General features: G+C 41.0%; 51 protein-coding genes and 1 tRNA gene (2 of these 52 only partly in view). 26 read left to right on the top strand and 26 right to left on the bottom strand.

Annotation, left to right across the window (positions count from 1 at the left end; all coding sequences use genetic code 11):
- From F8N35_RS14345 to F8N35_RS14305, 9 genes are all read right to left on the bottom strand, one after another.
- Positions 1-58: the start of a glycoside hydrolase family 16 protein gene (locus F8N35_RS14345; RefSeq protein WP_293054476.1), read on the bottom strand. The gene continues 722 nt to the left of window position 1, outside the view; 58 of the gene's 780 nt are visible here — the first part of the coding sequence; it begins with the start codon at positions 56-58; its stop codon lies beyond the left edge, outside the window.
- Between the two features lie 11 nt (positions 59-69).
- Entirely contained in the window at positions 70-2250 is a 2181-nt protein-coding gene (locus F8N35_RS14340; RefSeq protein WP_293054473.1) for an alpha-N-acetylglucosaminidase, read from the bottom strand.
- A 107-nt stretch (positions 2251-2357) separates the two neighbouring features.
- On the bottom strand, positions 2358-3725 hold the full coding sequence (locus F8N35_RS14335; RefSeq protein ID WP_293054470.1) for an alpha amylase family protein: 1368 nt from the start codon (positions 3723-3725) through the stop codon (positions 2358-2360).
- A gap of 82 nt (positions 3726-3807) precedes the next feature.
- Positions 3808-5487, bottom strand: a complete 1680-nt coding sequence (locus F8N35_RS14330; protein ID WP_293054468.1) for a DUF5018 domain-containing protein — start codon at positions 5485-5487, stop codon at positions 3808-3810.
- Between the two features lie 92 nt (positions 5488-5579).
- Positions 5580-7265 (bottom strand): RagB/SusD family nutrient uptake outer membrane protein, encoded by a 1686-nt coding sequence (locus F8N35_RS14325; RefSeq protein ID WP_293054465.1) that lies wholly within the window; start codon positions 7263-7265, stop codon positions 5580-5582.
- 18 nt (positions 7266-7283) lie between these two features.
- Positions 7284-10481, bottom strand: a complete 3198-nt coding sequence (locus tag F8N35_RS14320) for a TonB-dependent receptor (protein ID WP_293054463.1) — start codon at positions 10479-10481, stop codon at positions 7284-7286.
- A 161-nt stretch (positions 10482-10642) separates the two neighbouring features.
- On the bottom strand, positions 10643-12049 hold the full coding sequence (locus F8N35_RS14315; RefSeq protein ID WP_293054460.1) for a sugar porter family MFS transporter: 1407 nt from the start codon (positions 12047-12049) through the stop codon (positions 10643-10645).
- A 23-nt stretch (positions 12050-12072) separates the two neighbouring features.
- Positions 12073-13182: a DUF4434 domain-containing protein gene (locus F8N35_RS14310; RefSeq protein WP_293054457.1), complete on the bottom strand. Its 1110-nt coding sequence runs from the start codon at positions 13180-13182 to the stop codon at positions 12073-12075.
- A 63-nt stretch (positions 13183-13245) separates the two neighbouring features.
- Positions 13246-14448, bottom strand: a complete 1203-nt coding sequence (locus F8N35_RS14305; RefSeq protein ID WP_293054455.1) for an AGE family epimerase/isomerase — start codon at positions 14446-14448, stop codon at positions 13246-13248.
- A 563-nt stretch (positions 14449-15011) separates the two neighbouring features.
- On the opposite strand from F8N35_RS14305, the gene F8N35_RS14300 reads away from it, so the two are divergent.
- Complete coding sequence (locus F8N35_RS14300) at positions 15012-15761, top strand: YaaA family protein (RefSeq protein ID WP_293054452.1); 750 nt, start codon at positions 15012-15014, stop codon at positions 15759-15761.
- 28 nt (positions 15762-15789) lie between these two features.
- Complete coding sequence (locus F8N35_RS14295; protein WP_293054449.1) at positions 15790-16923, top strand: geranylgeranyl reductase family protein; 1134 nt, start codon at positions 15790-15792, stop codon at positions 16921-16923.
- 71 nt (positions 16924-16994) lie between these two features.
- Here the strand turns inward: F8N35_RS14295 and F8N35_RS14290 are convergent, their stop codons facing one another.
- The 6 genes from F8N35_RS14290 to F8N35_RS14265 form a co-directional block, all read right to left on the bottom strand.
- Complete coding sequence (locus F8N35_RS14290) at positions 16995-18314, bottom strand: TolC family protein (RefSeq protein WP_293054447.1); 1320 nt, start codon at positions 18312-18314, stop codon at positions 16995-16997.
- Between the two features lie 223 nt (positions 18315-18537).
- Positions 18538-20145 (bottom strand): DHA2 family efflux MFS transporter permease subunit, encoded by a 1608-nt coding sequence (locus F8N35_RS14285; protein ID WP_293054444.1) that lies wholly within the window; start codon positions 20143-20145, stop codon positions 18538-18540.
- A complete protein-coding gene (locus F8N35_RS14280; RefSeq protein ID WP_293054442.1) occupies positions 20145-21146 on the bottom strand; it encodes an HlyD family secretion protein in 1002 nt (333 codons plus the stop codon). The genes F8N35_RS14285 and F8N35_RS14280 overlap by 1 nt, the downstream gene beginning before the upstream one ends.
- A gap of 53 nt (positions 21147-21199) precedes the next feature.
- Entirely contained in the window at positions 21200-21676 is a 477-nt protein-coding gene (locus F8N35_RS14275) for a MarR family transcriptional regulator (protein WP_293054439.1), read from the bottom strand.
- 264 nt (positions 21677-21940) lie between these two features.
- A complete protein-coding gene (locus F8N35_RS14270; protein ID WP_293054436.1) occupies positions 21941-22414 on the bottom strand; it encodes a nucleoside deaminase in 474 nt (157 codons plus the stop codon).
- Between the two features lie 6 nt (positions 22415-22420).
- A complete protein-coding gene (locus F8N35_RS14265) occupies positions 22421-23185 on the bottom strand; it encodes an exodeoxyribonuclease III (protein WP_293054433.1) in 765 nt (254 codons plus the stop codon).
- 453 nt (positions 23186-23638) lie between these two features.
- On the opposite strand from F8N35_RS14265, the gene F8N35_RS14260 reads away from it, so the two are divergent.
- From F8N35_RS14260 to F8N35_RS14225, 8 genes are all read left to right on the top strand, one after another.
- Entirely contained in the window at positions 23639-25048 is a 1410-nt protein-coding gene (locus tag F8N35_RS14260; RefSeq protein ID WP_293054430.1) for a DUF5723 family protein, read from the top strand.
- 44 nt (positions 25049-25092) lie between these two features.
- Positions 25093-25590: a hypothetical protein gene (locus F8N35_RS14255; RefSeq protein WP_293054427.1), complete on the top strand. Its 498-nt coding sequence runs from the start codon at positions 25093-25095 to the stop codon at positions 25588-25590.
- 49 nt (positions 25591-25639) lie between these two features.
- Positions 25640-26038 (top strand): SHOCT domain-containing protein, encoded by a 399-nt coding sequence (locus tag F8N35_RS14250; protein WP_293054424.1) that lies wholly within the window; start codon positions 25640-25642, stop codon positions 26036-26038.
- Between the two features lie 46 nt (positions 26039-26084).
- Positions 26085-27155: a hypothetical protein gene (locus F8N35_RS14245; RefSeq protein WP_293054421.1), complete on the top strand. Its 1071-nt coding sequence runs from the start codon at positions 26085-26087 to the stop codon at positions 27153-27155.
- Positions 27156-27192: 37 nt separating this feature from the next.
- Complete coding sequence (locus tag F8N35_RS14240) at positions 27193-28017, top strand: hypothetical protein (protein WP_293054418.1); 825 nt, start codon at positions 27193-27195, stop codon at positions 28015-28017.
- A 38-nt stretch (positions 28018-28055) separates the two neighbouring features.
- Positions 28056-28631, top strand: a complete 576-nt coding sequence (locus F8N35_RS14235; protein ID WP_293054415.1) for a hypothetical protein — start codon at positions 28056-28058, stop codon at positions 28629-28631.
- A gap of 24 nt (positions 28632-28655) precedes the next feature.
- Entirely contained in the window at positions 28656-28829 is a 174-nt protein-coding gene (locus F8N35_RS14230) for a hypothetical protein (protein WP_293054413.1), read from the top strand.
- Between the two features lie 241 nt (positions 28830-29070).
- Positions 29071-31059, top strand: coding sequence for a hypothetical protein (locus tag F8N35_RS14225; protein ID WP_293054410.1), 1989 nt, complete (start codon positions 29071-29073; stop codon positions 31057-31059).
- A 2-nt stretch (positions 31060-31061) separates the two neighbouring features.
- Here the strand turns inward: F8N35_RS14225 and F8N35_RS14220 are convergent, their stop codons facing one another.
- Positions 31062-32993, bottom strand: a complete 1932-nt coding sequence (locus F8N35_RS14220) for an NAD(+) synthase (protein ID WP_293054407.1) — start codon at positions 32991-32993, stop codon at positions 31062-31064.
- A gap of 242 nt (positions 32994-33235) precedes the next feature.
- Between F8N35_RS14220 and F8N35_RS14215 the strand changes: the two genes are divergently transcribed.
- Complete coding sequence (locus F8N35_RS14215; protein WP_293054405.1) at positions 33236-33664, top strand: DoxX family protein; 429 nt, start codon at positions 33236-33238, stop codon at positions 33662-33664.
- Positions 33665-33722: 58 nt separating this feature from the next.
- On the opposite strand, the gene F8N35_RS14210 is transcribed toward F8N35_RS14215, so the two are convergent.
- From F8N35_RS14210 to F8N35_RS14165, 10 genes are all read right to left on the bottom strand, one after another.
- Positions 33723-34499, bottom strand: coding sequence for a tetratricopeptide repeat protein (locus F8N35_RS14210; protein ID WP_293054402.1), 777 nt, complete (start codon positions 34497-34499; stop codon positions 33723-33725).
- 5 nt (positions 34500-34504) lie between these two features.
- On the bottom strand, positions 34505-36331 hold the full coding sequence (locus F8N35_RS14205) for a BatD family protein (protein ID WP_293054399.1): 1827 nt from the start codon (positions 36329-36331) through the stop codon (positions 34505-34507).
- Positions 36332-36433: 102 nt separating this feature from the next.
- Positions 36434-37150 carry a tetratricopeptide repeat protein gene (locus F8N35_RS14200; RefSeq protein ID WP_293054396.1) on the bottom strand — a complete coding sequence of 239 codons (717 nt, stop codon included), beginning with the start codon at positions 37148-37150 and terminating at the stop codon, positions 36434-36436.
- Positions 37151-37205: 55 nt separating this feature from the next.
- Positions 37206-38222 (bottom strand): VWA domain-containing protein, encoded by a 1017-nt coding sequence (locus F8N35_RS14195; protein WP_293054393.1) that lies wholly within the window; start codon positions 38220-38222, stop codon positions 37206-37208.
- A gap of 41 nt (positions 38223-38263) precedes the next feature.
- Positions 38264-39247, bottom strand: a complete 984-nt coding sequence (locus tag F8N35_RS14190) for a VWA domain-containing protein (RefSeq protein ID WP_293054390.1) — start codon at positions 39245-39247, stop codon at positions 38264-38266.
- A 26-nt stretch (positions 39248-39273) separates the two neighbouring features.
- Entirely contained in the window at positions 39274-40272 is a 999-nt protein-coding gene (locus F8N35_RS14185; protein WP_293054387.1) for a hypothetical protein, read from the bottom strand.
- A gap of 35 nt (positions 40273-40307) precedes the next feature.
- Positions 40308-41174 (bottom strand): DUF58 domain-containing protein, encoded by an 867-nt coding sequence (locus tag F8N35_RS14180; protein WP_293054384.1) that lies wholly within the window; start codon positions 41172-41174, stop codon positions 40308-40310.
- A gap of 124 nt (positions 41175-41298) precedes the next feature.
- Entirely contained in the window at positions 41299-42294 is a 996-nt protein-coding gene (locus F8N35_RS14175; RefSeq protein ID WP_068704079.1) for a MoxR family ATPase, read from the bottom strand.
- 432 nt (positions 42295-42726) lie between these two features.
- Entirely contained in the window at positions 42727-42948 is a 222-nt protein-coding gene (gene yidD / locus F8N35_RS14170; RefSeq protein WP_293054381.1) for a membrane protein insertion efficiency factor YidD, read from the bottom strand.
- Positions 42945-43331, bottom strand: coding sequence for a ribonuclease P protein component (locus F8N35_RS14165; protein WP_293054378.1), 387 nt, complete (start codon positions 43329-43331; stop codon positions 42945-42947). Before F8N35_RS14165 ends, yidD begins: the two co-directional genes overlap by 4 nt.
- Before the next feature lie 261 nt (positions 43332-43592).
- Between F8N35_RS14165 and F8N35_RS14160 the strand changes: the two genes are divergently transcribed.
- The 15 genes from F8N35_RS14160 to ppdK form a co-directional block, all read left to right on the top strand.
- Positions 43593-43680: transfer RNA gene (locus F8N35_RS14160), tRNA-Ser, on the top strand.
- Positions 43681-44064: 384 nt separating this feature from the next.
- Complete coding sequence (locus tag F8N35_RS14155) at positions 44065-44289, top strand: 4Fe-4S binding protein (protein WP_293054375.1); 225 nt, start codon at positions 44065-44067, stop codon at positions 44287-44289.
- Between the two features lie 3 nt (positions 44290-44292).
- A complete protein-coding gene (locus tag F8N35_RS14150) occupies positions 44293-45375 on the top strand; it encodes a 3-methyl-2-oxobutanoate dehydrogenase subunit VorB (RefSeq protein WP_293054587.1) in 1083 nt (360 codons plus the stop codon).
- Positions 45376-45421: 46 nt separating this feature from the next.
- A complete protein-coding gene (locus tag F8N35_RS14145; RefSeq protein ID WP_293054372.1) occupies positions 45422-46183 on the top strand; it encodes a thiamine pyrophosphate-dependent enzyme in 762 nt (253 codons plus the stop codon).
- A gap of 65 nt (positions 46184-46248) precedes the next feature.
- The gene (locus F8N35_RS14140; RefSeq protein WP_293054370.1) at positions 46249-46803 is read left to right on the top strand and encodes a 2-oxoacid:acceptor oxidoreductase family protein; all 555 of its coding nucleotides are present in this window, start codon (positions 46249-46251) and stop codon (positions 46801-46803) included.
- Between the two features lie 182 nt (positions 46804-46985).
- Positions 46986-47225: a hypothetical protein gene (locus F8N35_RS14135; protein ID WP_293054367.1), complete on the top strand. Its 240-nt coding sequence runs from the start codon at positions 46986-46988 to the stop codon at positions 47223-47225.
- A 45-nt stretch (positions 47226-47270) separates the two neighbouring features.
- Positions 47271-48230, top strand: coding sequence for a substrate-binding domain-containing protein (locus F8N35_RS14130; protein ID WP_293054364.1), 960 nt, complete (start codon positions 47271-47273; stop codon positions 48228-48230).
- Positions 48231-48262: 32 nt separating this feature from the next.
- Positions 48263-49966, top strand: coding sequence for a tetratricopeptide repeat protein (locus F8N35_RS14125; protein WP_293054361.1), 1704 nt, complete (start codon positions 48263-48265; stop codon positions 49964-49966).
- 272 nt (positions 49967-50238) lie between these two features.
- Complete coding sequence (locus F8N35_RS14120) at positions 50239-51006, top strand: MotA/TolQ/ExbB proton channel family protein (RefSeq protein WP_363928394.1); 768 nt, start codon at positions 50239-50241, stop codon at positions 51004-51006.
- A 63-nt stretch (positions 51007-51069) separates the two neighbouring features.
- Positions 51070-51708, top strand: a complete 639-nt coding sequence (locus F8N35_RS14115) for a biopolymer transporter ExbD (protein ID WP_293054355.1) — start codon at positions 51070-51072, stop codon at positions 51706-51708.
- Between the two features lie 47 nt (positions 51709-51755).
- On the top strand, positions 51756-52382 hold the full coding sequence (locus F8N35_RS14110; protein WP_293054352.1) for a biopolymer transporter ExbD: 627 nt from the start codon (positions 51756-51758) through the stop codon (positions 52380-52382).
- A gap of 23 nt (positions 52383-52405) precedes the next feature.
- The gene (locus tag F8N35_RS14105; RefSeq protein ID WP_293054349.1) at positions 52406-53170 is read left to right on the top strand and encodes an energy transducer TonB; all 765 of its coding nucleotides are present in this window, start codon (positions 52406-52408) and stop codon (positions 53168-53170) included.
- A gap of 68 nt (positions 53171-53238) precedes the next feature.
- Positions 53239-54456 carry a GTPase HflX gene (gene hflX / locus F8N35_RS14100; protein WP_293054346.1) on the top strand — a complete coding sequence of 406 codons (1218 nt, stop codon included), beginning with the start codon at positions 53239-53241 and terminating at the stop codon, positions 54454-54456.
- Positions 54457-54495: 39 nt separating this feature from the next.
- On the top strand, positions 54496-55383 hold the full coding sequence (locus F8N35_RS14095; RefSeq protein WP_293054343.1) for an LD-carboxypeptidase: 888 nt from the start codon (positions 54496-54498) through the stop codon (positions 55381-55383).
- Between the two features lie 703 nt (positions 55384-56086).
- Positions 56087-57671, top strand: the 5' portion of a protein-coding gene (ppdK, locus tag F8N35_RS14090) for a pyruvate, phosphate dikinase (RefSeq protein WP_293054340.1). It continues 1136 nt past the right edge of the window; the window shows 1585 of its 2721 coding nt (coding positions 1-1585); the start codon lies at positions 56087-56089; its stop codon lies off the right edge, out of view.

Raw genomic sequence — 57671 nt, 5'->3', positions numbered from 1 at the left:
GCCCGAATACCATCACACACAATGACAAAGTCAGTAGTATAGTTTCAAATCGTTTCATTACATTCAGGTTTATTCTCTGGTTATTCCATAGGTTCGTTCAAGAACCGGTTGATACTTATGGAACAGCTTTTTCGCCATTTCCACAGAATTACCCAGCGGCACTTCCGGATAAACGGGAGTGGTTTGGTTTACCCATTTCCATTCAAAGCTTGCAATCTGTTGATTTATCTTGTCAAAAGAAGGCTTTTCATTGGTCAATGCTGATTGTTTCATTGCTGCGAAGAAAATCTGCCAGCGTTGTTTATAAAAGTCTTTCATAAGTCCGGCCCACTGTTTGCAGGCATAATCGTGCAATACACTTTTCTCTCCGCCCCACAACGTAATCTGGTCGCGTGCATTCTTCTCATAAAGCATTTTTTCATCTTTCGTATGTCCACATCGTTTCGCCGATTCTATCCACGGCCCCAGTAAAAAATCGTTGCGTGTTGCAAGCAAATCGTCAAGATCATCAAGTAAACTCAGAAAGTCTCCAGTCAGTTTTTCCAAGTTGCCCTTATCTCGTTTCGCATAAGCTGAAGCGATCGCCGAATGCAGCGTGTCAGCGTAATTCACCAACACCTGACGGGTCAAATCCACGAGATCATACCGGAATCCATCGCTCTGTTGTAAGTTCGACGATGCTTTAATCATCAATTTCCACGCAGGCAACAAGTCTTCTGATTTATACGTATGCTTTGGAGTTCCCCGTTGAAGTGTAGGCCGGGAGGTGATCACGTTTTGTGAGCCATCATTCTGATTATCGGAAGCATACACCGTATTAAGCAAAATCGTCCATGCTTTCTGTGCATCTTCATTCAACTTCCCATATCTTCGGATTACATAATCTTTGAGCCAGCTATCCACATCAACAGGTTGTTTATTCCATACGTTTTCGAGCATCAACTCGTACATCACCGGATTTTGTTCAATTGCCTCGGGAGTTAGTCCTATACCCACCATATTGCCTGATTTCGGATCATTCAAAGCTGCAGAAGGAGCTGTGGCCACCGTTTTCAGATTCCCCCGCATACTGACATTGCCTCCGAAATTATGCAACATACACCACATCCATGGTTTTCCATAATAGGCCTCCGTTTGTTGCCACACGGGATGAGTTTCGCTCCAGAGGTCGAGAATAATCATTCGGTTTTCGGGAACGGCATTTAAGACCGCTTTCATCTGAGCCGGTTTCCAAAAATCAGACTGGTAATAGAACATCCAGCCCTGCATCACCCAGGTTGCTTCAGGATCAGCGGATTTCATCACACCATAAATTTTACCACTCACATTGCTCAAATAAGTGGTGTCGTTTGTAGGTGGGAGATTTTCGTTGAATGTATCCGACGAATAGAGGTGATCCGTTCCATATAATTTTGTCTCTTCTTCTATAAAAAGCTTTCCTATTTTCTCAAACATAGGGTCTTGAGGATCGAGAATATTCACCTGAGGATAGTCAAGCCATGTCGTTTTTTTAAGTGAAGCTTCAGGATACTTTTCATTAAATGCAGGAGGAACATGGCCGGTAAACGCCGGCAAAACGGGTGTCATGCCCAATTCCCGCTCACGAGCCAGAATTTGCTTTTGCAAAGCCTCATGATCCGTCATCCAGCTTTTGGGCAGAGGCCCACCCCAACCGTCAAGATTGCCCATCCAGAACCAACTGAAATATGCCGGTCCGCTAAAAAACGTCTCCAGCTCTTTATCCGTAAATCCCAGCTTGCGGTACACGTTGTACCACACGATATTCTGTCCGGTAAGAGCCAGTGGCATATTAATTCCGTTGAGTGCCATATAGTCTATCTCTTTTTGCCAGCGGCTCCAGTCCCACCAGCTCATCGAATAGTTGAAGGTGCAGTAATTGAGATAATAGCGGTAGTTATACGGAGTGTCTTTGTGAATTTTGGTCGGAACCACAGGAAGAATTGACGGCAATTTCAGATTCGTGCCATTCCATGTTATTTGACATTGACAATAATTCTTCAGATAATAGTTCAACGCACTGGCAACAGAAACGCCATTTGTTCCCCGCAAAATGATTTTACCATCTTTGCTTTCCAGTTCGAACCAGTCGTTTTTATCCTGCTTATCAGCCAGTTCCACCACAACTTTATCAATCATTCGTGGCACAACCCGCTTCACAAGAGCATAGGCGGCTGCGGTTTGATTTCCTGCATCAGCTTTACAACCGGGAGTTACAAAAAAACTCAACATTGCAATGAAGCAACAATACAAATATGGTGTTTTCCCTTTTATTGTCATTATTTTCCGGAAAGATAAGATACTAACTTTGAACTCAACTATGAGCTTGATTCTGTTCCCTATTTTCCTGTCAACCCCTGAGAGATTGCGGACTTCACATCATCATACAATTGTTTATTGAACTGATTGGCTGTCGGGTCATCGATATGCACGAGATCAAACAGCATAACACCTTTGGTTTGTTGCAACAGCATAACAATTGCATTTTTCATGTTCGGCAAGTCACTCCATGAGGTATTCCCTATATCTATTGCTCCATAGTGAATATTCGCATTTTTCAATACCCGGTTCGCTCCGTCAATCTGACCCTGCACAGTCCACCATCCTGCTCCTGTAAGTGTTGGTGTATAATTACCCGTCATAAACATATCCAGCAATTCGGCATAGCCTGTATTTTTATAGGTCGATGTTGCCCAAGAGAATTCAGAAGACGGATCATAGTTTTTACTTGCCCAGTTTACCCCGACAGTATAGTAAGAATCATACCATGCTCCCGAATAGGAACAAAATGCAAGATGCGGTTTAATCGCTTTGACAGCATCACGGGTTTTTGAAACGAAATCATGTATGGTCTGCGCCCGGAATTCCAGCCATTTTTTATATTGTGCGCCTGTTACAGCAGGAACAACAGAACCGTTTGAGGTAGTCCATGATTGCACAATATCGGTAGCCTTGACACTCGACAAACCGGCCCAGTCTTTAAATTTTGCCAGTGTATAATCCGAAAAGTCGGCACAAATATCATAAAACCGACAGTAATCCAAAACAAAGCCATCGATATTATAGTTAGTCACCACCTCTTTAATCAGCGATAGTTCGTAGCTTTGCGCCAAGGGCTGTAGTGGATTAAGCAACCCGTACGAGTAGACATCCGTTATGTTTTGTACTGTTCCCATTGCTGTCATCACCTGACTCTGGATGGCAGAAAAAGATGGATCGTTGAATACTTTTCCATATTTAACTCCGTAATAATTCATTCCCTCGGCAAAAACGCTCATGGAAACAAACACTTTCAATCCTTTTTTCTTTGCTTCGGTAATTGCATTTTGCAAATAATCAAAGCCATCAGCTTGTGTGTAACCATTCCAGGTTTTCAGTTGTTGTGCAATCTGTGAATTGTAGCTCACCAAACCGGGAATTCCTTTCACATCCAACACAATACCTTTTGCCCCCATATCAGCAAGTTTCTGAAAGGTAGCTGCCATTTTGTCGGCTGTTCCCAATCGGGAAAAGTTGGCTGCGGCTTCAATCCACACTATAACCGGAGCTTTATTAAACAGGTTGACAATTGCCGTATCGGATGTGGAAGTTGTAGGATCCGTTTTGGATGTATCGGGAGGTAGTTTCACCTCCGACTTTCCACACGAAACAACCAAAGTATGAAAACAAGCTATCAGTAAAACGAAGCACAACAATTTTTTTCTCATAGTCATATAAATAGTGATAACGCGACTAAACATTTAACAGCAGGGCTTTTAGAACCTGCCGTTAAATGTTGTGGTTTCTGAATTATATTTTAGTCGGATCAATACAGCTTAACTCATATGCCGCAACCCCACCATTGGTTGCAAGGAAGTAAACTGTCATGGTAAATCCATCGGCTGATACCGGACCAACAGCGATTTCTCCCGTAATGTTCCAGTTTGGATCGGCGGATGTCAGTATATAATCATTATCGCCGCTGAATACCCTGAATGTCGAGTATGCCCCGCTGCTGCTTGATGTCCCTATTTTAGACGGATCTGTAATGTTGAAAATATTCATTGCACTGCTATAAGAACTTGCATCAACAACTGCCGCGTATTTGGCATTATTAAATTCAAAGTACGTAAGTGCAGGAGTAGCATCTCGCTTTGCAGGCAGATAGTTTGCACTGAAAGAGGATACCAACGTATTGGTTGATCCGTTCAGATAATCCATGAAAATTGGAAGATTAGAGCAAATAAAATAGTTCGATGTTGCTGTCGTACCTGTCGGAACCGCTTTAGCTACCCATCCCCAGGCTTTTGAATATACCAGAACTTCAGGATCGGGAGATACGATATTTCCGCCTTTTACTACCCATTTTAAGATACGGTTAGCGCCTCCGGCTCCTCCTCCGGAACCATCTGTTGTCGACATGATTACAGCATCCCCGTCAAGATCTCCATAAACTGATAATTTTCTACCATAAAAACTACTGTTTACACATGACCAATCGGTACTGCGTGCCAACAATTTGGGTGCAGAAGTCGCATTATCCCAGCGGAACAAGCATACATTTTCGCCTGCATACAGATTGTTAATCCCCACAATATGCCCTTTACTGTCATTGGCTACCGCGTAGAGTCCGTTCACGCCGGACACATTCAGATCTCCGGCATAATTTCCGGTCTTACGATCATAATATTTTGCAGAAGAACCACCGACCCACTCGTTTGAGCTTGGTAACACAATATAGTTTCCGCTTACAGCAATTGAAATCTGAGCATAGCTGTCGAATCCCATATCGCCGGCAGATTTGAACCATAGTTTCTTCGCCGAATAGAAGCCCTGATCAACTTTCACCGGAGTCCCCATTTTTACCGTATATACAGTTGATGTACCATCATCGGCTGTAACCGTATATTGTACCGGGTTGGTATAATCGTGAACCGTTGCCGGATCCGGAGAAATTTTTGCGTAATATGACAATTCAACGGTTGCCGTTTGCTTCGAAATATCTTCAGATGTATAAGGAATGACGACTGTATTATTGACCACAATTCCGCTTATACCTGACTCATTCAGCTTAAACGATTTAATTTCCTTGCTACTGCTTCTTTTGCGTACGGCCGTAATGGTATACTCCTTAACGTCTCCATTCTGGGCTTTCAATTGAAAAGTTTTAGGTGAGGTGAGATTTACCAGACCAAAGGAAGGAGTCATTATGGCATTGTTAGGCAAAGTAGCCGTCACAAACAGGCTATCCAACTTCGTCTCTATTTTGCTACCTTCCGGATAATACCAGGGAATTTCAACGGTCAGTTTTGAATCGTAAGGTTCTCCTGTGGTTGCTGTAAACCCTCCGGTTCCATTAGCAAACGTTACGTACAAAGAGGTCATTGAATTTTTATCGCTCTTTGTCTTAAACATGGGATCTATATCTGCACATCCGTTAAGCAGGATCAATAATAGCGCAAATAACGGAAATATTATTTTTTTGTTCATAATATACTTTATTTAGATGTCGGTTCCGACACATTGCAGACTGACTTAATCTGCAATGTATCTAAAGCCGGACAATAGATTTCACTATTCAATTACCATCCGGTTATTTGTTCACACAACGGATTGTTCGTTAATTCCGAAGAAGGGATCGGGAATGCGTAGAACTTTGACGGGAACTGACGAGGAGCATCATCACAGGTAATATAATCGTATGTATAGCTTCCTCCACCATTGTCAGTAGTTTTGAGGCCGTGCACATAGAGGCCTGTCAAAGTACTTACTGCATCTTTCCATCTGCGCAAATCCCAGTAGCGGTGACCTTCACAAGCAAGTTCAAGCTTACGTTCCTTTTTAATCTGATCAAGGAGAGTAGTTCCTGACAAATTTAAGGATGGTAATCCTACCCTGTTTCTTACCTTGTTTATGGCACCGTTTGCATCGTCTGTTTTGGTCAAATGATATGCCGCCTCTGCAAAATTGAGATATACTTCTGCCAAACGGATTTCAACCAAAGGTTGCGAACTCTTTACATTAATCAGATCTGTATGGGTTTCATCCACATATTTTCTCAAATAATACCCTGTAACAGAAGCTCCTTTATTGCTACCTGCTGCCGGTGGATAGGCTACCCAACCGTCTTTTCCACCTTCGAAAGGTTCAATTGTTCTACCTTTCCACGATGAACCCGGATAAAGCACCGTTGCCTGAAAACGTGGTTCGAGACTTGCCCAGGGAGGAGTAGTTGTTACGTTTGCTGAATGCCATGCCGACCAGTCAACAGTTCCACCACCGGCATACTCATACGATTCCACCAGTTCCTGTGTAGGCTGAATGTCGCCACCGAAACCGGCATTATCACCACCGGGACTGGCAATAAAATCAAAATTGTGTGTTAACTTCGGATAGCTGTAACGGTATTCAAGAACAGCTTCTTTATTACCATCTCCAAAATAGGATCCAAATGCCTTAGCATACGAACTGTTGAGAGCGTATGTACCATCAGCAACCATTGCCTGCACTTTATTGGCAGCATCATAAGCTTCCTGCCAGCGTTCAGCATAAAGCATTGCCCTTGATTTCATGGCATAGGCAGCTCCTTTGGTAACACGTCCTGCATCGGTACTTTCCCATACTTGTGGCAAGTTAGTTGCTGCATAGTCAAGATCGGCTGCCACATAATCCCAGCAAGCACTGGCTGAGCTGCGTGCATGATTTTTTTCGGTTGTCAGTTGATCCATCAGAATTACACTGCCATGATTACGCATCAACAGGAAGTAAAGATATCCTCTGAAAAAACGGGCTTCTGCTTTCAGACGGGTCTTAATATTTACTTCAAATTTAGCAGTATTGTCTATGCCATTAATAAGCTGATTAATCAGACGAATATAAGTATAAGCATCTCCCCAGATACTCAGCGAGTTTTGATCCGGAGTAATCAAACTTGGAGTTGTGGCATATAAATTTGCCACGGCTCCATTGGAGCCGATGGTACTACCAGCACATTTCTCGATATCGGATAACCCGTCAACATACATGCATCCGCCTAAAAAAGAGCTACCATTTATATCATTACTCAATAGTTTATAAGTAGTCCCAAATAAACCATAATTATTAATTATTGTATAAAAAGAGTTCATATAAAGCTTGGCATTTTTTTCGCTACTAAATGCCGTGCTTTCATTATACGAATCGGTAGATTCGGGGGTCAAAAAATCGTTACAACCGGTAAAACCAAGAGCTGCAACCGTAAAAAAGAGACAGATAAAATATTTTTTCATAACAATAATCTCCTATCATTAAAATTTAACGGAAGCCCCTATACTATAGGTTTTCTGTTGTGGATAATAACCATTGCTCACATTGGGCGCCTCCGGATCGAGGTATTTGAATGCCGATACTGTAAAGAGGTTGGTTCCTGCCAGATAAATACGGGCATCAAATTTCAGCTTTTTCGTAATTGATTTTGGCAATGTATAACCGATCTGCATATTCTTAAGACGCGCATACGATCCGTCAACAATCCATAAGGTAGATGCCCAGTTATTTTCTGCTCTCCATTGATTATCGAGTCTTGGATATTTTCCGCTCGTATTGCTCGGAGACCATGCTCCTTCAATAAGATATCGGGGTGAATTTCCATTGTTGTAGAATGTACGGGTAAACTGAGTATCGTCCCATCCGATGCCATCATACCATCCCATAAGAGCATTGTCGCAGATGGCTGCACCTTGTATAAGGAAAGAAAAATCAAAATTTTTCCATGAAGATGTGAAGTTTAATCCAAAGTTAAGTTCGGGGGTACTACTACGACCGATGACTGTTTTGTCCTGATCATAAGTAATTTTTCCGTCTCCATTAATATCTTTATATTTTATATCTCCGGCTTTGGATGCACTTTGAGTCGGACTGGTAATCGCTTCGTTATCTGTTTTGAAGAGACCAAGCGCAATCAAACCGATCTTCGCTCCTATTGACTTTCCTACAAGACTTTCATATTCGGGTATTCCTGCCGATTCGTCAATATTGAGAATACGGTTATGCGCCCAACTAATATTTCCTCTTACCGAATAGTTGAATTCTCCAATTTTATGACGATGATTCAGTACCAGTTCAAATCCGCGGACATCCACTTTCCCCGAGTTAACGGTAGACGGATAATAGCCTCCGACTGAGGGTGGATAAGTAGAACTTACACTCGTAAGAATATTACTGGTAACTTTATAAAATCCGTCAAATTCGGCACTTATCAATCCGTTCCACAATTCAAGATCAAACCCTGCATTGAAAGTTCTCGAACGTTCCCAGGTAAGATCGGTGTTGGGCAACGACGAAGGATAAAGACCTTTCAATGGTGTACTTCCTCCGAAATAAACCACTGGATCGGTGTACAATTTATAACTTTGCAAATATGGATACGAACTATTTGCCTGGTCGTTACCCAAGGTTCCGTATGAAGCCCTGATTTTCAAATTTGTGATCGGCGTTTTCCAGTTTTTAAAGAAGTTTTCTTCGGTCACACGCCACGCCAGCGAACCGGAAGGGAACACTCCATAACGATGGCTCGGGGCAAAATTTGTAGAAGCATCTACACGGGTAGAAACTTCCGCAATATATTTATTATCGAATGTATAGTTGAAACGTCCTACCCAACCGGCACGGTTAATAATGGTAGTTCCACTGGTAGGCATATGAGGGTTCTTGCTGGCATATGTAAATTCAGCAAGATCGGTAATATCATACCCCTGTGCCGACGCCCCCAAATAAGTAGATTTATAGGCAGATTGTTCCGCGACCAAAAGAGCATTGAATGAGTGTTTCTTAATATTGCGAACAAAAGATGCAAATTCCTGCAGAGTCCAGCGTGTTGTCTGATAATAAGCTTCGGTAAGAATCGCATCCGAGCCATAGGGTGATGTGATTGTGGTCAGGGTCGTTGTTGAACTCGAAGGGTTTGTATAATACAAATTATACGGTGTATAATACGATTTTGTATCCGTATAGGCTTTATCATAACTACCCACAACTTTAAAGGATAGCCCTTTCAGGAAGGGAGCATCATATTTCAGTGTCAGACTCGATTGTAATCCCGACTTATTAGCATTGTCGTATCCAGATAAATCTCTTGCTGCAAGAGGGTTGTTTCCTGTATTCAGTGACGATGTAAGATATTTTCCATCAGGCGACTGAGCATTCAGGTAAGGCGCTGCTGTAATAATCTGGTTCATTAAGTTGCTCGAAACAGTATTTCCGTTCGCATCAAAATTAGAGATCTGTGGAGCAGTTTTAGTCGACATAAAGCCACTAATATCTAAAGACAATGTAAAGTCTTTTGTTACAGATGCATCCAAATTCGAACGCAGGTTATAGCGGTCATAATCAACACCTTTCACAATACCCTTTTGGTTCAGGTAACCTAACGCCGCAAAATATTTCACGTTACTATTTCCTCCTTCCAGAGTAACATTATGGTGCATGGTAGGAGCTACAGACTTGAGCATTAGCTTGGTCCAGTTGGTATTGCCGTAAATACCGTCAGGATCTCCGTTGGTCACTTTTTGCACGACCGCGTCGGAGAAAGTGTGAGAACGACCGTTAATTTCATCTGCATAATTCCACCATTTCACGTATTCTTCTCCGTTCAAATACTCCGGCATTCTGGTAGAAGTACTCAACGTATATGATGTCGTATAAGTAACGGTCGGCTTGTTTTCCAATCCTCTTCTGGTGGTTACCAGAATAACCCCGTTTGCTCCACGAACACCATAAACTGCAGCTGCAGCTGCATCTTTCAGGATAGTTACATTTTCAATTTCAGCCGGGTCAAGGTTACCAAATGAACGCTCAACTCCATCGACCAAAACCAAGGGAGAAGCACTTTGGCTTTGTGTGGTACCGATGCCCCTCACATACATTGTCACTTCGTCATTTCCAGGTTCACCTGATTCCTGACGGGTAACAAGACCTGATAATTTACCCACTAAAGCCTGCGAAATATTGGGCAATGGAGCCCTCAAAATTTCATCCGATTTAACCGCTGACACTGACCCCGTAACTGATAGTTTCTTTTGAGTGCCATACCCAACCACAACCACTTCATCAATGGTTTGTGACGCTTCGGTAAGCGATACCGAAATCGGGCCATTTCCCGAAACTTTAATCTCTTTCGTAGCAAATCCCATAAAAGAGACAACCAAAATCGAACCTTCTTTTGCGTTAAGAGCAAATTTTCCGTTCACATCCGTAATGGTCCCATTATTGGCACCTTTTACCCTGATACCTGCTCCAATCACAGGCTCACCTTTACTGTCTGTAACAACTCCGGTTACCTTATGAGGCACCTGTTGTTCTCCGGTACTATTACCTCCCGATTGTGCATACGCTGTATTTACGAAGCATAAGCAACCCGTTATCAGCACAAGTGCCAACAACTTTTTTCGCAGACATAACATCCCCACCACATGCAATTTCTTGCTCCTGTTCAAAATCACTTTCATGTCTTACAAAATTTACTGTTTTAGATACTATCGCTCAACCCGGAAGAATCGTTGATACAAAAAACGCATACAACTTTCCTCCAATTCTCAATCTTTTAATTCAAAAACAATACGAAAAACAATCAAAAGCAACCCCATAAGTCGCTAAAAATCAAAACGAATCAATCTTTATTCCAGAGGCGTTCGATTTCTTCAAGTGATTTGCCGGCAGTTTCCGGAACCAACCGCCAGACAATCAACATGTAAGGAACGCACATAGCAGCAAAAAGGAAGAATGTTCCGGCCGGAGTCAGATGCTGTAGCATCCACGGGGTAAGCTGACCAATCAGATAAGTACCGATCCACAGAGAGAAACCTGCGATCGACATTGCCACACCCCGTACCGATGTCGGATACATTTCGGATAACAATACCCATATAACAGCGCAAATTGAAACTGCGCAGAAGAAAATATAACTAAGGAAGAATATAAGGAGTGCAACACTTGTGACTCCCATAGCTTTGCCTCCGACAAAATAAAACCCTATTAGCAAAAGAGAAATAACCATGCCGGAAACTCCGTAATATACCAGTTTTTTACGCCCGACTTTATCGATAATCGCCAAAGCCAAAACTGTAGTGAGCATATTGACCAGACCAACCAACACCTGATAGAACAAGGAATCCCCATTGGACAGGCCACTGTCGGTAAAAATGGTTGGACCGTAATACAACACCGCATTTACCCCCATGAATTGTCCAAGTATTGCGATGGCAACACCAATCAGCAATGCCTTAAAGTATCCGGGCTTAAAAAGCAATCGCCAATCGGTTTGCCCATCGCTGGCCAGTTGTTCGCGTACTGCGTTGGCCTGTTGAGTGGCTTCAGTGCCACTACTATAGATTCTGGTTAGTATGCTCAACGCTTTCTCATCGCGCTGACTAACAAGAAGCCAACGCGGACTTTCCGGGATAAAAAAGATTACTATAAAAAACAACAGCGCCGGAAGGGATTCCATCCCCAACATGCCTCTCCATTCCTCAACCACAAAGACTTTTGAAATGAGACCATTCCCCTGCACTACACCACTTCCGGCCAGTTGTAATAATTGATAATTCACAAGATAAGCTCCTAAAAAACCAACAGTTATAGCAAGCTGATACAAAGACACTAATCGTCCGCGATAACTTGTTATGGCAACTTCAGAGATATACAACGGTGATATGATTGACACAACCCCAATGCCAATTCCACCCACAATACGGTAAAACACCAGCTGGTCAAAACTTCCAGAAAGGGCACATCCGATACCGGAAGCAGAAAACAAAACAGCTGATAGTATCATGGTTTTCTTTCGCCCGAATTTGTCGCTCAGGACTCCGGCTACGGCAACTCCCATAATGGAACCTATCAAAGCACAACCCACAAACCATCCCTGTTGAATGGTATCGAGCTGAAACTGACGGGTTACCTGATCAATTGTGCCTGAGATGACAGCAGTATCGTATCCGAAAAGAAATCCGCCAAGTGCTGCTACAAATGACAGGAAAATTACATAACCAATATTCTGAGTTGCCTGTTTTGACATAAATCTTGCTGATTAATAAAAATTTATCTGATATTGAAATATTCTTTATAACGTTCATACAAGTGTCCGGCCTGTATGTAGGCCGACTGAGGACTCATGAAATGCGAGAACTCGAAAGTAATGCCTTTGTCATAACCTGCCCGCTTGGCGGCTTCTAGTTTCAGACGTAACTTGTCGAATTTGATCGGAAAGAAACGGATAGGCATGTCACGGTCGAATGTTTCGGCATTAGTCCAGCATTTCATGCCGTATTTATCTGCCAGCTTCTTATTTACAGAGAAGAATGCATCCAGCTCATCATAATCGATATGGCCGTCCTGAAAAGCACAAGCATCAACAACATCGTGAATTCCGTCGAAAATTTCGCCCCATTCTTTTTCATGCTCCTGCACCGACACGGCATTTGTCTTGGTTATGTCTCCGGAAGCTGCCTCAACAGCTTTTTTCCCGTCAATCCAGGGAGAAATAAACGTAGGCAAACCGTTGGAAACATCCTTACATTGTTTTCCCATGGCATGAAAAGCTCCGATTGCTCCTTTCGTTTTCCGGCTGATTTCGCCACTGATATACCATCCGCCAAAACTCTTATATTTGCTTCCGTAATTTTGCCACACCTCATCGATAACGTACTTGTTATCTTCTATTTCCCATGACAAATCACCTGTATCCCAGTATTTACCGGAATCATACAGACCGAAATAGAATTTCATGCCGTATTTCTGAGCCAGACGCAAGTACATATCAAGTAAATCGACTGACGGCATGTAACATCCTTTCTTCAAAAGGTATTTCGACGGGAAAGTTATGAACTTACGGTAACCGGAACGAATCATAATCACTGTATCGATGCCGATTGCTTTCATATGCTGAAAGTCACGATCCCATTCTTTTTCACCCCAGTTTTGATGGGGAATATCGTGCGAAATCTCATCCAGAAAAGTACCAGTAATGCGCAGGCCATTTTCTTTTGGAACAATAAGTTTACTGCTTACACCTTCCGCCAAGTGATGCTTCGATGCCGACCCAGAACCGGATTCGGAATTCATACTGTTGCCCACCACTGGAAAGGCCAATGCGGCAGCGCCGGCAACAGAGGCTTTCTTCAAAAAATTACGACGACTGTTATCTCCCATTTTTGCTACGTTTAGAGTGATTTTTCTTTATTTAATACTAACAATGCGGTATTTGCGGGAAGATTATTTGATGTGGTTTTCCTTTTGCGCTTTATCAAGTTCTTCAAGTGTTTTCCAGCATTGATAAAGACCGCGCGGAACATGAAAACATCCTTTCCACTTACCACCTTTCAATGGTAACAGCACCTTGCCTTGCCGGTTTAGGTAACCGAACCACTCAGGATATTCAGGGTCTTTGAAATGACTCCAGGTGTATTCGTGAACCTTTTCAAACCATTCAAGACATTTTTGCGATCCGGTCAACTGATACCCTTTCAACATGGAAATCATAGTTTCGATATGCACCCACCACAATTTCTGATCCCATTCCAACTGTTGTGTCGGATGCCCTTTGCGATCCATAAAATAGAAAATGCCGCCATCACGTTCATCCCAACCATATTCAATCATCTTCACTGCGATATCGGCGGCTTTTTCTATTAAATCAGGTCTCTTTAGTCGTTTACCCAGGTCCATAATAAACCACATGGCTTCTATGGCATGTCCCGGGTTAAGTACCCTACCTTCAAACGAATCGGACAATTCTTCTGTATCTGCGGTCACATTTTCAACGATTAAGCCCAACTCCGGCCTGTAAAACACATCCATCACTTCGTGTATACAGGTGTCAATCGTGGTCTTCATAAAATCTTCGTCCAGCAAATGCTCTATTTCCAGCGCAAGATTACAGAGAATCATCGGTAAAGCAAAATTTTTCAGGTTTCTCGTACCCGGATATGCTTTGTTCCATTGTCCTTTCGGATTATCGACCTTGGAAAGTATTATATCAAATGTTTTTTTCGCTATTTCGGCATATTCTTCATTGCCCGTTGCCTTGCTCAACTGACCGAAAGCCATCGTGGCAAAGGTGTAGGAAAAAATATTATATGGTTCAATCAATGGTTTTCCTTCACGGGTCAAGGAAAAGTACCAGTTCAAATTGCCATCGTGACCGTATTTTTTCAAGAACTCACCACCCTGACGTGCACATTCCAACCACTCGGGATTCCGGTCTACATTATTGTACATCAGTGAAAAAAGCCACACCTGACGTCCCTGAAGCCAAATAAATTTGTCGGTATCAAACACATTTCCTTCACGGTCAAGACATGTATAATATCCACCACACTGCAAATCCTGCGATTTGCTCAACCAAAACGGAAGCACATTTTCCAACAATTCTTTTTTATACTGTTGGGATAATGCTCCAAAATCATCAATACTCATTGTTATATAATTTTAATCTATTGAACAGATCGCATTAGAGATCCGATCAATGTATTTAGATTTCAAGTCAACTATTATTCCTTTACAGACAAAATCAAAAACAATCTTATTTTAAAAACTGATAATGATTTTCCTCAACCCTCAATTATAAACAGCTAATTTTTCGTATTTAGACGCCATATTTTACAAATCAAACAGACAATTCATCTAAATAGTACGGAATTTTTCCACAAAAAGGCAACAATAGTCCATTTTTTAATTCAAACCAGTTTATTTTTGAAATTATATTTATTAATGGCACAAATATATGTAAATATTTTTATTTTCACACCTCCTCACTCCTTAATTTGTTTTTAATAATATATTTTAACACACAAAACCTTCACCACACACCCACAAAGATTCTTTTCCAACTCATTTTCTGATATTTAAATAGTTTTCACCAAGAACTAATATTTAATCACAATAATTATTCTCTCATTTACGCCTGATAATTTATTTCTTGTATCTTTGCAACAGAAGCGTTCAGAACGGCGGATTTATTAAAAAATAAGCGGAACTACATGCTAATTATACTATCTCCTTCAAAAACAATCAATTTTCATACCCCTGCCCCACCATTCGAGACAACATGGCCGCTTTTTGCATCTAAAGCCAACAAAATCATTACTTCACTCCGCCATTTTTCGGCCGAAGATATTGCCCAACGTGAGCGTGTAAGCCTGAAAATTGCTTTTGCCACCCGCGAGTATTTCCATTCTTTTTCCACAACTCAACACGTGGGAAAGCCCGCCTTGTTTGCCTATACCGGGAATGTATTCGACAAGCTGAATCCGTCTACTTTCAGCAAGGATGATATAACCTATACACAGGAACACCTCCGTATTTTTTCAGCCCTTTACGGCGTACTTCGCCCGATGGACATCATTCAACCTTATCGTTTGGACATGAATTCCAAACTTATTGATGGCCTTTATGACACCTGGCAAGAACCGACGACAAAAGAAATTTCCAAATTGCTCAAAGCTGACGATAACATCCTGATCAATTTAGCTTCGGCTGAATATTTCAAAATGCTGAATCTAAAACAGTTGCCTGCACACTGCAAAATAATAACGCCCGTTTTCAAACAGGAGCACAACGGCAAGTATACGGTCAACAGTCTTTTTGCTAAGCAAGCTCGCGGATGGATGTCGCGCTTTATTATCGAAAACAGGATAAGCAATCCCGAACATTTGCAGGGATTTACCGAAGGAGGTTATTATTTCCGGCCCGAACTATCGAACAATAAGGAATGGATATTTACCCGATAATCAACACCATTAAATAACACAAATAACGATGAAAGAGTTTGACGTTCTGATAATAGGAGGCGGCCCTTCGGGTGCGATGACAGGTATAGAACTTCAAAAACGGGGATTCAACACCTGCATCATTGACAAGGCTTCGTTTCCGAGAGAGAAGTTGTGCGGAGGCGGATTGACGCAAAAAACGATGGATCTTTTGGCCACCCATTGTCCTGAAATAGACCCAAAAGAGTACGCCATCGGACAGACCCAACTGGTGGATTTCTATCATAGGACTACACGGATCACCCACACAAAAATAGACGACCCCTGCTTCTTTACAGACCGAAAATTGCTGGATACATCATTAATCAGCCTCTACAAAGTAAAAGGAGGAACTTTGATTGAGAATTGCCGGATTAATTCCAAAGACATTAATTTCAACGAGAACAAAGTAACAACAGGTAGTGAAGTCTTTCAATATCGTTATCTGGTAGGTGCTTGTGGATGTTCAACCCTCTTTACAAAGCCTTTCAACATTAAAAGAAACGATTTTTTCTGTCTTGAAACCCGCATTCCGAAAGAGCAGCCAAACGACGAACCCTGCCGGATTTATTTCGGGGCAATAAAGATTGGCTATGGGTGGTATTTCCCCAAAAACGACCATGATGTGCTTGGCATTGGGGGAGAAAACAACGAAAAGCAAATACCGGCTCAAGCTGAAGCCTTTTTCAGAGAAGCAACATCTAAACCCCGCCTTCCGTCAAAAGGTGCTTTCATCCCGTCGGGAAAAAAGATCAATGCTTTAACCGTACAGCCCAATGTGATATTAGTTGGTGATACTGCCGGATTCATCGACCCTATTACCGGCGAAGGCATTTACTACGCTCTGCTATCGGGAATTTATGCTGCTGAATCTATCGAACAATCGGCAAAAAACAAAGCCAATCAACTCATTGCTATTTACAGTGCAAAATGCAGAGCAATAAAACAAAACATGAAATGGGGGTTCCTTTTTGTCAGGCTTTTATACTCCGACAAGGTAATGGCGTATTTCATAAAAGCATTACAGATTCATCCCCGCTTTGTCAAATATTATCTTGACGAAGTAATGTCATCGTACCGGCAAAACTACAAAAACTTCATTTGGCACTATTTCACCAAAGTAAGAAACAAGGTTGCTCAATAACAGTAAAACAATAAAGGCGCTCCTGAAATGGAACGCCTTCATTGCTTAAAAAAACTACTATCAACCTATTATTAATAAATTCTCTCTCCGAGAGCAATTTTCAGTTTCAAAAGACTAACTGTGTAGTCAATACGTGATTTCATCACAGACAAGCGACTCTCTGCCAACGAAGTGGAACTATCAAGCAAATCGAGATTGGTGATTACCCCGGCTGTATAATTGGTATCAGCCAACTTGTATGCCTGCTGAGCCTGCTGCAGTTGCAATTCTGTCTGTGCAATTTTTTTCAGAGCAGCATCAACGTTGGCACGACTCTCAACCACTTCATTCACAATATTTCGGCGGGCAAGTTCGGTATCCTGATCTACTCCGCGCAAATCCGTTTGAACCTGCTGGCGATTATACTTAGATCTGTTTGCATCGAAAATCGGGAGCTTAAAGCTGACGCCTACGGTATAATTTGCCTTAGGATCTCCCAACTCAGGAATATATCCGTTTTTGTAGCCGCCCATAGCAAACAGGTTTAGCACCGGATTATTTTGTACATTCACCATTTTGAGACGTGTATCCACCATCATACTGCGTTGACGTGCGATTCTCAGTTCATCACGTTGGCCCAGAGCTTTAACACTCAAAGCATCTGCACTTTCAAGAATTTCGGGAGCGTGAACATCCTTCTTCAGCAATACATTCGATTGCTGCGATTCTCCCAGATAAGAGTTCAACTGACATTGTAACACTTTCAGATTCGTCTCCAAGTCTGTTTTTTGATTTTCAATATTAGAAATTCTTACTTTAGTCGTAAGTATTTCATATTGAGTGGCTGAGCCGGTAGCCGCTTTCTTTTCCACAAAGGCTAAATGTTCCTTAAGAGTCTTAAGCTCCTCGTTTTTAATACTTATTGCTTCCTGCAAATAAACAATGGAATAATAATTTCCAATCAATGAAAGAGACAGCTTTTGTTTCAACTGCTCCAACGACAACTGAGAAAGAACTTTTGCCTGATTTTCGAATGCAACATTCTTTTCCGTTTTGCCAAAATCATAAATTTGCTGATTCACATTCAGCGATGCCGAATAGTTGTCGGCCGGATACAGCTGGAAAGTTCCCAAACCAGGCAACACAAACTTTGATGTCGGCCCGATATGCGAATAAGAAGATGAAATATCAATGTTCGGATAATAAGCCGACTTTGCCAGACCGATTTTAGCATTGGCGGCTTCTATTTCAAGTTCCGCTTTCTTCACCGAAGGATAATTACCGATTACTTTGGTAATCACACCAGCCAAAGACAGTGAGTCCATCTGCGACTGAGCTACTTGATTCTGAGCTGGCAAAGCCACTGGCAATCCACAAGCCAAAATCATTATGTATTTAAAAATATGCTTCATACGTCAATATATTAGAATTTATATCGAATAGATTTGTACTATTTTATTCCGACCTCTCCTCCTAGCCTCCTCTCCCAAGGCGAGGAGGAACACGACTGTAAAAATATCAGAAGAGACTCATTAAACAGATTCAAAGCCCCTCTCCTCGGGAGAGGGGTTGGGGAGAGGTCAACCACTCAAATTAAGAAATAAATAAAACGGAACAATGTCTGTTTTTGGTTATTTATTTCATCGCCACGCTCTTCTTTTTAGAATGCGACAACAAAATCGGAATAAAACCCAAAAGAGAAATCACTGCTGCCAGAAAGAAATCATCATCAACTCCCTGAATGAACGCCTGCACATTTACGTGTTGCATCAGCAAAGTCTGACCTTGCTTCAGAGCTGTTGGCAATGTACTTCCGCCATGTTGCTGAATATAGTATGCCATGTTTTGAGTGACATTCTGAAACGTTTGAGAAGTCGACTCGATTGCCTGCCCGTAAACCTGAGCATGGAAGCTGGTGCGCGAAGTAAGCAATGTACTCAGAATAGCAACTCCAAGACTACCTCCGATCTGCCGTACCGTATTTGAAATACTGGAAGCCTGAGCCATATGTTCGCGCGAAATAGTCAGCAACGACATAGAACTAAGCGGAGCAAAGATCAATCCCATACCAAATCCCCGAATGTAAAGAGCCAACATTATAAACGAGTGCTCCGATGTAAAGGAGAGGTTATAATTAATAAAGAAACTGGCGGCCAGCATACTGATTCCGATAAGAATCGGAATTTTTGGATTGGTTTTATCTGACACCAACCCAACAATCGGCGACACCAGCCCCTGAATAATTCCCACGGGCAAAAAGACCGCTCCCGACTGCAATGCCGTGTAGCCCAACGAATTTTGAAGGTAAAGAGGTAGTAAAAAAGTACTTCCGAACATACCCAACCCAAAAATGAGCATAAACAAATTGGACAATCCGAAATTACGGTCGCGCAACAACCTTATGTCAAGCAAAGGTGATTCCGTTGTCAGTTCTCTAGTAAGGAACACGGCCAAAGCAACTCCCGAGATCGCAAAACAAGCAAGAATATGCGGCGCCCCCCAACCGGCCGAATTACTTGCTGCGTTCCCTTCGGAAAGAGCATAGAGCAAAACAGGCAAAAAGATGATAACCGAAACGAAGCCTATAAAATCAAATTTTCGCACATTGGGGTGAATAAATTCCCGTTGAATAATGATTGTAAAAAACAATGCAAGAACTCCCACCGGGACATTCACATCAAAGATCAGCTGCCAGCTGAAATTATCCACCAGATAACCACCCAACAGTGGTCCGAATGAAACGGAAGCTGCCGCTGCAATAGTCCAGAAACCAAGAGCAACACCGCGTTGTTTCGGCGGAAACTCACGGGTAATAATTGCCATACCTAAAGGTTGTACCGTCCCCGCACCGAGCCCCTGTAGAATCCGGGAAGCTATCAGCGTTGTTTCGTCATTGGAAAGGCCGCACAGCAACGATCCGAAGGTGAAGACAAACAAGCCCCAGAAATAAACTTTCTTGTACCCGAACTTGTCGGCCAGCCAGCCCGAAGTTGGCAACATAACCGCCATTGCAAGCATATAAGCCGTCACGACCCACTGTATTGTATCAAGACCCACTCCAAACGAAGACATAATCTTCGGCAAACCAACGTTTACAATAGTGGAGTCAAGCACCGCCATAAAGGTTCCCAACATCACGTTGGCTAAAACAAACCACTTATAGCGCTGGTTGCTGGGATGATACAGAGACTCGCGATTTCTTAGCTTGCGGCGTATTCTGTGTGTTGTAGAAATTCTCCGCATTATTCCTTCACAATTTTAACCACAGCCGACATTCCCGTCATGAATTTGAACGATGATAGTTTCTGACCACCTTCGGTTGCATCAATCGAAATCTTAACCGGCACACGTTGTGTCACTTTCGTAAAGTTACCGGATGCGTTATTTGGCGGAATCAAAGAAAACTGAGAAGCTGTAGATGAGCTAACGGTAAATATTTTGCCTTTGAAAGTAACATCCGGATATGTATCGATTGTAAAGATAGCGTTTTGTCCCAAGTGAAGCTTTTCCATCTTGGTTTCTTCAAGATAGACAAGAATCCAGAACTTATTGTTATTGTTCACCGTATAAATCGATTGTCCGGGTTGTGCAATATCGCCCGGTAACAACCAGCGTTTTGCAATTACTCCGTCAGCAGGAGCATACAATTTTGTATTGTTCAACTGGGTAGATATCACCCCAATCTGAGCATCGGCACTTACAATAGAAGCTTCAGCTGTTTTAATTTGCGACTTTGAAACCTGCAACTGAGCAGTGGCTGCTTCATATTGAGCCTGAGCCGTTTCCAATGCTTTTTTATTATGATCGTATTGTTCTTTTGTTGCAACGCCACCATTATACTGGGTTTTTGAACGCTCAAAATCTTCTTTTGCCTTTTCAAAAGCAATTTGGGCTACCTTGATACTCTTTTGATCAAAGATAAATTTTGCTTCGGTCTGCGCTTTATTGGCTTCGGTCTGTGCTTTGCCAGCCACAATCTGTTTCTTTTGTGCCAACAAATCAGCGCTGTCAAGTTCAGCCAAAAGTTGACCTTGCTTTACAGAATCGCCTTCCTGAACGTACAGGTGCGAAATGCGACCCATAATTTTAGAACTAACCGAGATGTTGTCGGATGCGACATACGCATCATCCGTTTTCAGATAGCTTGAATAATCAACATACCAATAAATTCCTCCCACAACGACAGCTACAACAACAACCGCCAATGGGATATACACTTTCCAATCTTTTTTTACACTACTCATACCGTTTTAATTTTAAGAAGGGCCATTCCCTTTCAGTTTATATTTATTCTTGATTAGTTACCTGAACAACAACCGGTTTGAAATGATTTTGCCATTTCATCCAATGTTTCCCGAATATAACGCGAGCATTCATACATTTTATGTATCTTGTCTTCGTCAAATATGCTAAGCTCAGCCCGAAACGACTCAGTCATCATTCTTTTGACCTCCTTGAAGGTGTCTTTCCCTTTTTCTGTCAATTGGATATAAATAATCCGCCTGTCCCGTTCGTCACTCAAACGCTCTACCAGTCCTTCTGCTATCAGTTTATCCACCAACGCCGTCACATGTGGCTTTGGAACCGAGAGATGGTTACCAATCCCACTCATGGTAAGCTTCTTGTGATACGACAAAGCACCCAGGGTATACAAAGTCTGCGGAGACAGATTTGTTTTAGTTCGAAGCCCTTTGATAAATATTCGCTTCAGAATTGGAACAATATGAGCCAGATTTTCCGCAACGGAATCTATTTCATTGTTCTGTTTTTCCATCTTATTTCAAATTTGAATTATTACTATCGAATAATGGTTACAAAATTATAACTATTATCACTTCAAAACAATTAAGTAAATGTTATAATTACATAACGCAACTCACAAATACAACAAAAATCAATATAAACTTGATTATATGTTATTTACACAGAACACAAACAAACATATTCAATCCCCGCCAACACAACAAACCCTTCAGAAATTCATCTGAAGGGTTCTTTTTTTAACAAAATTAATTCTGTTCTAATTCCAAAAAAGTCGTCAATATTCGGTTTTATCCGGTTTTTCTGACCATTCCCGAAAAGCCAGTATCGCTTCGTCAGCCAGCATCTGAGTCATGGGCAACTGTCGTTTATCCGGACTCAAATCGAGCTCCCTGTAAATAAACGAATCGTCAAAACCAATATCATGAGCATCTGCTTTGGTATTTCCGTAAAACAATTTATCGAGGTGTGCCCAGTAAATAGCTCCAAGGCACATAGGGCACGGTTCGCAGGAACTGTATATCTCGCACCCCGACAAATCAAAGGTATTGAGCTTGCGGGCAGCCTCCCTGATGGCAACAATTTCAGCATGTGCTGTTGGGTCATGTTGTTTGGTAACACAGTTTGAACCTTCGGCAATAATCTGCCCATTCTTTACTACCAGAGCACCAAATGGGCCTCCGCCATCCCTCACACTCGCGCGCGACAGCTCTATAGCCCGGCGCATATACAACATATCTTCTTTATTCATTGCAAATTAAAAATCAAGTTCAGCAACTACGGGGCAATGGTCGGAAAACATCACCTCGGGTAAAATGGAGGCATTCGCCAAACGGGATCTCACTTCGGACGTAACAACGTGATAATCGATACGCCAGCCAAGATTTTTACTTCTCGCTCCTGCCCGAAAGCTCCACCAGCTGTATTTTTCGCCACTTTGATCGAACTCGCGGAAAGTATCGACAAAGCCCAGTCCGACAAAACGATCAAACCATTCCCGCTCTTCAGGCAAAAATCCGGAATCTTTCGTATGGCGTTCGGGGTGGTTGATATCAATCGGCTTATGACAAATATTAAAATCGCCACAAACCAATAGATTAGGACGTTCTTTTCTCAACTCAAGCAAATAAGCTGTAAATACTTCGAGAAACTCCATCTTAAAGTCCTGACGAATATCACCGGTAGTCCCCGAAGGTATGTAAACGCAAACAACGGTCAAATCTCCAAAGTCAGCCCTGATAACGCGTCCTTCGTTGTCAAATTTCTCCACTCCTATACCAGTTGTGTAAAAATCAGGTTTCTGCTTGCTAAAAATAGCAACCCCGCTATAACCCTTTTTCTCTGCCGAATTGACAAGAATGTTATAGCCAAGTTCCTCAAATAATAGTTGATCAATTTGCTCCGGCTGCGCTTTAGTCTCCTGCAAACACAACACATCCGGTCGTTCCTGTGCCAGCCACTCTCCCATCCCTTTACTTATCGCTGATCGTATGCCATTTACATTGTATGAAATTACCTTCATAATTGATTGCTGTTTTAATTATCTTTCAAACTGTCGTTGAAACACAAAGGTATAAAAAATCGAAACTGTAAAAAAACAATTGACCGCTAAGGCAAGCAATCAAAATCTTTCTCTAAACCTTCCGCCCATATATTAAACAATATGAATATTTCTCTCATATTAGTTAACCATCAGACAAATAAACAATATATATTTAACAATAACAAAACGCTAAAAATAAACAACAAAAACCTTTATATTCAACAACAAGAAACAATCTCTAATTACAATTACTGCTATACAACTCACTTAAAACAACATACAAGCAACAAAAAGTTTGTTTGGCGACCAAGAACCAATTGACATTTCTGCAACAATTTGCAGCAAAAAAAATTTGCATCTACATCATAAATATTATACTTTTGTTGAGAAATGATCCCTTTTGTGGTATTTTCCCAACCAAAATAATCAAATATGAAGATCTATATAGCTTCCTGTATAGCAATTACCATCCTTCTTTCCAATGCCATGGTCTCCATGGCGCAAACTAACACACTCTATTTCATGAATAAAATCCCAGGCAGAACTGCCGAAAACCCGGGATTTATTCCATGTCAGGATTTTTACATCAGCCTGGCTTCTGTCTATGCCGGTATGGGGAACAATTCGTTTGCAATGAACGATCTTTTAAAGTCGGTCAATGGATCAACAGTTTCTGCATTTGACAAAGGTGCAGAATACCAAAGCTTTCTACGCACACTGAAACCTTCAACAGAAATAAAATCCGAAGCAACGCTGAATATTTTCGGTTTTGGATTCCGGAAAAACAAAAATTATTTCTCTTTCGGATTAGCAGAAAGAGTCGTTTCTTCGGCAAGCGTCCCCAAAGACATGTTCAGACTATTGCTCGAAGGTGTTGATCAAAACTCAACATCCCAACATTTCGACCTTTCCTCTTTGGCAATTGACGCCACTGCTTATGTAGAAACTTCATTCGGATACGCGCGTCAGGTTACTCCCCGCTTAAGCGTTGGTGGCAAACTCAAACTACTATTTGGACAGCTAAACAGCAAAATGTCGTTTTCTCAACTTTCATTGAACGGAACAGAAGCCCAAACGACAATGACCGGCGCCGGCACCTTGCGTTTGAGTGTGCCCGGTAAAATATATGCTGACAAAGAGGGTTATCCTGATTTTGCCAACATGCATGGAGATGATTTTGGTCCGACAAAATTCAAAGGAACAGGATTGGGAATGGATGCGGGTGCTGCTTATAAACTCACAAAAGACCTGACTATCTCAGCAGCTATAACAGATCTCGGATTTATTCACTGGCAAAAAAGCGACTGGGAAGGCTCTGTAAAAGCAAACACAACATTCAACAACATGTCGTTTGCGGTGAATGGAGATAATGAATTCGGTGCAGTACTCGACACCCTCAAACAATCACTACACTTCAAACCGAACGGAAAGGCTTATAATTCATCTCTTACGGCTCATGTAAAATTCGGCGCAGAATATTCTATCCTGAAAGACAAAATAGGTTTCGGACTTCTATACGACAGCAGATTTGCGAGCTCTGCCACAAGCGGAACTATCACGGCTTCGGCCAACCTGCGTCCATTGTCCTGGATAAACTTGTCGGTAGGCTACTCACTCATCAACAACGAAGGAAGTAATATTGGTGCCGGACTAAACATCATTGCCGGACCATTTAACTGGTACGTTATCACAGACTACCTACCTCTTTCGTATGCCGAAGGCGGAATTCCCAAAATCAAACAGTGCAACGTGCAGACCGGACTATCATTCGCTTTTAGCAGTCCTAAAAAGAAAGTATATAAGCAACGAGTGGAACAGGCTCCACCGCCCCCCGGCAATTAAGCTGAACATTTTACCTGAAACTAACATTAACCCCATAACTAACCATGAAAAAAACGATTTTTGTTAGTCTCTTCTTATTATTAGGATCAATCCCCATTTATTCCCAATATGTTGCGGGAATAGGAACTTATGTCAGTTCACCACTTGCTGTCAACTCCAAAGACATTACCAACCCCGATCATTTTGTCTATGAAGTTAGTCTGAAAGCATTTACTACGGCAAGCCATTGCTTCGACATTATAGGAGGTTTTGGCAAAGAATACTACAACTTCACATTGATGGGTGAAGTTCATAATCCGATTGCATATCCCTTTGACTGGTATCTCGGCTTTGGTGGCCATGTGGGATCGTGGAAGAAAGCCCATTGGAATGACAATGCCAAACACGACAATACTTTTGCCGGACTTGACGGCACGTTCGGGTTGCAATGCACGTTAGCTCCCATCGCAATTTCTATCGGGGTACGTCCCGTATACAACCTCTACGGCGGAGATCAGTTTTATTGGCTCAAACAAATAGGACTGCACATCTGCTTCTATTAAATGGGTTTCCCTGCCGGAAAACTCTCTTTCCACTTCAAATTACAACACAATGAAGCTTAACACTAAAGTAAAGCCAAGCAAAGCATCTTCCCTGATGGGTGCAATCGCCGGACTTTGTTTCACCATTTTTGGCATTGTTTTCTTTGTCACGGTCAGTCAGGAATCAGGTTTCGACGACGGAGGCCCTGTGATTACTCTGTTCTTTATTATTTTCATCTTGTTTGCACTAGGCATTACTACTTTTTCACTGGTAAACTTCTTTAGCAACAAAGGGCTATCGGTAATGGACGTAGATATAAATAACGAAGATATGGCAGACAAAACAACGACGCAACAAAACGGCGATATAGAATCACGGCTTGCTCAACTGGAAGATCTTAAAAACAAGAAACTTATCACCGATATTGAATATCAAAGCAAAAGAGCTGAAATACTGAATGAACTGTAATTTTACGACTCACTTTTATCAAAAGCACCTTTAATTTTACAAGATCATGAAAACCAGATCTCAAACCGGCATAAAAATTCTCTGTCTGATGCTGCTTTGCACATTTATATCGGCAGGCAACCAAATAAACGCTCAAAGCGCAATCGGCCAGCTTGAGCATATGACAGGGGTACGTATAGACAGAGGCAATACCTCATCATCTTACAATACAAACACTACCAGTTCTTATTCTGCCTCTTATTACAGAAGACTTGAAAAAGCCAGCAACTACAATGAGAGCGCAATCCGGTTCATGAATTCCGGCGATTACAGCAAAGCCATCCGGATGCTCAAAAAAGCGCAATGGTATGATCCGTTTAATACCACTGTAAAATCCAATCTGGCAAAAGCAAGAGCTGCAAATGATCGCTCTCACGACATTCCTGTTTACAAACCCGTTAAACCGACACCTCCGGTTGCAAGCAATCACACGACAAACAATAATACGACATCCCGTCCCCGGCCTTTTCCTGGATCTGGAAACACAACCCAAGGGACTGGAACGACACCCAATGGCAGTGTTCCGACTAACAACAACTTAACTATAACAACTCTGGATGGCAAAACCCGATCGTTAAAGCTTTGTTACGATTATAACTATATGGCGGAAATGATACCTGAAAAGGGTATTGAAGCAACACAGAGCGAAAGAGTCGATATCGGAGAAACGCTTGAATTCAAAAAAATAATGAGCCGCAACTCTGAAATTAGCGATTTACCAAATGGCAAACTGCCTGCCGCAATCGGAGCTTTCATGCTTAATATTACCAGATACAGCATTTCGTCTGTTGAAAACGCCGCAAATGATTTTGTAGCCGGGAAGCTCACCAATGTTGATCTTCAAAATTTAAATGTAAATGTGATCATCAATAAAGCTGTTCTCACCACATTGGAAGATGCCGTGACCGATTTAGCTCAGTCTGCTTACAAAAAATTAGGCATTGCATATCTCGACAATCGTTTTGGAGAAATTAGTGAGGTATTTTCAGAATTAGCTATAGACAAGGCAGTAAAAGTCAAAGATATGCACGAAACATACACTTCGCCTTCTTTATTATTTTCCAAGCCGAAAAAGTAATTCCCAGGTACATATTTCTGCTTAATATCTTTCAATCATGAAAAATATCGTTTCATCCATACTGTTTATTATATGCCTGACGGGGATACAAAATCTCTCTGGAGCCAATATCACTGACACGCTTCGATTTGAAGGGCTGCTCTCTAAGGCAATGGTTAAAGAAGCAAATATTAATGACTCATTCATTGGTAGTCTCGACATAACACGCAGCAAGCATATTTTACTGTCTACCAATTCAAAGATGTACTTATTAGGATGGGGAGGTCTGCTTCCATTCGGAACTTCGTCCGACCAAAAAATTGATGCTTTCTCCATTAACAAAGAGGGATTCGTAATTGTTGTCCGTGATAAGGGACTTTGTTTTATGGACAGTGTCGGACACTATTCCAGAATAGTCGCTCTTCCAAATTCGGACATGGGCATAACGGCAGGAGACAGCTTGCTTTATATTTATGACAAAAACCTACCTGCCAAAAATAGCCTGTATGTTGTTGCCAAAGGTGGGAAATACATGAAGCTATTCTCGTCCCCGTCGCCTTTCAATGCTGTTATAGAAGCCAATCACGATCTGATTTTTGCCACCGGTTGTGCAGTCTTCTCTCTTAACCCCATTTCTGGAGAATTAAAAGGGTTAGCATCTGTAGGTAATGGCAATAACATCTTATCACTTGCTTATGATCCTCAATCGAAAATCATTTTCTTTTCAACCAAAAATGCCATCTATTACATCAAAAAATCGACTGTATATCAGCTTTCAAATCAATATGGAGGCACTTTAAAGTTCTTCCTCGACGGATTAATCGTATTCAATCCCGAAACCCAAACCATGCTCCGTCTGGTCGGCATTTCAAATCAGCTATAAAAATCTGCTTATTAACTCCAAAATTAAATTTACATCTCATGACTAAAAAATACACACTCTTTTTAGCTTTGTCTGCCATATTTTTTGGAGCACTTGCGCAACAGCCTTCAAGCAAACAAACCGAGGTTCCTCAATCAGAGATAAAAAAACTCTGTCTGGAAGCCACCAAAACTGCCATCCAACTTGAAATGGCAAACTATCAGCGCTGGATTGACGTGCGCAAACAGCAAAATGCACCCGCCGAAGCTGCTGAATTCCAAAAGACTTTGGATTCGCTAAAAATTGAACTGGACACATATCAGAAAATGTCTGTAGACAAATACATCCTGCCCGAAAGCAAACAAGCACCTCAGGATTTCTTTAGTCAGGATTTTGCAAGAGAGAAGATTACTACCATTGCCTGGGTAGAAAGCAATGCTCAAAATAATACAGTGTTACACGTCGAAGGAATGTCTAAAAGTGGTCCGTGGTATCATCTGGCAGGCATCATTGGTAACGACTACACAAAACTGAAACCCAACACAAAATACCGGATAACATTTTATACCGTCTATAAGCGCAATTACTGGAACATGCCAAGTGCTTACGTCTGCATTACATCCATTCAAAAATAAGTTTCACACTAAAAACCACTCCTTATGAAGAATATCTCTTTTCTCAAAGTGCTATTTATTGTCATTATCGCATCTTTCTTTTGCGCCCCGATGTTGAAAGCAGCCGAACCTGAAACATTATTAGGGATTAGTTTCGATTACGACAAGCAGGAAGTTACCATCACAGTCGCCAGTTCAGGCTGCACGCAAAAAAAATGATTTTCAGTTCATTGTAAAGAACAATCAGTTAACCATCAATCGTACAAGACCTGACTATTGCAAAGCGATGGAATCTCCGGCAAGCTTTACTTACACCTTAAAAGAAGCCGGAATTGAGCCAAACAAAGCGCTTAATATCACCAATAAATTTATTGTGAATCCTTACATTGCCCGGATAAAAAAAGCGCCAACGAAATAAAATGTACTGAATAACGAAACCATCACCTTATTCTTACTCTGTATGAAGCCAAGCCAATTCAATATTATTTTGCACTGTTTGCCATGTATGCTCACGCTCGTGCTTATCAGCAGCTTTTCCGGTTCGCTTTATGCCGACATGGGAGGAATACGTATAAGTGATGTAAAGATTTCCGAAACGAGCCAGAAAGCAATCATCCTTCACAATTTCAATGAAGAAATTCTTATACTCAGCACAGATTTGAATGCCGATAAGCCAACCGGACTTATCCGCTTTATCCCATTTCCATCTGAGCCCAAAGTACAACTGGCTTCTCCAAAAGCTTTTGAATCGGCAAAAACGCTAGTGCACGAGCACCAGTTAAAAAAGTTATTCTTCACAAAGAGTTCCACACATGTCAATAACGTTGAGATCACCTTCAGTGAGCAATTGGGAGTACACGACATTTCTGTGATAAAAATCAATAGCACAGCAGACTTTACTCAATGGATTACCAATTTTCTCACATCAAAAAAGCTTAGTTCTAAAAGCGATTTTGAGGATATTGCAAAGATTGCGGCTGATTATACTGCGAGAGGAATTAATTGGTTTGTTTTCGATTTCGTAAAGATTGACTCTGCCACGAAAATGATTGATCCGATTGAATATCGGTTCAAATCGCCCCAGCTTTATTACCCTCTCAAAACGACTAACTCTTTTGGTGGAATCGGAAATATCGATCTGTTCACAATTACGCCGTGTACGCCGGTAAGCAATCTGGCTCCGGGATGCTTCGGTCTATTTAATATGCAAGCAACCACGTCTTCCGAATTACGAACCGACGAACTGACGGGCATAATACAAGATGCCTCACAGTTTTTTGGAAAGCAGAAATTATTCCTCCAGATGGCACAATTCAAGGGCGATTATTCATTTTCAAACGATATCTTTTACGATCTATCAAAAGGAGTTAACCATGCCGTTTGGATCGAAGAAGAGACTTCGGGAATTGTATATAGTCGTTTACATGAAGAGACTGCATACCAACCCATTTCGCTTGAGACATACCAACCAAAATATCTGTCATATTCCGTACAAATTCCGACCGGATGGCAAAAATCCGAGTCGGATGATATGTTGATCGACAAAACTCATCGCCTTTACCTGTTTAATGAGGACAAAACAATCCTGTCGATAAGTCGCATTTCAGAACCATCAAAGACAGCGGAAAGATATTTATTTGATTTACAACATCCTCACTTCAAGCCTCCTTTTGAAGATTATGGCAAAACAGAGACAATCTCGGTAAACGGACTAAAAGCAATCCGCATTGACATCAAAACGCAACGTTCACCGCTTTTAGGCTCGCAAGATAGTGCTATTGACGTCGTCAAACGATATGCAATATTTCCGCAACAGGAAGGATTTATTGTTATAACAATGGAAACTCCGTTGAGCATTGCCCAAAAGAATCAAAACCTGTTTGAACAAGTTGTCAAGTCGCTTACTCTGAAGGAAAATGTAACGAAGAAAGTAACACCTGCGATTACTGATGCAGAATATAAAGTTTTCGAAGGCTTTTTCAGCACAACACCGAAAGGACATGCTAATTATCCCCCGTATTTTGAATATATGCTGGAAGCCCGTTCTGTTTACGAAATGACATCTGCAGTAGATGACAAAAACAAAACTATGCCCAAGCTAATCAAAGATATTTTGGGCAACGATGCGAAAACAATGTACGACAGCTACCTAAAAAACAACAGGATAGAACACCAAATTACAGATCGTATACTTATCCCAGACTTTTCCATTTATACGGAAGATGCTTACCGGAAAGAGAAAGAACGGCATGGACTCAGCAGAACGCCCGGTATGTTTGGACCAGGCACTTATATTTCACGGGTGGGATTTAATGCCGCACAAAACCGTGCAATCTTTTATATTTCAGGCAACGCTGCGCCTATCACTGCATACTTTGTTATCATGAAGAAAACTGATGGACAGTGGAAATACGAAGATGCTATTCTTGACAAGATGCTAATTCCCTGAAACTACAGCCGCTCTATATCATGAAGCCACATGGCAGCAACAGCATCGCTGGGCATACGCCAGTCGCCCCGTGGAGAAAGGTTGATCGATCCAACCTTCGGTCCGTCAGGCAAACACGAGCGTTTAAATTGCTGACTAAAAAAGCGCCGAATAAAAGTCTTCAACCATTTAAGAATCACCTCGTCGGTATATTTTCCTTCAAAAGCATGCTGTGCCAGATAAAATATTTTAGCCGGTCTGAATCCGTAGCGAACCATGTAATAAAGGAAGAAATCGTGTAGTTCATAAGGCCCTATAATATCTTCCGTCTTTTGAACTATTTCGTCGTTCTCATCCATCGGAAGCAATTCCGGACTAACGGGTGTATCCAGAATATCGTGCAAAGTGGCTGCGCTATCTCCGCTTACCTTATGGTTGGCCACCCAGGTCACCAGATAACGAATCAACGTTTTAGGAATACCTGAATTAACGCCGTACATCGACATATGGTCGCCATTATAGGTACACCACCCCATTGCCAATTCGGATAAATCGCCGGTACCAATTACCAAACCACCTTCTTTGTTTGCAACATTCATCAGTATTTGCGTACGTTCACGAGCCTGCGTGTTCTCATAAGTCACGTCATGAATATCTTCAGAGTGGCCTATATCGCTAAAATGCTGAAGACTGGCTTCCGTAATATCAATCTCACGAATGGTGATTCCCAATGAGTTCATCAGGTCGATGGCATTTTTATATGTACGCCCGGTTGTACCAAAACCAGGCATCGTTATCCCAATAATATTTTTTCTGGGCATCGCCAGCTTATCAAACGTAAGGACGGTTACCAAAAGAGCTAGCGTTGAATCCAATCCTCCGGAAATGCCAATAACTGCTATCTTAGATTGAGTATGAACAAAGCGTTTTGCCAATCCACCAATTTGTATAGAGAAAATCTCTTCGCAACGTTTATCCAGTTCCAGGCCGGCAGGAATAAAAGGCGTAGGAGACACTTCGCGGGAAAGTGCGAAAGCTTCGATTTCAGGGACATTACACTCAATCAGGCGATATTCCGGCAACGAAGGAAATAAGGCTGTACTATCCTGTGCAAAACCAGTATTCTTTTGTCGCTCATTAGCCAACAATTCAATATCAATCTCGCTAACGAGCAGTTGTTCGTCAAATGAAAAACGCTCTGCCATAGAAACAAGACGGCCATTTTCTGCCACAATGCCTTTACCTGCAAAAACCACATCCTGACTTGATTCTCCGAAACCGGCTCCGGCATATACATATCCCGCCATACAACGGGCTGATTGTTGTGATATTAGCGACAGAAGATAATCGTTCTTGGAAATAATTTCGTTGCTGGCCGACAGATTAAAAATAACCTGCGCCCCCATGATAGAGTGTAGCGAACTGGGAGGAACGGCAACCCAAAGATCTTCGCAAAGTTCAATGGCAAAGCGAAAATCTCCCTGTCCTATCAACAGATTAATTCCGAATGGTACGTGCTGGCCAGCCAGCTCAACTGAGTCGACAATCGCATCTTTTGAGGAGACAAACCACCGTTTTTCGTAGAATTCATTATAATTAGGCAAATGAGTTTTAGGAACAACAGCAACGATTTCGCCGGCCTTAAACACAACCGCGCAATTAAACAAGCGACTTCCTACTTTTACCGGCAAACCTACAATTGAAATAATATTCAGATGAGCCGTTTCCTTCACTAAATTCCGCAACGCATTCTCAGCCTCTGAAATAAGCAGCTGTTGATGGAAAAGATCCGCACATGTGTAAGCTGTTATGCATAGTTCCGGGAAACAAACTATCTGCACATCTTGCTGATAAGCTTTTTCGATTAACGCTTGAATACGTGTTACGTTATAAGTACAATCAGCGACTCTGACATTTGGAATTGCTGTAGCAACTTTTAGGAATCCGTGGTTCATATAGATTGGAATTTTCTATTGCAAAGGTAGGGCATTTTTTTAATGATTAAATAATCCCGCATTTCAATAAATATCGGCTTGTTATTGCCTCTTAATCCGCCTAAATATGGAAAATGATTATCAATCGCCAATCTGAGACTATAACATTCTTCCATTATATTTGGATTTTGTCACCTCCAGATGTATCTTTGAAATATTAAAACATTATTTAGCACTATAAAATTCAACAAAAACAATCAGGTATGAACAGATCGTCTTTGCTATTTTCAACAGCAAATAGCATCACAATGGATGCCGCACTCTTTTTATTAAGATTGCTTACGGCAGGTTTTATGCTGACACATGGACTTGAAAAACTAAGTAATTTCAGTTCTCTTTCCGAAGCATTTCCCGATCCGCTGGGAGTCGGTCACTCTGCGTCTTTAATAATGATTCTTATCTCAGAAGTTGGCTGTTCTCTGCTAATTCTGCTTGGGTTATTCACCCGTCTTGCAACGTTGCCATCCATCTTCGGAATGAGTATCGCATTTTTTGTTATTCATGCAGGAATGCCGTTTGCAGCAAAAGAACTTGCTGGAATTTACCTACTGCTTTACATTATAATTTTATTAATGGGACCAGGACGATATTCTGCCGACTACATTATTGATAAGTGGTTAAAGAAGGAGTAAAAAACAAATAAGGCGCTGAACATAGTTTAGCGCCTTATTTGTAGTATGAATGATAAAATTATATTTTCTCAATGCTTGTAGCCGGTATAAATCCGGCATTACCGTCGGGAAGTTCAACTTCGGTCCATCCGGATACGCTGTTTTTTATCGTCACCTTTGTTCCGGCGTGCATCACAAACATATCTTTTCCATTCAAGGCCGGGGAATCTTTTGCGGTAACGGAACCCACCATAATGATTCCATCAGTTGAGTTCACCACCTTATTACTTTGCTTTACTGCATACCCAATGGAAATCAATGCAATTACAAATGAAGCAATAGCAACATTAAATGTGGTCTTCCGCAATGAACGGTAACGTCCGAAAATAAAAACAAGGAAAGACGTAAGAGCCAGAATAAACAAAATAACGCTAAATACTGCCCAACCATTGGAAGACATAATATCGCCCAAATTATTGACCCACTGTTTCAAAAAGAAGACAGATGTTACATCAACATTATCCACAACTTTCTTTTGCGCTATTTCGAGATTAAACTCTGCGTCATCATAATTTGGTTTCAGCAACAAAGCCCTATTGTAACTCAAAATAGCCTTTGCTATATCTCCTGAACGATAATAAGCGTTCCCAAGATTGTAATATAATTCAGCAGAAGAACCCTGTGTATTCAGAACCATTTCATACTGCTGAACGGCAGCCGTATAATTTTTCTGAGCATACAAAGCATTTGCTTCTTTCACAGATGCCTGCTGAGCAAATACGACTAACGTCATCAATGCAAATATGCAGAAAACAAAATATCTTTTCATCCCGGTTTTATATCTTAATATTTCCATTTTCTTTATTTTTTAATGCATCCTTCCAACGCTTCAATAACTGCAACCGCCTTTGCAAACACCTTATCCAAAGCATCATTCGAAGTCGCCGGCGCATAACGTGCAAATTCACATGTATTGAGCAATTCCATGTAACGACCAATAAGAGCCTCGTCTACAGAATGAGCTGCCAGTTCTTCCTGCATTTTTTCTTTCGTCAAATCAGCAACCGGAATATTGAGTTTATAACTCAGATACCCCCAACAAGCTCTTAACACTTCATCATAGAAAGGTTCTTTCTTCTGATCCTTGAGATATACTGATGCCTGTTTCAACCGTTTCAAAGCCATTTTATTTGCTTTTCGGTTGCGAACCAAAGCAATATTCGCGTTATCGCGTGCTTGTTTACGGAACAGAAAGTATAATATCACCGCAATCAACAGTGGAATAATATACAACAACCAGAAACCAACTGATTTAATCAAAAATTCAGGTTGTTTCGAGACACTAAAATCACCCGTATTGATATAACGAATATCCTTATTCAACACCTTGATATTTTCCTTTTGCGCGTAGTTGTCAACCACAGTAGCTGAGCTACCGGATCCTTTATCCACATGAATCTTATATTCCGGTGTAGAAACAGTTTTATAAGTATGTGTCGACACATCAAAATAAGAGAACGAAACGGGGGAGATGACAAAATCACCCGGTTGACGGGGAATAGCCAAATATTCCATAGTTTTGGTTCCGGTAACACCAGAGGCAGAAGGTCGGTAATTATTATCCACCTTCGGTTCGTAAGCCTCAAAGTCTGCCGGATATTTCAGTGGCAACGTATTAATCAGCTTCAGGTTCCCTGTCCCAGAAATAGTGATACGAACCGTCACTGGCTCATTGGTTTTCATTGTGGTCTTATCTATCTGAGCATTCAGATGAAAATCACCAACAGCGCCTGAGAATGTTGCCGGTTTGCCTGCAAGAGGCAACGGAGTGACGTTTATGCGGATTGATGGAGCGACCAATGTACGTTTCACATCCTGATACGTATCGAAGAAATCGTCGAATATACTTTTCACTTTCCTTTGATTCCGCAAACGAAAACCGAATGTTCCGGAAGCTTTCTCTATATCATACGTTCCCGAACGTTGAGGAAACAAAAGCACCTGGTAGAGAACAAACGTAGTATAATTGTGCCCTCTATAATTTTCGAGTTGCGGACGCTGGTCTGTCGGCAAATCTATTTTCTGCATCACAAACCCTTTAAATTCGGGCAATTTAAAACTTTCCACACCCAATACATCCGGCAAAGAATAAAGCTTGTAGGTAACCAGAAATGCTTCCTGCTCGTACACTTTTGTCTTGGTAACATTGGCTTTCAGAAAAGCATCCCCCGACGAAAGGGAAACTGACGAACTTCCGCCGCCCTGTGATTCTCCTCCGCTATTGTTACTGTTTGCCTTTGCATTTTTATCCTGCGGGAGCACCTTGAGTGATAACCCATTGGAAACGAGCCGCTGCTTAGCAACGGTTATGGTTGCGGGACCTACCGGAAACGTTCCGAGTTTACGGGCCATCAATGTATATGTGATTGTCAGCGAACCACTATAGTGACCATTAATCATCTGTTGTGAACTGGTAGTATACGGGCCTGCCAAAATCTCAAAGTTACTAAGATCCGGCAACCTAAGTTCATCTGCATCTGCAGCAGTATTTATAACATACGATAGTTGGAATGGTGAACCTAAAACGACTGATGAAGGAGCCTTGGCCACAAAAGTAATCTTCTGTGCACTCAGTTGACCGGCACAAAACAGCATCAGTACAATTACCAATAGACTATATTTCTTCATTTTATATTTCGATTTCTATACGCTGAATTGTAAATTAAAACGACACTTCAATTTCGACATAATACCAGGTTCTTGCACCAGATATTTACCGTAAATCCCAAATTACCAGTCTTTTTCAGCGTTTTGTGAGCGTGCCTTGATTTTTTTCTCATTCATTTTTTGCTGCACGTTCTTTTCATTTTGCTGAATAGCATCCAGAATCTGTTCTGCATTTTGTTTCGACATGCCACCACCCTGAGGCTGCTGTTGCTGGTTTTTATTTTGTTGGTCTTTATTGTTCTGATTCTGATTATTATTTTGCTGATTGTTATTTTTCTGATCCTTCTTATTCTGATCCTTTTTATCTTGCTGCTTTTGCTGATCTTTGTTCTTTTTATCTTTATTCTTGTTCTGCTGATTTTTCATCATGGCCTTTGCAAACGCATAATTGAAGCGGGTTTCATTGTCATTCGGATTCAGCAGCAATGATTGTTTGTAAGCCTCCAAAGCCTTATCATACTGTCTTTGTGTCATCAGCGAATTCCCAAGATTGTGCATTGCTGAGGCCAACCTCTTTTTATCCTGAGTCAGAGGCAATGCCTGTTTGTATGCATTCAATGCCTCCGCGTACTTGTTTTGTTTATAGAGTGCATTTCCAAGATTATAGTTCGCTTCAAACGACTTCTTATTCTTTTTCAGGGCATCTCTGTAAGCACTTTCTGCTTCAGTATATTTTTGCTTATTATATAATTTGTTTCCGGCATTCACATTTGCACTCTCTTTCTGAGCAAAAGAGGTTACAAACGCCAACATTCCGAGTAAAATAAAAAGAGTTCTCATAATTTTCTGCGATGATGTTTTATTGCAACAATCTCATTTTAGGATAGCTGCAATATTAAAACCATTTAAATCTGTTGACCCATTTATTCTGGCGGCCAAGAATAGCAATCTCAATGACTAACAGAAAAAAAGCCAACCAAGCCATCGTCGTAAACTGTTCGTCACGCGAAGAATAAATTTTGCTTTCGACAGGTGCTGTTGCCAGTTTATCCAAGGAAGAAGTCAACGCCTTTAACGCTCCATTAGAATTATCGGCTCTTACATACATTCCTTTCCCGGCAGCGGCAACTTCTTTACCCATCTGTTCATCTAATTTTGAAATAATTACATTACCATTGAGATCTTTCTTATAGCTCATTGTTCCTGCTGCAGGAATCGGAGATCCTTCCGGAGTCCCAATACCGACGACATTCACCATAATGCCTTTTTCCGCTGCAAGTTTAGCTGCATCAATCGCATTATCCTCATGGTTTTCAACGTCTGTGATGACGATAATGGTTTTTCCTGTCTTTGAATTGGTTGATAAACCCTGAATTCCAAGATCAATAGCTGAACCGATAGCCGTCCCCTGACGGGAAATCATTCCCGGCTCTATTGAAGAAAGAAACATCTTTGCAGCGACATAATCCGCTGTAAGTGGAATCTGCATTTGAGCTTCTCCGGCAAATACAATAACACCAACTTTATCGTTACTCAACGATTCGGAAAGCTTCGACAACATTTGTTTCGCCTTTTCAAGCCGGCTTGGAGATACATCTTTCGCCAACATAGAATTAGATACGTCAAGTGCAATCATCACTTCAATACCCCTTCTTTTGACCGATTCGGTACTGGAGCCGAACTGGGGACGAGCAATAGCTAGTATTATAAGCGTAAGTGCTGCCAGTGTCAGATAAAATTTAATGCGTTGACGTGTTTGCGAAACATTGGGCATCAAATCCTTCAGCAATTCATAATCGCCGAATTTTGCCAGCTTCCTCTTTCTTACCAGGTTGCTATAATAAAACAACGCAAGAAACAGAGGAACCAACAGCAATAAAAAAAGATAATTTGGTTGTGCAAAATGAAACATCGTGTCTAATTTTTAATCATCTCCGGATTTTAGTTCGCTTATTACGGTATTCTGCGCAACATTGTATAACGCAGGGCGAGTTCTCCGCCAAGCAAGAGTAACGCCAACAAAGCAAATCCTGTATAAACATCACTCCGACGATTATATTCTTTTACTTCAAGTTTATGTTTCTCCAGTTTATCAATATCCTGGTAAATAGACTGTAACGTATTATTGTCGGTTGCCCGGTAATATTTTCCGTGAGTCATTTGGGCAATTTGAGAAAGCGTACTTTCGTCAAATTCCACAGGCATGTTCTGATATTGTAATCCAAACGGAGTTTGAACCGGCATTGGCGCTACACCACGTGTACCGACACCAATCGTATAAACCCTGATACCAAACTGTTTGGCAATTTCGGCAGCAGTTAATGGAGCAATATCTCCGGTATTATTCGAGCCATCAGTCAAAAGAATAATAACTTTCGACTTCGCATGGCTATTGCGCAGGCGGCTGACGGCGCTTCCAAGCCCCATTCCGATAGCTGTACCATCATCGACCATCCCAAATTGCACGCTGTGTAACAAACTGATTAATGCAGCATGATTAGTGGTCAACGGACATTGGGTAAAGCTTTCGCTGGCAAAAATCACCAAACCGATATTGTCGTTGGGACGACTGTTGATAAACTCTGTTGCTACTGCTTTTGCGGCGTCAATACGGTTGGGTCGAAAATCTTTGGCAAGCATCGTGCCCGATATATCCACAGCCATCATTATATCAATACCCTCAGAGGTTGAATCAGTCACTGAATCGGATGTTTGCGGACGTGCAATGACAATAATCAAAGCTATAAGCGCCAGCATGCGCAGTGCAAACGGAACATGCCGCAGGTAAAGTCTTTTTGTCTTTTTAAAACCTGCAAAATAGCGTGTTGATGAAATTTGCAGGCTGGCATCCGACTTGCTTAGTCTCATTACATATCCCGCGATAAGAGGGATAAGAATAAGCAGCAAAAACAGATATTCCGGATTTTTAAAGATCATATCCAAGATAATTTTTCAGTTCAACTTTAGAGAAGCTTTGGCTCTGAAACATCTTCAGCGCTCTCCGGTTTGTTATCAACAACCTGTTCTTCCGCAACTATAGTTTCTTCCACTTTAGTCTGGTTTACAAACAGGTAGCAAATATTCAAACTAAGCTCATTTTCTTCCGGCTGAGGATGCCATTTGGCAAACTTTACCAAATCTCCTATTTGCAAGAGCTTTTTCAGGCTATCATACGCCGCGGGGTATTCCATTTGTATCATCCGGGCTTCGTCCAGTATCTCAGCAGAGGTCATTTCAAGAGCCGATATATTGAAACGGGATTCCATATACACCCTTATCACTTCCGTCAGACGGGTATAATATTCTTTCTCGCGTCCATGTTGCCACAGCTTTTGAGAGCTGATCTGGTCAAGTTCCTGAATAGCCTTCTGATGCGGAAGCAACACCTGCACTGTTTTCTCAATAAACGGTATCGGTTTTTTCAGAACATATTTCCAAATCACATATACAATAGCAGCCAAGACAATCAGAATCAACGCAATTATGAGGATCATTCTGAAAAATGCTGCCCAATCGAACGGCGGAGCATAGACTTTCTTAATATCAAAAATGGATTGTTTGGCTGTATCTACACTGTAAGTGATAACTTTCAGCGACAAAGGATTAGTCTTGAATGTATCCCGCCCTGAAATCAATTTATAGGATGGGATGTAATAAAGCGCTGAATCGAAAGAAGTAACGGTATAGGTTTGTTTCACCTGGATACGGTCATGCCCCAAGTCAACTGTATCCATTTTTGGTTTACCGAGAATATTCACTCCATTCACCAGAGTATCGGCAAGTAATGGAAACCTGACAACCATATGTTTTGGCTGAGCTACTTCGAAAGATAAATGCGATTGCTTTCCTATCAATATCAGGGTTGAATCAATAGACGCCTTTACCGAAATCTGCTGGCTATATCCATTATGAGCAAACAACAGGGCAAAAAGGAAAAGCAATAATCTGTAAAATGTTCTCATGTTTTAAGCTTATTAAGCAGGGAATTCTCACAATATCAACTTCTCAGCTTGAAAAGCCGCATTAATGATTTCACGTAATCTTCATCGGTACTAATCGACACTGAATCAACATTGCATTTGGCCAGAACCTGTTGCAGCGAAATCTGATTTTCGCCCCACCAGTTATGGTATGCCATACGCAAACGGCGATCAGAAGTATCTACCCACAAACGTTCTCCCGTTTCTGCATCCTTCAGTTTTACCAGACCAATATCGGGCAATTCTGTTTCTCGCGGATCATATACCTGAAGAGCCACCACATCATGTTTACGGTTGGCAATCATCATCGCGCGTTCAAATTCGCCGTCAATAAAGTCGGAAATGAGGAATGCCGTGCAACGACGTTTGATGGCATTTGTAAAGTATTGCAATACCTGCGACACATCTGTACGGGAACTTTCGGGCTGAAAATCGAGCAACTCCCGAATGATGTACAAAATATGCTTTTTCCCCTTTTGGGGAGGAATGAATTTTTCAATCTTGTCCGAAAAGAAAACCACCCCGATTTTATCTTTGTTCTGAATAGCCGAGAAAGCAATCGTTGCGGCAATTTCAGTCATCAGGTTGCGCTTGGTTTGGTTCACAGTACCAAAATCGCGACTACCCGACACGTCCACCAGCAACATCACGGTCAGTTCCCGTTCTTCTTCAAAAACTTTGACATAAGGATGATTGAAACGAGCCGTAACATTCCAGTCGATGCTTCGAATATCGTCGCCAAACTGATATTCGCGCACTTCCGAAAAGGTCATGCCTCGCCCCTTAAAAGCCGAATGGTATTCGCCGGCAAAAATATTGCGCGACAATCCACGGGTCTTTATTTCAATCTGCCGGACTTTTTTTAGTAATTCCGATGTTTCCATTCAATTGTTATTCCAATTTCAGGGTTCAGGGTTCAGGGTTCAAATTCCAATATTCTATTGTTGCAAGCTTGTACAAACTTGCACATTAGTTCATTGGCATATTGCCTTATTGGCACATTGAAAATCAGGGGACTTCTACTGCATTCAGAATTTCGCTGATAATCTCTTCCGAAGTCATGTTGTTGGCTTCTGCTTCGTAGCTTAAACCGATACGGTGGCGCAATACATCGAAGCAAACGGCACGAACGTCTTCCGGAATCACATAGCCGCGGCGTTTGATAAAGGCATAGGCTTTTGCTGCAAGCGCAAGATTGATAGACGCACGGGGCGAACCACCGAACGAAATCATGCTGGAAAGATTTTTGATGCCATATTCATCCGGGAAACGGGTAGCAAATACGATATCGACGATGTAACGTTCAATTTTTTCGTCGATATACACTTCGCGAACCACATTACGGGCGGTAACAATATCTTCAGGTTTCAGCATCGGCTTAATCGTAGGCAGCGATTCCGACATATTGAGACGGATAATTGCTTTTTCTTCCTCTTTCTTCGGGTAATTGATAATCACCTTCAGCATGAAACGGTCGACCTGAGCTTCAGGAAGGGGATAAGTACCTTCCTGTTCAATCGGGTTCTGAGTTGCCAAAACAAGAAAAGGCTCTTCGAGTTTGAAAGTATGATCACCGATGGTCACCTGACGTTCCTGCATCGCTTCGAGCAAAGCACTCTGTACTTTTGCCGGAGCACGGTTAATTTCGTCTGCTAGGATGAAATGAGAGAAAATCGGTCCTTTTTTAATAGCGAATTCCTCTTTTTTCTGACTGTAAATCATCGTACCGATAACGTCGGCAGGTAAAAGGTCGGGAGTAAACTGAATACGACTATAGTTGGCATCAATCAGCTGTGCCAGTGTTTTGATTGCCAGTGTTTTTGCCAAACCAGGCACACCTTCAAGCAATACGTGTCCGTTGGAAAGCATACCGATCAATAAGGATTCTACCAGGTGTTTTTGACCGACAATCATTTGGTTCATCCCCATGGTCAGGGCATCCACAAACGCGCTCTGCTTTTCTATGCGCTCATTCAATTCTCTGATATCAACTGTTGGATTCATCATAAATTTAGTTTGTTGATTATAGAATGAAGAAATCCGGGTTCAGTCGGGTTTCTTGCTATTATTTATTCCAATAAAAGTACTTTTCGCCAATGGTTTTGATACCAAACTCAACGGCGTGTAAATAAATGTTTACCCACTATTTCGTAAGCCGGCTACTGCTTTTAACATTTTACCTTCAAATGTCGACGTCTTTAGTTCACACAAACAACTAAATTTCAGAATAATACCAAACATTCCGATTTAACATTTGAGGCAGAAACAAAATTATTCGGCTACTCACTAACATATCCATCGTTCCAGTTAAAAAACACTAAGCCAACTCATAATAATTACAAAAAGCTCATTTTCATTATCATACATCATCAGCTTTGATTAACCGGAAATCAATAAGAAATAAGCAAATCCTCAAAGAAACTGCTTTTTATGAATCTATGGAACCGGATCATAACCGTGTCCTCCCCAGGGATGACATCTCAATATTCGTTTCACTGCAAGAACCATCCCTTTCAATGGACCATATTTTCGTACAGCTTCCACTGCGTATTGTGAACAGGTTGGTGTATACCGGCACGTGGGAGGTTTCAGAGGCGATATACAATAGCGATAGAAATAGATAGGCAACAACACTATCCACGACAAAAATTTCCTCATACTGCTTTTTCCTTCAAAATATTCAGCGCCTCAATCATTTTACGCTCAATAAGACTAAAAGCAATTGGCTCGTTTGCGATATAAGTAAATGCCACATCCACTGTACGGGCATTTTCCGTTAAAACTCCGGTCAATGATGATTTATGCAAACGGAAAGCCTCACGCATACGACGTTTCAGCAAATTTCTTTTATTAGCCCGTTTAAACCGCCGTTTAGGGACACTAAACAATGCCTGCAAAGGAATTCCTCGTGGCTCATCAGGAAGAAAAACAACCCTGAGCGGATATACCAAAAAAGATTGTCCCTCGGTAAATAACCGTTTAACACGAATCTCCCCCGTTAGATGTTCTTTTTTAGGAAATGAAAGCCCAGTATTCGACATAGTTTTGCTTCAAAATCGTTTTCAACCATTGCAAAGATAACTGTTTTTCGGAAACCCATTTCAATAAGATTGCCCTTTTCAGTAAAAACAACACTTACATCCGTTTTTAGCCACAAAAAGTCAAAAAAGCTTTACGATTAATTTTCAAAAACTTACACAGAGCAACTTTCTTCACACCACAAAAAATGCACATTTCATTTCATTTTTCAGGCTTAACATTTGCAAATACAAAATAAACCACTTATCTTTGCACCCGCTTTTGGAGAGATGGCAGAGTGGTCGATTGCGGCGGTCTTGAAAACCGTTGAACTGAGAGGTTCCAGGGGTTCGAATCCCTTTCTCTCCGCCAAAAGGAAATCAGAAAATAATAAAAGCTCGCACAATCAATGATTTGCGAGCTTTTTATTTTTCAAGCAAAGCCTCAAATCAATCCATGCAGAAGGATAATTAGCAAAACGCACTGTAACAACCTACTCCCTTCTTCTGCAGATTCACAATTTCCACACTCCAAATTCAACCTTTTTAACCCTTCCTTAGTACGGTTAGTGCAAAACATGTGGTATATTTGCGCCCCGAAACTATTTTTATGTGCAAGCGGAGGCAATATGAATGTTGCCAATTCAAAAAAATGCTAAAATACGGGAACAACTCCCTTCGTTCGGAAGAAATTCTTGAGCAACCCGGCATTTACACTTTCACATAACAAACCAATCAAACCCCAACATTTGTAAATATGGCTAAAAACAGAGGAGCTGTTGTAATCGACACCGAACGATGTAAAGGTTGCCAGCTATGCAAAGAGGCTTGCCCGTCCAAAGTGTTGAATATGAACATAGATGCCAACTCCAAAGGTTACCATTATGCTTATATGGAAACGGCAGAAGCTTGCACCGGATGCGCTTCATGCGCTTATGTATGTCCTGATGCCTGTATTACGGTTTACAGAGTAAAAAACTGATTAATCATGGAAGAAATTAAATTGATGAAAGGTAACGAAGCTGTTGCTGAAGCTGCTATTCGCTGCGGATGCGATGGTTATTTCGGGTACCCTATAACTCCCCAGTCAGAAATACTGGAAACCCTGATGGCGTTAGAGCCGTGGAAAACAACCGGAATGGTAGTTTTGCAGGCTGAAAGCGAAACCGCATCCATCAATATGGTTTATGGAGGAGCTGGTTGCGGCAAAAAAGTAATGACTTCATCTTCAAGCCCCGGTATCAGCCTGATGCAGGAAGGTTTATCCTATATTGCCGGCGCCGAATTGCCTTGCGTGGTCGTGAATGTTACGCGCGGAGGACCCGGCTTAGGCACTATCCAACCAAGTCAGGCCGATTATTTTCAGACTGTAAAAGGTGGTGGACATGGTGACTACAAGCTGATCACTCTGGCTCCTGCTTCCGTTCAGGAAATGGCTGATCACACTGTCCTTGCATTTGATCTGGCATTCAAATACCGCAATCCGGTAATGGTGCTTTCAGATGGTATTATCGGCCAAATGATGGAAAAAGTACAATTGCCGCCCTATCAACCCAGACTTACCGATGAACAGGTAAGAGAAAAATGCCCTTGGGCAACAACAGGCAAACATGGACGCAAACAACAAAACGTCATTACCTCACTGGAACTCCGTTCTGAGGAAATGGAAAAAATCAACAACCGCTTGCAGGAAAAATACAATCAGGTTGAACAAAATGAAGTTCGTTTTGAAGAATATTTCTGCGACGACGCTGAATACCTGATCACAGCTTTCGGATCGTGTGCACGTATTTGCCAGAAAACGATAGAAATATTGAGATCGGAAGGCATCAAAGCTGGTTTATTAAGACCAATAACACTCTATCCGTTCCCTACCGAAGCAATTGCTAAATTCGCAAAACAGGTAAAAGGAATTCTTTCGGTAGAGCTCAACGCAGGACAAATGGTTGAAGATGTTCGACTGGCCGTAAACGGTGTTACCCCTGTAGAATTTTACGGTCGTCAGGGCGGTATGACCCCGACTCCCGATGAAGTAGTAAAGGCCTTGAAATCCAAATTGATTAAATAAAATCAGTTTGGCAGAAAGCTTTTTTCACCCAGTAAATTTTACTACTATGACTTTAGAAGAAATTATTAAACCCGAGAATCAAGTATACGGCAAAACTCCTTTACTGACAGAAACTCCGATGCACTATTGCCCGGGTTGTAGTCACGGCGTCGTTCATAAACTCATCGCCGAGGTGATTGAAGAGATGAACATTGCTGATAAAACCGTAGGTATAGCACCTGTTGGCTGTGCTGTATTTGCTTACAACTATATCGATATTGACTGGCAGGAAGCTGCTCACGGACGTGCTCCAGCGTTAGCAACAGCAGCCAAACGCCTTAACCCTGAAAATTGCGTTTTCACTTATCAGGGCGACGGAGACCTTGCCGCTATCGGAACTGCAGAAACAATACATGCCTGCAATCGTGGAGAGAACATTGCCATCTTTTTCATAAACAATGGAATTTATGGTATGACTGGCGGACAGATGGCACCTACCACTTTGGAAGGAATGAAGACCGCTACATGTCCTAATGGACGCGATGTTTCTATGGAAGGTTATCCATTAAAAATCAGTGAAATGCTTGCTCTTTTAGATGGCACTTGCTACGTAACCCGTCAAGCCGTTCACACCGCAGCATCTACTGTAAGAGCAAAAAAAGCGATTCGCAAAGCGCTTGAAAATTCTATGGCCAGCAAAGGGACATCCATCGTGGAAGTTGTATCAACATGTAATTCCGGATGGAAAATGACTCCTCACCAGGCAAATAAATGGATGGTAGAAAATATGTTTCCCGCCTATCCGTTAGGAGATATTAAAGACAGATAAGAAAATCTTGACCAGAGACTCATTTCAAAGGGTTTCTGGTCTTTTGATTACAAACTGCAATACAGATGAAAGAAGAAATAATTATAGCCGGCTTTGGAGGACAAGGAGTCCTATCTATGGGCAAAATTCTCGCCTACTCAGGTCTTATGCAAGGAAAAGAAGTATCGTGGATGCCATCATACGGTCCCGAACAGCGAGGTGGAACTGCAAATGTCACTGTTATTTTGAGTGACGAGCGGATCAGTTCTCCTATTTTGTACGAATTTGATACTGCTATTATCCTGAACCAGCCATCGTTGGATAAATTCGAAAGCCGCATTAAACCTGGTGGAACATTGATATATGATGGTCATGGTTTCGTGCGCCCTCCTAAACGCACAGATATCAACATCTATCGCATTGATGCTCTTGAACAATCCATCGCCCTGAATATGGCAAAGACATTTAACATGTTCATTCTTGGCGGATTTCTCAAAGTTCGTCCGATTGTAAAAATTGAAGATGTTCTGTTAGGGTTAAAGAAATCATTACCCGAACGCCATCATCACCTTTTACCTCAAAACGAAAAAGCGCTACGCAAGGGCATGGAAATACTTGTTCCCGTGCATGTTATAGCATAACCAAGTGTTTCTATTTTCAAAAAAAAGCAGAAATAAAACAAAAACTATTACAATCACTAAAAAAAATACTACTTTTGTCTTATTGTTGCTCCTTTGAAGAGGATCAATAAATTTATAGTGATTTTAGCTTTCAGTTTGAAATTAACCCTACGGTAAAACCAAAACCTAAGTAAAAAGAACAAATGCAGAAGTTTGGAAAGTACATTTCTTTTGCTGTAATCCTCATGTATTTCATTCTGGGGTTATTGCTTCTTATTAATCCTCAGTATATTATTTTTAATCATCAATTTTATCTTGGAGGATTGCAAAGTGAACTTCGAATAATCATTGGAGTCATTTTACTATTATATGGAGGCTACCGACTGGCTCGCATGGTGACCAAAAGAGACAGAAAGGAATCTGCTCAAGAAGGAGAAGAGTAAAATACTATTTTATATTATCTCTCACTAAACTAAAATCATCTTATCATGAAGCGCAATACAATCCGCCCGTTTATTATTGTCTTATTTTCCACTGCACTTTGTGGCATTGTTCTGTTATCGTGCGGCCAACGCAATACAAATAAGAGCTTAGACACTCCCACATCCGGAAAAATCAAGGTTGGTATCGATGATTCATACAAACTCATGATGGAAGCTCAGTTTGACTTATTCACTAATTTTTATAAGAATGCTTCCTTCGACACCATATATGATGCTGAAACCAATATTGTAAACCTTTTTCTAAAAGACTCTATACAAACGATGGTCATTGGGAAACAGTTATCTAAGAAACAGATTGACGATTTACGTGCCAATTTAATAGTGCCCACAACAACATTAATAGCTCATGATGCAGTCGCTTTTATTGTAAACAAAAACAATAAGACGAATAAATTTCTATATGATCAGATAAGAGATATTTTCCTTGGAAAAATCAAAAGCTGGAATCAGATAGATCCAAGATCTGGACTTGGTAACATTAAAATGGTGTTCGACAAAAACGGGTCTGCCAATGTGCGCTATTTCATGGAAAAATTCAATATTAAAGAATTTCCTTCAACATTTTCAGCATCCACATCCAACAATCAGGTAATTAATGCAGTCGAAAAAGACAAAGGAACCATTGGAATTATAAGTGTTAACTGGATCAGCGATCCTCAGGACTCTATTTCTCACAACTTTTTACAAAGAACTCAGGTTGCAGGCATTACCGCATTCGAAGGAAGCACGGATGCTGACACTTATTACAAACCATTCCAAGCATATATACTAGACCAGTCATATCCGTTTGTCAGAGATGTATATTTCATCAACAGACAAACTTACAACGGATTAGGCATTGGGTTAGCATCCTTTATTGCCGGCGAAAAAGGTCAGACTGTCATCCTTCGTTCCGGAATGGTTCCTGCTTCGGCTCCAATAAGAGTTATCGAATTAAAGAAATAAACATAAGCTACTAATATTCAATTTGAACATCTATGTCATCAAAAACAAAAACAATCGGACTATTTATTTGCGTAGCCTTGTGGGTAGCCGGCGTGAGCATCACAAAAGCTCAAACCTTACAAGATGCAATCCGTTTTACGCAAAGTGAACAATTTGAGAATGCAAACAAAGCCTATCAATCGCTCCTTGGGCAACAACCTCAGAATGGCACCAATTATTTTTATTACGGCGATTATTACATCCGTAAATATTTGGCTGATACTTTGGCTGTAAATATCAAAAAAGCAACTACAGATGCTTCCAAAATGTTTGAAAAAGGAACAAGTGTAGAAGCTGCAAATCCATTAAACTTCATCGGATTGGCAGAGTCTGCTCTCTTCCTTAAAAACACAGCTAAGGCTCAAGAGTATATAAATCAGGCTAAAGCTTTATTACCTAGCAAACAAAACAAAGTTAAAATGGCGAAAGAAGATCAGGCAACTGCTTATATTAAAATTGCAGAAGCTTATGTCATCAGCATGACAAACGACACCGCTATGATCTTCTCGGCTTTACGTCAGGCTGAAAAATTAAATCCCAAAGATTTCAACATTTATCTTGTTGAAGGTGATGCGTATATTTACCTGTTAAATGACGGATCAAATGCAATCCGCAACTACAATATGGCGTCAAAAATCAATCCGAAGTCGCCGGCTGCCCAATTACGTATCGGCCGCCTGTGGGTTCGTTCAAAAAATTATCCTGACGGTTTGACGGCTTACAAACAAGTAGTTCAATTGGATGCATCTTATGCACCTGCATATAAAGAACTCGGCTTCCTTAACGCACAATTAGGTAATTCGAATGATGCAAAACAAAACTTCCAGAAATTCCTTGAATTGTCGTCTGGGAACACAGATGCTCAAATGCAGTACATCAACACTTTGTTTGAGCTGAAAGACTTTGCAGAAGTGGCTAAACAAGCACAAAATGCAATTTCATCTAATGCAGCAAATACCGACCTTTATCGTGCTCTTGCATATTCTAACTATGAAATCGGCAAATATTCAGAAGCAAAAGACGCTCTTGAAACATTTTTCAAAAAAGCACCGGAAGAAAGCGTACGTCCTTCTGATTATGCTTATCTGGGTCGCTCATTTGCAAAATTGAAACAAGATTCAATTGCCGGCACATATCTCATGAAAGCTTATTCTCTGGACACTGTTCGCGTTGATTATCTTTCAGAAGCCGCAGCTTCTTTCACCACATGTAATGCTTACAGCAAAGCTATTGAAGCTTACCAAAAGAAACTTGCGACTCCTTTCAAAACTGTTCAGGATTATTATTACTTAGGTAAAGCCTATTATACAACACAACAATTCTTGAAAGCAGATAGCACATTTACTTTGCTGATTGAAAAAGTTCCGACATTTTATGGAAGCTACCTCTGGAAGGCAAGATCACTTTCACAGACTGACCCGGATAGTAAAACCGGAGCTGCATTAAATGCATATCAAACGTTGATTGAAAAAACTCAGGCAGAAGCCGATAAATATAAAGCAGAAAGAAAAGAAGCTTATTCATACCTGAATTATTATTATTTTCTACAGTTCAACTCAACGAAATCTCACGAAATCGGTCGTAAAGCTATTGAATACGGGAATAAAGTATTAGAAATCGATCCTAACGACTCTAATGCGAAAAAGATCAATGACGTGATTGAGAAAACCATGAATCGTCCTGCAGTCAAAAAATAATTCTATTTAACATCAAATCTAAGATTCTTTTATTTAGAAATATCACTAATTAAAAGAATCTTAGACACTCTTTGGACTGACCTTCAAAAAAAATAAAAAAAGTAATTTTCCAACTACAAAAACAAATTTACGTGCATTGGGATAATAAATATTTTTTTACCTTTGCATTCGTAAGAAAACAAATTATCAACTCAAACCATTAAATTTTTTTTACAATGAGCAAGACAAATCAAAAAAAAGAACAGAAATTGGGGGATGCACTAAGATCCACCATGACTATCGTCGCCATTCTAGTTGCTTTTGTGGTGTGCGCATTAGTTTACCATTTCATCATGGGTAACCCCATTAACTTTGAAGGTGGCAACCCTGAAGGAAAAGGTTTACCCGGCAACTACTTAGCTATTATCTACAAAGGGGGATTTATCGTACCTCTGTTGATGACCATCAACTTAGTATTGATCATCTTTACAATCGAACGTTTTATTTCTTTAGGTCAGGCTGCCGGTAAAGGTCGTTTGAATGTATTTGTAAAAAATGTTCAGGAAGATTTGAAAAACGACAAAATCGAAGAAGCACTCGTTCGCTGTGACAAACAAAAAGGTTCATTGGCTAACGTATTGAAAGCTGGTCTTCTTCGTTACCGTGCACTGCAAACAGAATCTACTCTGACGAAAGATCAGAAAATTTTGGCTCTGCAAAAAGAATTCGAAGAAGCTACAGCTCTTGAATTACCTATTCTTTCTCGCAACGTTGTAATTATTTCTACTATCGCTTCTATCTCCGTGTTAACCGGTCTTATGGGTACTGTATTAGGTATGATCCGTGCTTTTGCTGCTTTGGCAACTGCTGGTGCTCCTGATGCTGTTGCTTTGTCAACTGGTATCTCTGAAGCTCTTATTAACACAGCATTCGGTATCGGTGGTTCTTTGTTGGCAATCATTTTGTACAACTACTTCTCAACCCGTATTGACAACTTCACATATAAAATTGACGAAGCAGGTTTTAGCTTAGTACAATCGTTTGCAGCTTCCACAAAATAAAGAGGGAATAAGCAGGCGGACTTATTAAAAAATTAATTAGAAGAACAATTAAATAATAATTCCATGCCAAAAATAAAATCAATTGCGAGATCACCACACATAGACATGACGCCTATGGTGGACTTATTTTCGCTGCTGCTTACTTTCTTTATTTTGACTGCTACGTTTCGTCCTGTTGATCCGGCAAAATTGACAATACCTAATTCAGTATCGGAGAAAGTTGCTCCGGATAATGATATTATGACTATTTTCATTTCTACGGATAAAAAAATCTATTTCAATTTCGACAACGGGAAGGATACTTCCAAACATTTTCGTGCGGAATTATTAAAAGCCATGGGTGATCAGTATAAAATTAGTTTTACACCGAAAGAAATTACACAATTCTCAAGAAAAAGTTCTTTCGGTATGCCTATGGCTTATTTGAAACAATGGCTTAACACTGAAGATTCGAAAGAATCTGATAAATTTCAGGTTGGTATTCCAACAGACTCTATTGACAACCAATTTGCATGGTGGTTGAACAAAGCTCGCTTTGTCAATTCACAGGCTCAAGTTGCGATCAAAGCTGATGGAAATGCACCCTATCCTGTTGTTAAGAAAGTGTTGGACTTGATTCAAAAGAACGGAATTAACAAGTTTAATTTCGTGACCACGTACGACAAACAAGAAGTCGGAATTAAAGATATTCCTAAACAATAGGATTAACTGAGAAAAAGATTTATCTAACAGATATAACATAAAAAATTATGGGTGAAGTAGTTACAGAAGAAAAAGCGCAGAAAGGTGCAAAGAAACGCCCCAAAAAACATCCTGGCCGGATCGATATGACACCGATGGTGGACTTGATGTGTCTTTTGTTGACGTTCTTTATTCTTACCGCCGCGTTCAGTAAGCCCAAAATAATGACTATTACGATGCCTGAGAAGGATGATAAAACGGTACCGCCTAAAATTGATGCTAGACGTACGTTGAACATTCTTTTAACTGACAGCGATCGTGTATATTATTATGTGGGTGCGATTGAACCGGGAAAACCCCAGCCTCAATTTGTAAAATCTAATTTCAGTAAAGATGGTATCAGAAAAGTTCTTTTGTTGAAAAACAAAGATCTATTTACCAAAATTACAGAATACAACGACAGCCGGGTTAAAGGTAAAATTCACGTATCGGATGCTGCTGCAGAGGAACACATTAAAAGTCTGAAAAAAGATGATAATGTTGGTCCTATCATTTTGATAAAAGCAGATGATTCCGCTAAGTACAAAGATATCGTCTCTATTGTAGATGAAATGGCAATTACAAACATAGCTAGCTATGCGATTGTTGATTTGAGTAGTGCTGAAAAGGCATTGCTTAAAGCACAACCCAGATAGTTGTGAATTAATACTGAAAGAAAATGGCTATGACTAATGAAAAACAGTATATAGAATCACTTGAAGAAATGGTCTTCAAGAATCGTAACAAAGAATACGGTTCTTATCAGCTCCGGAAAAAGTACAAGAAATATGTACTTATTTCGTTGGCCATCGGACTATTCCTTCTGGGAGCTGTAATTGCTTACCCTTTGATAAAAAGTTTCCTTGATAAGGAAAACATAGGAAAAAAAGTACAGGTTGAAACTTCGGTTGAAATTACCAAACAAAAGGATGCTCCTCCTCCTCCTCCTCCTCCTCCTCCCGCAGAGAAGATAGTTGAGCAGGTGAAGTTTGTGGCTCCTAAAGTTACTACTGACACAACTCAGGTTACTAAAGACTTTGGTAAACAGGTGATCATGGTAGAAACAGGCGGACCTCCTCCTGTGGTAGAAGCTCCGAAAGTAGAACCGGTAGTTGAAGTAAAACAAGCTCCGGAAGAAGTATTTACTATTGTAGAAGAAATGCCGGCATTCCCGGATGGCGATGTTGCAAGCTACTTGGCTAAAAACATCAAATACCCGGTAGTTGCTCAGGAAAACGGTATTCAAGGACGCGTTATTTGTCAGTTTGTGGTTAATAAAGACGGTTCTATCGTCGATGTACAAGTTGTACGTGGTGTTGACCCAAGCCTCGATAAAGAAGCTGTACGTGTAATCCAAAGCATGCCCAGATGGACACCTGGAAAACAACGTAACCAACCCGTTCGTGTAAAATATACACTTCCTGTAAACTTTAAGTTGCAGTAGTCTTTACACTTGATATTAGAAAAAACCGTTTGGCACAATGTCAAACGGTTTTTTTACTTGAATAATATATGATTGAACAAACCGAAATTTATTCAGAACAAACAGTTCTCGTGGGCTTAATCACCAGAGAACAAAATGAACAACAGGCAAAAGAATATTTGTCTGAACTTGCTTTTCTTGCCGAAACAGCAGGCGCTATTCCTGTAAAAAAATTCTTCCAGCGCTTGGATTATCCCCATCCTAAAACATTTGTAGGACAAGGGAAACTGGAGGAAATTAAAAATTACATCATCGACAATGAAGAAATCGGAATGATTGTCTTCGATGATGAACTGACTCCGGCACAACTTAAAAACATTGAAGACGCTCTCCAAATAAAAGTATTAGACAGAACCAATCTGATTCTAGACATTTTTGCCAAGAGAGCCCAAACGGCTCATGCCAAGACACAGGTGGAGCTTGCCCAATACCAATACTTGTTACCACGTCTGACCAGAATGTGGACTCATCTTGAACGTCAAAGAGGAGGTATCGGTATGCGCGGTCCGGGTGAAGCCCAAATTGAAACCGACAGACGTATCATTCTCACAAAGATTTCCTTACTCAAGGAAGAACTTAAAGCTATTGATAAGCAAAAAGCTTCGCAACGAAAAAACAGAGGCAAAATGGTGAGGGTGGCTTTAGTCGGTTATACCAACGTTGGAAAATCAACCTTGATGAACTTATTGAGCAAATCGGATGTTTTTGCAGAAAACAAATTATTTGCGACTCTTGACACCACAGTAAGAAAAGTCATCATTGATAATTTGCCCTTTCTATTGACAGATACTGTAGGCTTTATCAGAAAACTCCCCCATCATCTGGTTGAATCATTCAAGTCTACGTTAGACGAAGTCCGTGAAGCTGATTTGCTCGTACATGTAGTCGACATTTCGCATCCGAACTTTGAAGAACAGTATGAAATTGTGAACAAAACGCTTATTGACATCAATAAAGAAGAAAAGCCTACCATTGTTGTCTTTAATAAAACTGATGCATTTACTTATACTCCTAAAGCAGAAGATGACCTGACACCTCTCACAAAAGAGAATATAAGTCTTGCAGAACTAGAGCAAACGTGGATGGCAAAAATGCACGACAATTGTATTTTTATATCGGCCAAAAACAGAACAAACATCGACGCTTTGAGATCACTTTTCTATGGCAAGGTCAAAGAAATTCATATTACCCGCTTTCCATACAACGACTTTTTATATCAAAATTATACAGAAGAGGATTTTGATTAAAGATGAACTTTCGCCTCAAACTGTAAAAAACATGTAACCATGAAACCTCCATACCTACAATATGGTGACAAAATCGCCATTATATCGCCATCCGGAAATATTGATCCGACACTGATTGACAATGCTGCCAGCATTCTTGAATCCTGGGGATTGACTCCTTTGATAGGCAAAAATGCTAAAAATCAATATGGGCGATACGCAGGTACCCCTTCTGAAAGATTGGATGACCTACAATGGGCTTTTGACCAAAAAGACATTAAAGCAGTGCTTTGCAGCCGGGGTGGGTATGGCCTTGTACAGATAATTGACGATGTCGATTTTTCTCATTTCGAACTTTATCCCAAATGGTTAATTGGATTTAGCGACATCACGATACTCCACCTTGCTATTGCGGCTTACGATATTTCTTCGCTTCATGGCATTATGGCAAAAGACATTAGCGCTAACGGAGAGGCAGCCGATCGTTTGAAACAACTGCTTTTTGGTGAACTTTCGGAATATACTGACATTATGCCACATCCGCTAAACAGAACCGGGAAGTGTCAGGGCAAAATAATTGGAGGGAATCTGGCGGTGATGTGCGGCATGAGAGGAACTCATTTTGATATTGATCCGGAAGATAAAATTTTATTCATTGAGGACATAGGAGAAAAGCCATATCAAATCGACAGGTATATATGGAATCTTAAAATTGGAGGTATTCTGGAACAAATTTCCGGTCTCATTGTCGGTCAATTTAATGAATACGATGAAGACGAAGATATGAAAACTACAGTTTACGAGCTAATAGCTGATGCTGTCTCCGAGTACAACTACCCTACCCTGTTTGGATTTCAGGCGGGTCATATTGACGATAATTATTCAATACCCTTTGGCGTTCAAACTACAATGAACGTCACAAATGATGGAGCTAAATTGAACTTCTAAAGTTCCTATTTCAGAACGGAGAGATCTTCTGATCCATATATTACTCAAAGAGACCTGAACTTATCCTCAGGTCTCTTTTTTTATGGGAGACAATTTAGGGTCAAACTTCATGAAATCGAAGTTGTGAAATTCATGAAGCTCACCTCTGGCGCTCTATTTAAATTCCGTGCAGTTATTGAAAGCTATTTCATTTTTATTAGTTCTTTCCAAAACATGGGCTTTTCGTGCTTCTAAATTCAAGCTAAATTTCTTTGTTCAACATCATCTCTCCAAACCTTCATAAAGTATAAAGACTGAAATCTGTTAACATAACTTACATTTTCATCGTTGTTCAGATTACGTAAAGTGGTAACCCAATTTATGATGCTGTTTTACCGCTATTTAAGCATATATAAGCATCCTATTAGGTCATGATAATTTTAACATTAATAAAGAATAAAGAATCAGCGTTTATCCAAACAATTTGCTACTTTTGAAACAATGATTTTGTTGAAAGCTGTAGATAAGTAAGTTGTAGGAAAGGTTTCAAAATTTGGCAAAAATTGCTTTTTTCATACAACAATATTATCTTCAGATATTAATACCATAATAATGGAAAGGATATACAAAAAATGTATAATCCGAAATATTATGGTTCAGCATTACGACCTGTGTGACTTTTTAATCTTAACCAATACTTTCTAATTATCACAAACACGTTATTATGAGTACAAAAAATGTTTATTCTTTCGGTAACAAAACCGCCGAAGGAGACGGAAAGATGAGAGATTTGCTTGGAGGCAAAGGTGCAAATCTGGCTGAAATGAATCTAATCGGAATTCCGGTACCTCCGGGTTTTACCATTACTACCGAAATGTGTAATGAATATTATAGAATCGGGCAAGATGCCGTTGTTCAACTCATCAAACCGGAAGTAGAAGCCGCAATGAAACAAGTTGAAGACGCCGTTGCCGGCCCGAAGTTCGGAGATAATACCAATCCTTTACTCGTTTCAGTACGTTCAGGCGCACGCGCATCCATGCCGGGTATGATGGACACGATCCTCAATCTCGGGTTGAATGATGCTGCTGTGGAAACTTTAGCTGCTAAAAGCGGTAATCCCCGTTTTGCATGGGACTCTTACCGTCGCTTTGTTCAAATGTATGGTGATGTTGTTTTAGGAATGAAACCCGTAAGCAAAGAAGATGAAGATCCATTTGAAGTAATCATCCACAAAGCAAAACACGACAAAGGCATAGTAAACGACACTGATCTCACAACTGAAGATCTCCGCGAACTGGTGGTTAAATTCAAAGCTGCCGTAAAAGAAAATACCGGTAAAGACTTCCCTACCGACCCATGGGAACAACTCTGGGGAGCTGTTATGGCTGTATTTGACAGTTGGATGAACGAACGCGCAATTCTCTACCGCAAACTGAATAAAATTCCTGCAGAATGGGGAACTGCCGTAAATGTTCAAGCGATGGTATTCGGCAACATGGGCAATAACTCAGCTACTGGTGTTGCGTTCACCCGTGACGCATCCACCGGAGAAGATATTTTTAACGGTGAATACCTTATCAACGCTCAGGGAGAAGACGTGGTAGCCGGTATCCGCACACCCCAACAAATCACCATAGAAGGTTCACGCCGCTGGGCTGCTCTGCAAAACATCAGTGAAGATGTTCGCAAAGAACAATATCCTTCTCTTGAAGAAGCTATGCCGGAAGCATATGCAGAACTAAATGAAATTCAGCAAAAACTGGAAAACCATAGTGCTGATATGCAGGATATCGAATTTACAATTCAGGACGGTAAACTGTGGTTACTCCAAACCCGAAACGGTAAACGTACCGGCGCTGCTATGGTTCGCATTGCCAATGAGATGTTAAAAGAGGGAATGATTGACGAAAAGACAGCCCTCTTGCGAATTGAACCTCAAAAACTGGATGAACTCTTGCACCCGATTTTTGACCCGAAAGCTATAAAATCGGCTAAAGTCATGGCAAAAGGTTTACCTGCATCTCCGGGCGCAGCTACCGGCCGTATCGTTTTCTTTGCTGATGATGCTGAAGCATGGGCCGAAAAACGCGAAAAAGTTATCCTCGTCCGTATTGAAACATCTCCCGAAGACCTTCGTGGTATGCACGTAGCTCAGGGCATCCTTACTGCCCGTGGCGGTATGACTTCTCACGCTGCTGTTGTTGCTAGAGGTATGGGTAAATGCTGTGTTTCCGGAGCAGGAGAAATAAAGATAGATTACAAAGCCCGCACAATTACAATGCGCGGTACAACCTACAAAGAAGGTG

Origin of the sequence: Paludibacter sp. (assembly GCF_009712605.1) — a bacterium.
Taxonomy (GTDB): domain Bacteria; phylum Bacteroidota; class Bacteroidia; order Bacteroidales; family Paludibacteraceae; genus Microbacter.
This window is presented reverse-complemented; position numbering and strand designations above follow the sequence as displayed.

Coding starts and splice junctions, on each gene's coding strand:
- F8N35_RS14225 (WP_293054410.1), top strand. CDS start 29,071: ATGAAGCCAAGCCAATTCAATATTATTTTGCACTGTTTGCCATGTATG.
- F8N35_RS14245 (WP_293054421.1), top strand. CDS start 26,085: ATGAAAACCAGATCTCAAACCGGCATAAAAATTCTCTGTCTGATGCTG.
- F8N35_RS14120 (WP_363928394.1), top strand. CDS start 50,239: ATGACTATCGTCGCCATTCTAGTTGCTTTTGTGGTGTGCGCATTAGTT.
- F8N35_RS14125 (WP_293054361.1), top strand. CDS start 48,263: ATGTCATCAAAAACAAAAACAATCGGACTATTTATTTGCGTAGCCTTG.
- F8N35_RS14235 (WP_293054415.1), top strand. CDS start 28,056: ATGACTAAAAAATACACACTCTTTTTAGCTTTGTCTGCCATATTTTTT.
- F8N35_RS14115 (WP_293054355.1), top strand. CDS start 51,070: ATGCCAAAAATAAAATCAATTGCGAGATCACCACACATAGACATGACG.
- F8N35_RS14210 (WP_293054402.1), bottom strand. CDS start 34,499: ATGGAAATATTAAGATATAAAACCGGGATGAAAAGATATTTTGTTTTC.
- F8N35_RS14250 (WP_293054424.1), top strand. CDS start 25,640: ATGAAGCTTAACACTAAAGTAAAGCCAAGCAAAGCATCTTCCCTGATG.
- F8N35_RS14095 (WP_293054343.1), top strand. CDS start 54,496: ATGAAACCTCCATACCTACAATATGGTGACAAAATCGCCATTATATCG.
- F8N35_RS14240 (WP_293054418.1), top strand. CDS start 27,193: ATGAAAAATATCGTTTCATCCATACTGTTTATTATATGCCTGACGGGG.
- F8N35_RS14300 (WP_293054452.1), top strand. CDS start 15,012: ATGCTAATTATACTATCTCCTTCAAAAACAATCAATTTTCATACCCCT.
- F8N35_RS14330 (WP_293054468.1), bottom strand. CDS start 5,487: ATGAACAAAAAAATAATATTTCCGTTATTTGCGCTATTATTGATCCTG.
- F8N35_RS14280 (WP_293054442.1), bottom strand. CDS start 21,146: ATGAGTAGTGTAAAAAAAGATTGGAAAGTGTATATCCCATTGGCGGTT.
- F8N35_RS14165 (WP_293054378.1), bottom strand. CDS start 43,331: ATGTCGAATACTGGGCTTTCATTTCCTAAAAAAGAACATCTAACGGGG.
- F8N35_RS14155 (WP_293054375.1), top strand. CDS start 44,065: ATGGCTAAAAACAGAGGAGCTGTTGTAATCGACACCGAACGATGTAAA.
- F8N35_RS14275 (WP_293054439.1), bottom strand. CDS start 21,676: ATGGAAAAACAGAACAATGAAATAGATTCCGTTGCGGAAAATCTGGCT.
- F8N35_RS14220 (WP_293054407.1), bottom strand. CDS start 32,993: ATGAACCACGGATTCCTAAAAGTTGCTACAGCAATTCCAAATGTCAGA.
- F8N35_RS14295 (WP_293054449.1), top strand. CDS start 15,790: ATGAAAGAGTTTGACGTTCTGATAATAGGAGGCGGCCCTTCGGGTGCG.
- F8N35_RS14230 (WP_293054413.1), top strand. CDS start 28,656: ATGAAGAATATCTCTTTTCTCAAAGTGCTATTTATTGTCATTATCGCA.
- F8N35_RS14110 (WP_293054352.1), top strand. CDS start 51,756: ATGGGTGAAGTAGTTACAGAAGAAAAAGCGCAGAAAGGTGCAAAGAAA.
- F8N35_RS14320 (WP_293054463.1), bottom strand. CDS start 10,481: ATGAAAGTGATTTTGAACAGGAGCAAGAAATTGCATGTGGTGGGGATG.
- F8N35_RS14205 (WP_293054399.1), bottom strand. CDS start 36,331: ATGAAGAAATATAGTCTATTGGTAATTGTACTGATGCTGTTTTGTGCC.
- F8N35_RS14130 (WP_293054364.1), top strand. CDS start 47,271: ATGAAGCGCAATACAATCCGCCCGTTTATTATTGTCTTATTTTCCACT.
- F8N35_RS14335 (WP_293054470.1), bottom strand. CDS start 3,725: ATGAGAAAAAAATTGTTGTGCTTCGTTTTACTGATAGCTTGTTTTCAT.
- F8N35_RS14135 (WP_293054367.1), top strand. CDS start 46,986: ATGCAGAAGTTTGGAAAGTACATTTCTTTTGCTGTAATCCTCATGTAT.
- F8N35_RS14190 (WP_293054390.1), bottom strand. CDS start 39,247: ATGATCTTTAAAAATCCGGAATATCTGTTTTTGCTGCTTATTCTTATC.
- F8N35_RS14105 (WP_293054349.1), top strand. CDS start 52,406: ATGGCTATGACTAATGAAAAACAGTATATAGAATCACTTGAAGAAATG.
- F8N35_RS14175 (WP_068704079.1), bottom strand. CDS start 42,294: ATGAATCCAACAGTTGATATCAGAGAATTGAATGAGCGCATAGAAAAG.
- F8N35_RS14290 (WP_293054447.1), bottom strand. CDS start 18,314: ATGAAGCATATTTTTAAATACATAATGATTTTGGCTTGTGGATTGCCA.
- F8N35_RS14140 (WP_293054370.1), top strand. CDS start 46,249: ATGAAAGAAGAAATAATTATAGCCGGCTTTGGAGGACAAGGAGTCCTA.
- F8N35_RS14270 (WP_293054436.1), bottom strand. CDS start 22,414: ATGAATAAAGAAGATATGTTGTATATGCGCCGGGCTATAGAGCTGTCG.
- F8N35_RS14145 (WP_293054372.1), top strand. CDS start 45,422: ATGACTTTAGAAGAAATTATTAAACCCGAGAATCAAGTATACGGCAAA.
- F8N35_RS14180 (WP_293054384.1), bottom strand. CDS start 41,174: ATGGAAACATCGGAATTACTAAAAAAAGTCCGGCAGATTGAAATAAAG.
- hflX (WP_293054346.1), top strand. CDS start 53,239: ATGATTGAACAAACCGAAATTTATTCAGAACAAACAGTTCTCGTGGGC.
- F8N35_RS14255 (WP_293054427.1), top strand. CDS start 25,093: ATGAAAAAAACGATTTTTGTTAGTCTCTTCTTATTATTAGGATCAATC.
- F8N35_RS14285 (WP_293054444.1), bottom strand. CDS start 20,145: ATGCGGAGAATTTCTACAACACACAGAATACGCCGCAAGCTAAGAAAT.
- F8N35_RS14195 (WP_293054393.1), bottom strand. CDS start 38,222: ATGTTTCATTTTGCACAACCAAATTATCTTTTTTTATTGCTGTTGGTT.
- yidD (WP_293054381.1), bottom strand. CDS start 42,948: ATGAGGAAATTTTTGTCGTGGATAGTGTTGTTGCCTATCTATTTCTAT.
- F8N35_RS14260 (WP_293054430.1), top strand. CDS start 23,639: ATGAAGATCTATATAGCTTCCTGTATAGCAATTACCATCCTTCTTTCC.
- F8N35_RS14315 (WP_293054460.1), bottom strand. CDS start 12,049: ATGTCAAAACAGGCAACTCAGAATATTGGTTATGTAATTTTCCTGTCA.
- F8N35_RS14310 (WP_293054457.1), bottom strand. CDS start 13,182: ATGGGAGATAACAGTCGTCGTAATTTTTTGAAGAAAGCCTCTGTTGCC.
- F8N35_RS14340 (WP_293054473.1), bottom strand. CDS start 2,250: ATGTTGAGTTTTTTTGTAACTCCCGGTTGTAAAGCTGATGCAGGAAAT.
- F8N35_RS14265 (WP_293054433.1), bottom strand. CDS start 23,185: ATGAAGGTAATTTCATACAATGTAAATGGCATACGATCAGCGATAAGT.
- F8N35_RS14200 (WP_293054396.1), bottom strand. CDS start 37,150: ATGAGAACTCTTTTTATTTTACTCGGAATGTTGGCGTTTGTAACCTCT.
- F8N35_RS14185 (WP_293054387.1), bottom strand. CDS start 40,272: ATGAGAACATTTTACAGATTATTGCTTTTCCTTTTTGCCCTGTTGTTT.
- F8N35_RS14215 (WP_293054405.1), top strand. CDS start 33,236: ATGAACAGATCGTCTTTGCTATTTTCAACAGCAAATAGCATCACAATG.
- F8N35_RS14325 (WP_293054465.1), bottom strand. CDS start 7,265: ATGAAAAAATATTTTATCTGTCTCTTTTTTACGGTTGCAGCTCTTGGT.
- F8N35_RS14305 (WP_293054455.1), bottom strand. CDS start 14,448: ATGAGTATTGATGATTTTGGAGCATTATCCCAACAGTATAAAAAAGAA.